The sequence below is a fragment of the Faecalibacterium prausnitzii genome, assembly GCF_003324185.1.
Lineage (GTDB): Bacteria > Bacillota > Clostridia > Oscillospirales > Ruminococcaceae > Faecalibacterium > Faecalibacterium prausnitzii.
This window is the reverse complement of the sequence record NZ_PXUP01000003.1, coordinates 56,996-114,666: the sequence shown is the minus strand read 5'-3', so window position 1 is coordinate 114,666 and position 57,671 is coordinate 56,996. Positions and strand designations below refer to the sequence as shown.

Below are 57,671 nucleotides of genomic sequence, written 5' to 3'. Positions count from 1 at the left end.
ACGGCCATAACCCCAACCACAGCTACTACGATATCCAGTGATGCCTGCGAGGCTGTAACCATTTAAAATGCTCTCCGCTTGCGCTCTGAGCATCCATAGCGGGATCCTATTCTTTATTTGTAAGTCGGGAGGCTCTGCGGAGCCTCCCGACTTACTTTTTTCACAGGGTGGGGCGCAGTGATTTACGGGCTTTTTTCCCATTTTTGTCTATATTTTGTTTTCTGTGCAACGTTCCAGTAAAAAGCTCTTGACCTTCCCCCAAGGGGATGCCGTATAATAGCAGCATAAGGAGGTAACATACCATGCAGATCTCCCCCATTCTCTGGCTGGCTGCAGCCGTGGGCTTTCTGGCACTGGAGGCCAGTACCTTTAATATGACCTCCATCTGGTTTGCCATCGGCTCTGCCGCCGCATTGCTGTGCTGCGTGTTCACCGGGTCGTTCCGGGTGCAGGCGGTGGTCTTTCTGGTGGTAAGCATCCTGTGTCTGGCAGCCTTCCGCCCGCTGGCGGCAAAGCTGCGGCTCAAGCATACCGCCACCAACGGCGACCGCAATCTGGGACGGGAGGCCATCGTGCTTTCCCCTGTCACTGCCGAGGTCCCCGGCCGGGTGCGGCTGGACGGCGTGGACTGGAACGCCCGCTGCGCCACCCCCGGCGACACCCTCACACCCGGTTCGCTTTGCCGCGTTACCGAGATCCACAGCACCCTGCTCATCGTAGAGCCTGTTCTGACCGAAAGCCGCAACCCCCACACAACCACCTGACAAAGGAGATGTATTATGGTCCTGTTTTTTGTCATCCTTGCGCTTGTTTTTGTTCTGGTGCTGGTCATTGTTTCCAACATCGTCATTGTGCCGCAGTCCAAGGTATATGTCATTGAGCGGCTGGGCAGCTACTCCGATACATGGACTGCCGGCCTGCACGTCAAGATCCCCTTTATTGAGCGCATTGCCAAAAAGGTAAGCCTGAAGGAGCAGGTTGCAGACTTTCCCCCTCAGCCTGTGATCACCCGCGATAACGTGACCATGCAGATCGACACGGTGGTGTTCTTTCAGGTCATGGACGCAAAGCTGTACACCTACGGCGTCAACCAGCCCATTGCCGCCATCGAGAGCCTTTCTGCCACCACCCTGCGCAACATCATCGGTGAGATGGAGCTGGATCATACCCTGACCAGCCGCGATGTCATCAACGGCAAGATCACCGCCATCCTTGACGAAGCCACTGACAAGTGGGGCATCAAGGTGAACCGCGTGGAGGTGAAGAACATCATCCCGCCGCGGGAAATTCAGGAAGCCATGGAAAAGCAGATGAAGGCTGAACGCGAGAAGCGCGCCGTCATCCTGAAGGCAGACGGTGAAAAGCAGGCTGCCATTACCGCCGCCGAGGGCGAAAAGGAAGCCGCTATCCTGCGCGCCGATGCTGTGAAGCAGCAGCGCATTCTGGAGGCCGAGGGCGAGGCACAGGCCATTCTGGCTGTGCAGAAGGCCAACGCCGATGCCATCCGTCTGCTGAACGAGGCCATGCCCAGCGACAAGGTGCTGGCCATCCGCAGCCTTGAAGCGCTGGCGAAAGTTGCCAACGGCAAGGCCACCAAGATCATCATCCCCTCTGAGCTGCAGAATCTGGGCGGCGTTGTGCCCAGCATCAAGGAGCTGATGACCGACCCGAAGGACGCCGAGTAAGCGCCCACTTATCCAGCAGTAAGCTAAAACAGCTCCCGATCACGTTAAGCGGCGTGACCGGGAGCTGTTCTTTTGCTATTTATGCTTTATCCGGGGGATCACTTCTCCCCTTTTTCCTCGTTCTCCTGTGCCTGCTGTTCGCGGCGCAGCTCTTTGATGCGCTTTTTCTCGCTCTGGACGTGGGGCCACGGCCATGAGAAACCCTCGTTCTGCTTGCACCAGCGGGTAAGGGGGTAGAAGGCAAAGGCCAAGCCAAAAATGTACAGCAGGGCGTACAGCAGGGCATCCAGCGTGATCAGGGCATCCAGTGCGCCGATCACTGCCACAACACAGCCTGCCTTTAAAAAGAACTGGCCGTTCTGGCGGCAGTATTCCTCAAAGTTTTCGGCCTTGACCGCCCTGCGCCCCTGATCGCCCCACACGCGGGGATTTTTCATCACCGAAAAACCGTAAAAGGCCATCATCAGGCCAAGGGTAAGCTGAAAGCCAAAAAACATGGGTCATACCTCGTTTTTATCAGGATACGAAAAGCGGATCAGTCCTCAAACAGGGGCTTCATAAAGGGCAAAAAGTCCAGCGTTGCAAAGTAATCGCGGGGGGTCTGGGCGCGGCGGATCAGCCGGTGAGAGCCGTCCTCGCACAGCAGCACCTCGGCGCAGTGCAGCTTGCCGTTGTAGTTGTAGCCCATAGCAGAGCCGTGGGCACCGGTATCGTGGATGTAAAGGATGTCCCCGATGTCGATCTTGGGCAGCATCCGGTCAACGGCAAACTTGTCGTTGTTCTCGCACAGGCCGCCCACCACGTCGTACTTGTGGTCGCAGGGCTCGTTCTCCTTGCCCAGCACGGTGATGTGGTGATAAGCGCCGTACATGGCGGGGCGCATCAGGTTTGCGGCGCAGGCGTCCAGACCGATGTACTCCTTATAAATGTGCTTTTCGTGGATGACGGTGGACACCAGTGCGCCGTAGGGGCCGGTGGTAAAGCGGCCCATCTCGCTGAAGATGGCCACATCGCCCATGCCGGCGGGCACAAGGATCTCCTCAAACTTTTTGCGCACACCCTCGCCAATGGCCATGATGTCGTTCTCGGTCTGCTCCGGGCGGTACGGGATGCCCACACCGCCGGACAGGTTAATGTAGCTGATGTGCGCACCGGTAGCCTGCTGCACCCGGACAGCCAGCTGGAACAGGATGCCTGCCAGCTCCGGGTAGTAGGCGTCCGAGATGGTGTTGGAGGCCAAGAAAGCATGGATGCCGAACTGCTTTGCGCCCTTCTGCATCAGCTTTTTGTAGCTGTCGATCATCTGCTGCTCGGTCATACCGTACTTGGCATCGCCGGGCTTGTCCATGACCTGAAAGCCCTCTTCGCTCTCGCCCAGCTGGAAGGTCCCGCCGGGGTTATAGCGGCAGAAGATCTCCTGCGGCACCCCGGCCACCCGCTCCAGAAACTCCACCATGGTGGCGTCATCCAGATTGATGTAAGCGCCCAGCTCGTAGGCCTTCTGCATATCCTCCACGGGGGTCTGGTTGGAGGAGAACATGATCTCGTGGCCGGTAAAGCCGCAGGCCTCGCTGAGCATCAACTCGGTCAGGGAGGAGCAGTCCACGCCGCAGCCCTCCTCCTTGAGGATCTGCAGGATGACAGGGTTCGGCAGTGCCTTGACCGCAAAATACTCCTTGAATCCCTTGTTCCAGCTGAAGGCCTTGTTGATGCGGCGGACATTCTCCCGGATGCCCTTTTCGTCGTAGACGTGGAACGGCGTGGGCACATCCTCGATGATCTCCTGTGCCATCGCCTCGGTCAGAAACGGTTTCTTTTCCATAATAACATCCCTCTCGTTTTGCGCAGCCCGGCATATTCCGGCCTGCGGTCTATCCCATGCGGCCCAGTGCCGCAGTTCAACCAGTTACAGTTTCAGGTTCTCCCGGGTGGGGGTAAAGGTGGGGATCATAGCCGCCAGCTGACGCACCACGCCCTCATCGTTGTGGGCAGCAGCGGCTTCCAGCGCCTGCAGCTGCTCGTAGAACTCGGCCAGATCAATGGTGCGGGGGCTTGCCACAAAGATCTTATTGTGCTGGGTGCGGCGCATCTTGTCCTGCTCCTCGTCCATCATCAGCTCTTCGTAAAGCTTTTCACCGGGACGCAGGCCCACGATCTTGATTTCCATATTCACGCCCGGCTCGTAGCCGTAAAAGCGGATGAGCTGCTTGGCCAGATCCATAATGCGCACCGGCTCGCCCATGTCCAGCACATAGATATTGCCGCTCTCTGCCAGTGCACCCGCCTGCAGCACCAGCTGGGCTGCTTCCGGGATGGTCATAAAGTAGCGCACGATGTTGGGGTCAGTCAGGGTGACCGGCCCGCCCTTTTTGATCTGGGCTTCAAACAACGGAATAACGCTGCCGTGGCTGCCCAGCACGTTGCCGAACCGCACTGCCACACACTTCATATCCGTGTTGCCCGCAAAGGTCTGGATGAGCATCTCGCAGATGCGCTTGGTGCAGCCCATGACGCTGGTGGGGTTCACGGCCTTATCGGTGGAAAGCTGCACAAAGCGCTCCACCCCGTGCTCGCTGGCGCTGACCAGCAGGTTTTTGGTGCCCAGCACGTTGTTTTTCACGGCCTCGGCAGGGCTTACCTCCATCAGCGGCACGTGCTTGTGTGCCGCCGCATGGAACACCACCGTGGGGTGGTAGGTATCAAAAACCTCGTCCAGACGTTTTTTATCCCGGATAGAGCCGATAAGCACCGTGACCGGGATATCGCGGCCGTACTTCTGCTGCAGTTCCATCTGCAGCTCGTAGGCGCAGTTTTCGTAGATATCAAAGATGAGCAGCTTGCCGGGCTTGAAGCGCATGACCTGACGGCACAGCTCGCTGCCGATGGAACCGCCGCCGCCCGTTACCAGCACCGTTTTGCCGGTGAGGTAGCCGGAGATCTTGTCGGTATCCAGCGTGACCTCCTCGCGGGAGAGGAAGTCGGCGGGGTTCAGCTCGCGGAACACCTCCTGCTGGGGTGCGCCGCTGCCCACCAGCTGCGGGTCACTGAGCAGCTGCACCGCGCAGTGGGTGCTGACGCACAGGTCGATAACGTGGCTCAGCTTGCTGCCCTTTAAGGTTGGGATGGCAATGATGATGCTGTGGATGCCGTAGCGCGTGCACAGCTCCGGGATATCCTCCAGCGTGCCCTTGACCGGCACGCCGTGGATGGTCTGGTTCAGCTTTGCGGGGTCATCGTCCACCGCCACCACGGCGTGGCCGTATTCCTTGTTGGATTTGCACACATTGATGGCCCATGCACCGGCTTCGCCCGCACCCACGATCAACACCGGGCGGTTGGGGTCCTTGGCGGGCACTTTGCGCATCCGCTCACCCAGCGGATGGTTCAAAAACAGCCGCCAAGCCAAGCGGCTACCGCCGATAAACAAAAAGATGAGCACCGAGGCCATGCAGTTGGCGGAATTAAACAGCACACCGTGGATAAAACGGCGGTTCACCACATACACCACGGCGGTGGGCACGGCGATCATCCCGGCAAGGCGGATCAGATCCCGCTCGCCGGCGTACTTCCACAGCACCGAGTACAGCCCGCCTGCCAGGAAGCAGACGATATACACCGCCACGATCCACGGCAGGTTTTCGTACAGCAGGGCACGGTTGTGCGGCCACCACCCGGCCTCCACGGCACCGTCTGCCCGCAGCAGCAGGGCAAAATAAAAGCTGAATGCCACAATGGCTGCATCCAGCAGCACCAGCAGCGCACGGCGCAGCAGCACCTGCGGGGTATTCTTGGTTCTATCTTTCACTTACGATCCTCTTTTTTCCTCTCAGCGCCAAGGGTTTGCCCTGCGCTGCTTTTTCGGCAGTGTTCTCCCCCGGCAATGCCGGAAGGATACAACTACACGTTTGTATTATACTCACAATCCCCGCCTGTGTCCAGAAAATTTACGTTTTTATCACTTTCCCCTGTTTTTCCCGGTCTTTGCCTGCCGCAGCACCGCCCGCAGCTCCTCCCAAAGCCCCAGCGGCAGCGCCGCCAGCAAAAACACGATGGCAGTCACCATGCCGCCCGCCGTCAGCACTGCCAGCTGTTCCCACAGCCCCTGTGCCGGAAAGCCCGTCAGCGCCCGGCGCACACCCCGCCCTGCCGCACCGGCGGCAACAGCAGCCAGCAGCGGCGCACCCAGCCAGCGGCGGAAAGCGTGCCCTGTACCGCTGGAAAGCAGTAGCCGCCCGGTGTTGGCTGCGCAGGTGTAAAAGCTGGAAAGTAAGATCACCGTCAGAAAGCCCCGCATCCCGTACCGGGGCAGCAGCACCGCCACCCCGCCAATGCGCAGCACCGCGTCCCACACGCTGTACCGGAAAGCGGCCTTCTGCTCCCCGATGCCCTTCATGGCGCCGTCCACCATGCTTTCCAGATACATCAGCGGCATGGCCGGGGCAAGGGTCTCCAGATAGAACCCGGCCTCCGGGCTATGGTAGAGCAGCTGCGCCAGCGGCCTGCCCCACACCCAGAACAGCGTGCCCGCCAGCATGGAGAAGTATCCCGTAAGCCGCAGCATCCGGTCCAGCAGGGCGTTCAGCCGGGCGGTCTGCCCCTCGATATGTGCCTGCGTGATCTCCGGCATCAGCAAAACCGCCAGACTGCCCAGCAGCCCAAAGGGGAAATTGAGCAGCGGCAGCGCCATGCCCTTTAAGGTGCCGTACTGCTCCAGCGCAGCGGTGCGCCCGCCGGAAGCCCCCAGATACACCGCAAGGCAGGCGGGCACCAGCATATTCTCGGCGGTGTGCAGCGCGCTGGAAAGCACCCTGCCGCCCTCCACCGGCCACAGGATGTCCCACAGCCGCCGGGACGCCTCCCTTGGCGGGCGCGGCGCTGTGCTGCCGAAGCAGCGTGCCGCCTCCCGCCGGTAAAACAATGCCATCAGGGCGGTGGATACGGCCTCGCTCAAGGCGGTGGCAGCCAGCACCAGTGCACAGCGGCTGCCGTCCGGCCAGCCCTGCGTGCGGGAAAGCGCCCACACCACCGCGGCAATGCGCACTGTCTGCTCTGCCAGCTGGCTGAGCACGTTGGGTTCCACCCGCCGCCGCGCCAGAAAAAAGCCGCGCAGCACTGCCGAGATCGCCATCCACGGCAGCCCCAGCGCCGAGGTGCGCAGCGCGGCAGCGGCGCGGACATCCCCCAGCCACCATTTTGCCGCAAGGCCTGCGGTGGCAATCTGGACAAGCATGGCAAACCCGCCCAGCGTAAGCCCTGCCAGCACCAGCCGCACCAGCATCCCGCGCGCAGCGGCTTTATCCCGGCTGAGCTCCTCGGTCAGCAGCCGGGCAGCGGCCACCGAGATGCCCGCCGTGGCCAGCGTGACGAACAGCCCGTACACTGCCAGCACCAGCTGATACAGCCCCATACCCACCCCGCCCAAGGCGTTGGCCAGCCAGATGCGCAGCCCCATGCCTGCCAGCCGCAGCACCACGTCCGAGCCGGTAAGCAGCGCCGCGTTCTTAAAATAACTCTGCCGCACCCTGCACCTCCCCCTGCCCCGGAATGGGCGTTCACGGTTCAGCCTATGCAGCGGCTTTGCAAAACATGAGCGGCGCTATGGGTTGTTTCTGCGCACTTTTTATGGTATAGTTAACAGTGGTCAGGCAGGGCGCAAGCCCCCGCCTGTATTTTGAGCAAGGAGGAAGCGCACCGCCCGGGTCCTGCCCCTGCCGTGCGCGACAAAGAGAATGAGCGAAGAATGTACCCATGACTGCTCTAATTGCAGTGCAGCCTGTTCTTCCCGCGATGCCGCTCCGCAGCACGATGCCCCCAACCCTAACAGCAGTGTGAAAAAGGTCATCGGCGTTGTTTCCGGCAAGGGCGGCGTGGGCAAGAGCATGACCAGCGCCCTGCTGGCCTGTGCCATGGCCCGCCGCGGCTACCACTGCGGCATTCTGGATGCCGATATCACTGGCCCGTCCATCCCCAAGCTGTTCGGCATTCATGGCCGTGCCATGGCGGACGACAAGGGCTGCTGGCCCATCCAGAGCCGCATGGGCATTGATGTAATGAGCATCAACCTGCTGGTGGAGAACGAGGAAGACCCCGTTGTGTGGCGCGGCCCGGTCATTGCCGGTGCGGTCAAGCAGTTCTGGACCGATGTGGTCTGGAAGGACGTGGATTTTCTGTTCGTGGATATGCCCCCGGGCACCGGTGATGTGCCCCTGACCGTGTTCCAGAGCCTGCCGGTGGATGGCATCGTTGTGGTGGCAAGCCCGCAGGAGCTGGTAAGCATGATCGTGGCAAAGGCCGTGAACATGGCTGAGATGATGAAGGTGCCCATGCTGGGCATCGTGGAGAACATGAGCTACATCGTTTGCCCGGACTGCGGCAAGCACATCAATGTGTTTGGCAACAGCCATGTGGACGAGGTGGCCGCAAAGCATCACCTGCCCGTGCTGGCCAAGTGCCCCATCGACCCCAAACTGGCAGAGCTTTCCGATGCCGGCATGATCGAGACCTATGGCGGCGAATTTTTGGAAGGTGCCGCAGACGCCTGCGAAAAGCTGCTGAAGAAGTAACTGCACCCCGCCCTGTGCCCGTTGTGACACAGGGCTTTTTGCTTAGATAAGCCCGCTGCCGTGCAAAAGACATTCTTTTCCGTGCGGCTTTGGAGCGGCAGCGCACTTTAAAAAACAAGGTTCGCGGCACATTCCGGCTTTTAATTTTCGTTTTGTGAAGCAGCTGTGACTTTTTATCTGTTTTTTTAAACAAATTCTGCTTTTTGCTATTGTAAAACCCACCGCAAAGCTTTATAATAATAAAGTAAGCATTGCCCGCCATTGCGGGCGTGCCGTGCAAGCATGGAGAACCGGAAGCGCCCGGCATCTGCAAGGATATACCCGCTGTGCGGCGGGCAGGGGCATTTCCGCTTTTTCAAATTTATAGAGTAATTGGGAAAAGGAGTATTCTATTATGCTGACGAATGAATACCTGAAGCGTGTTTACGAGGGTCTGGAAAAGCGCAACGCCAACGAGCCCGAGTTTTTGCAGGCTGTGCGCGAGGTGTTAGAGAGCATCCAGCCCGTTGTGGAAAAGCACCCCGAGTACGAGAAGGCCGGTCTGATCGAGCGCCTGGTGGAGCCGGAGCGCATCATCACCTTCCGTGTGCCTTGGGTGGACGATGCCGGTAAGGTGCAGGTGAACCGCGGCTACCGCGTGCAGTTCAACAGCGCCATCGGCCCCTACAAGGGCGGCCTGCGCTTCCATCCCTCTGTCAATCAGGGCATCCTGAAGTTCCTGGGCTTCGAGCAGACCTTCAAGAACAGCCTGACCACCCTGCCCATGGGCGGCGGCAAGGGCGGCTCTGACTTTGACCCCCACGGCAAGAGCGACATGGAAGTGATGCGCTTCTGCCAGAGCTTTATGACCGAGCTGTACCGCCACATCGGCCAGTTCGTGGACTGCCCCGCCGGTGATATCGGTGTCGGCGGCCGCGAGGTCGGCTATCTGTTCGGCCAGTACAAGCGCCTGACCAACAGCTTCCAGGGCGGTATGCTCACCGGCAAGGGCCTGACCTTTGGTGGTTCTCTGGCCCGTACCCAGGCTACCGGCTACGGCCTGTGCTACTTCACCGCTGAGGCCCTGAAGTGCATGCGCAACGACAGCCTCCAGGGCAAGACCGTAGTCATCTCCGGCTCCGGCAACGTGGCTATCTACGCCTGCGAAAAGGCGACCCAGATGGGCGCCAAGGTGGTTACCATGTCCGACTCCAACGGCTACGTCTACGACCCCAACGGCATCGATCTGGCTTACGTCAAGGATCTGAAGGAAGTGCGCCGTGGCCGCATCAAGGAGTACGCCGAGACCCACGCCGGTGCTACCTATGTGGCTGATTGCACCCAGGTTTGGACTGTCCCCTGCGATATCGCCCTGCCCTGCGCTACCCAGAACGAGATCAACAAGGAGTCTGCCGAGGCTCTGGTAAAGGGCGGCTGCACCGTGGTCTGCGAGGGCGCTAACATGCCCAGCACCCCGGAGGCCATCGAGGTCTACCTGTCCAACGGCATCCTGTACGGACCCGCAAAGGCTTCCAACGCAGGCGGCGTGGCTACCTCCGGTCTGGAGATGAGCCAGAACTCCGAGCGCCTGAGCTGGAGCTTTGAGGAAGTGGATGCCAAGCTGAAGGGCATCATGGAGGGCATCTTCCACGCTTCCTACGACGCTTCTGTGGCTGCCGGTTCTGAGGGCAACCTGATGGTCGGTGCAAACTGCGCCGGCTTCCTGAAGGTTGCTACCGCCATGATGGCACAGGGCATTACCTACTAAGTCATACTGCATCGTCCAAGAGCCGCGCCCGCAGGGGTGCGGCTCTTTTTTGGTATAACCCCGCCCCGCTCTGCCCACACTGGCAGTATCTTATGGCAGAAAGGGAGTTTCGTATGGACGAGCAGATGTTTTGTTTTCAGTGTGAGCAGGCGGCGGGCTGCACCGCCTGCACCGGCGCAGCGGGGGTGTGCGGCAAGTCGGCCGAGACAGCCGCCGCACAGGACCGGCTCACCGGGGCGCTCATCGCGTTTGCCGGGCAGCTCATCGCGGCGGGGCGCGGCCCGGCCCCGGAACAGGCCCGGCTGCTGATGCAGGGGCTGTTCACCACCATTACCAACGTGAACTTTGACCCCGCCGCCGTGGACGCGCTGACCCGCCGGGTGCACGACGCCAGCCCCGGCACCGGCCCGGACTACGACATGCAGGCCCTCTGGCGGGAACCGGATGCCGACCGGCGCAGCCTGAAATGCTTTGTGCTGTTCAGCCTGCGGGGCATGGCCGCCTACAACTACCACGCCCGGGTGCTGGGCCGCATCGACCCGGAGCTGGACCGGTTCTTCTGTACCGCCCTGCAGGCCGTGGGCGACCCCGGCCAGACCACCGACGCCCTGTGGCAGCTGGTGCAGGCCACAGGAGAAGCCAGCTACCGCTGCATGGAGCTGCTGGACGCGGCCAACACCGGCGCGTTTGGCGATCCGGAACCGGTGCAGGTGCCCCTGACCATTGAAAAGGGGCCGTTCATTGTGATTTCCGGCCACGACCTCTACGACGCACAGCAGCTGCTGGAACAGACTGCAGGCCGGGGCGTCAACGTCTACACCCACTCGGAGATGCTGCCCGCCCACGGCTACCCGGAGCTGAAGCGCCGCTACCCCCACCTCAAGGGCAACTTTGGCACCGCATGGCAGAACCAGCAGCGGGAGTTCGAGGACATCCCCGCGCCCATCCTGTTCACCACCAACTGCATCATGCCCCTGCGCGCCAGCTACGCCGACCGGGTGTTCACCACCTCGGTGGTGGCTTACCCCGGCGTGCCCCACATCGACGAAGGGCGCGACTTTTCCCCGGTGATTGAAAAGGCGCTGGAGCTGGGCGGCTACGCGCAGGACACCCTGCTACCCGGCCTGAACGGCGGCTCCACGGTGACCACCGGTTTTGCCCGCACCGCCGTGCTGCAGCACGCGGACGAGATCGTGCAGGCGGTGCGGGACGGTAAGCTGCGGCACTTCTTTCTGGTGGGCGGCTGCGACGGTACCCGGCCCAGCCGCCGCTACTACACCGAGTTTGCCCGCCTTACCCCGCCCGACACCATCCTGCTGACCCTGGCCTGCGGCAAGTTCCGCCTGAACGACCTGCCCCTTGGCACCGTGCCGGGCACCGGCCTGCCCCGCATCCTGGACGTGGGCCAGTGCAATGACGCCTACAGCGCCATCCGCATCGCATTGGCGCTGGCCGACGCCTTTGGCTGCGGCGTCAACGACCTGCCCCTCTCGCTGGTGCTGTGCTGGTTTGAGCAGAAGGCCGTGTGCATCCTCATCGCGCTGCTGGCGCTGGGCATCCGGAACATCCGGCTGGGGCCTACCCTGCCCCCGTTCCTCTCGCCGGGGGTGGTGCGCACCCTGCAGGAACGGTACGGCCTCAAGCCCATTGCCACCCCGGAAGCCGACCTGCAGGCCATTCTGGGCGGGTGAGGTTTCGTTTGGTTATTTTACAACAAACCCGCAAATCAAAGCATTCCTGAGTCCTGAGTGTTCCGCATCACTCAGGGCAAATTCCTCCAAACCGCCGTACCCGCGTGCACAACGCCGGGTGCGACGGTTTTGCTTGTATACCGCGCACAGCTGCGGGGGCTCGCGGCGTTTCGCACAAGAAGCGGCGCAATGTGTGTAGCATATTTGGTGCAGCTGTCACTTGAAGATTTTTCAGGAATCTGTATAATATCAGGTATCGGAACAAAGGCGTTCCGCAGGGGCATCCTATGCTCTTGCGGGGCGCTTTTTTCTTTTTGCAGGGGATAAAAAGCTGCGGAGGGTGCCGCGGCCCCCGGTAAACAAGTAAAAAGGATGGGAAAGACTATGGAAAACTTTACAGAGCAGAAAACCACCCTTGGTCTGTACGACCCACAGTTCGAGCACGATGCCTGCGGCATCGGCGCTGTGGTGGACATCAAGGGACGTAAAAGCCACCAGACGGTGGACGATGCACTGTCCATCGTGGAGCGGCTGGAGCACCGCGCCGGTAAGGACGCCGAGGGTAAGACCGGCGACGGCGTGGGCATCCTGCTGCAGATCAGCCACAAGTTCTTCTCCAAGGTTGCCGAGGAGCTGAACATTCGGCTGGGCAACGAGCGGGAGTACGGCGTGGGTATGTTCTTCTTCCCCCAGAACGAGCACCTGCGGGCACAGGCCATGAAGCTGTTCGAGGTGGTCACCCGCAAGGAGGGGCTGGAGTTTCTGGCATGGCGCGAAGTGCCCGTAGACCCCGATGCCGTGGGGCAGAAGGCCCGGGACTGCATGCCCGCCATCTGGCAGTGCTTCATCAAAAAGCCCGCCAAGGTAAGCAAGGGCATCGAGTTTGACCGCCGCCTGTACATCGTGCGCCGCGTGTTCGAGCAGGCCAGCAACGGCACCTATGTGCCCAGCCTGTCCAGCCGCACTATCGTGTATAAGGGTATGTTCCTCGTGCACGACCTGCGCCGCTTCTACGCTGATCTGCAGGACCCGGATTATGAATCCGCCATCGGCATGGTGCACAGCCGCTTTTCTACCAACACCAACCCCAGCTGGATGCGTGCACACCCCAACCGCTTTATCCTGCACAACGGCGAGATCAACACCATCAAGGGCAACACCGACGCCATGCTGGCGCGTGAGGAGAGCATCTCCAGCCCCATTCTGCAGGACGATATGAACAAGATCCTGCCCATCATCAACACCTCCGGTTCGGACTCCGCCATGCTGGATAACACTCTGGAGTTTATGGTGATGAACGGTATGGATCTGCCGCTGGCCGTGATGATCACCATTCCCGAGCCGTGGGAGAACAACAAGAACATCAGCCAGAAAAAGCGGGATTTCTACCAGTACTACGCCACCATGCTGGAGCCGTGGGACGGCCCCGCCGCCATCCTGTTCTCGGACGGCGATGTGATGGGCGCGGTGCTGGACCGCAACGGTCTGCGCCCCAGCCGCTACTACATCACCAAGGACGGCCGCATGATCCTGTCCTCTGAGGTGGGTGTACTGGAATGCGACCCGGAGAACATTCTGGTCAAGGAGCGCCTGCGTCCCGGCAAGATGCTGCTGGTGGATACCGTCAAGGGCGAGGTGGTGGACGACGAAAAGCTGAAGGAGCTTTACGCCAGCCGCGAGCCCTACGGCGAGTGGATCGACCGCAATCTGGTGCAGCTGAGCGGGCTGAAGATCCCCAACGTGAAGGTGGAAGGCTACACCGGCGAGCAGCTGACCCGGCTGCAGAAAGTGTTCGGCTACAAGTACGAGGACGTGAACACCATGATCCTTGCCATGGCGCGGGCGGGCGCAGAGCCCTCCGGTGCCATGGGCACCGACACCCCGCTGGCTGTGCTCAGCAGCCAGCATCCCCCGCTGTTCAACTACTTCAAGCAGCGGTTCGCACAGGTGACGAACCCGCCCATTGACGCCATCCGGGAAAAGGTGGTCACCTCCACCAGCGTTTACATCGGTGCCCACGGCAACCTGCTGGAGGATAAGCCGGAGAACTGCAAGGTGCTCAAGGTGCACAACCCCATCCTGACCAACACCGACCTGTTGAAGATCAAGTACATGAACGTGCCGGGCTTCAAGGTGGCTACGGTGTCCATCAACTACTACAAGAACACCAGTCTGGAAAAGGCCATCGACCGGGTATTTCTGGAAGTTGACCGCGCCTACAAGGAGGGTGCGAACATCATCATCCTGTCCGACCGTGACGTGGATGAATACCATGTGACCATCCCCAGCCTGCTGGCGGTGTCGGCAGTGTCCCAGTACCTCATCCGCACCAAAAAGAGCACCGCGCTGGCGCTGATCCTGGAAAGCGCCGAGCCCCGGGAGGTGCACCACTTTGCCACCCTGCTGGGCTACGGTGCCTGCGCCATCAACCCCTATCTGGCACACGAGACCATCGGGCAGCTGATCGACGAGGGTCTGCTGGACAAGGACTATTACGCCGCTGTGCAGGACTACGACAACGCCATCCTCAACGGCATCGTGAAGATCGCCTCCAAGATGGGCATTTCCACCATCCAGAGCTACCAGAGCAGCCAGATCTTTGAGGCTGTGGGCATCTCGAAGGAGGTCATTGATAAATACTTTACCGGCACGGTGAGCCGCGTGGGCGGCATCAGCATGGCAGACATTCAGGCCGATGTGGAGGCGCTGCATAACGCTGCCTTTGACCCGCTGGGACTGGATATCAACATGGAGCTGGCCGACAGCGGTGCCCACAAGTTCCGCAGCGGCAAGGAAGAGCACCTGTTCAACCCCCAGACCATCCACCTGTTCCAGAAGGCCTGCCGCACCGGCGATTACGACACCTTCAAGCAGTTCACCCAGACGGTGGACAACATGGGTGCCGAGGGCGTGCATCTGCGCAGTCTGCTGGACTTCAACTACGCCGCAGACGGCGGCATCCCGCTGGAAGAAGTAGAGCCGGTCTCCAGCATCGTCAAGCGGTTCAAGGGCGCTGCCATGAGCTACGGCGCACTGAGCAGTGAGGCGCACGAGACCGTTGCCATTGCCCTGAACCGTCTGGGCGGCCGCAGCAATACCGGTGAGGGCGGCGAGCCTGAGGAGCGCTACCACAGCGAGAGCAATTCCAAGATCAAGCAGGTGGCCTCTGCCCGCTTTGGCGTGACCAGCAAATATCTGGTCAGCGCCGAGGAGATCCAGATCAAGCTGGCACAGGGCGCAAAGCCCGGTGAGGGCGGCAACCTGCCCGGTGCCAAGGTGTATCCGTGGATCGCCAAGACCCGCCACAGCACCACCGGCGTGGGCCTGATCTCTCCCCCGCCCCACCACGATATCTACTCCATCGAGGATCTGGCAGAGCTGATCTACGATCTGAAAAACGCCAACCGCAGCGCTAACATCAACGTCAAGCTGGTCAGCGAGGCCGGTGTGGGCACCATTGCCGCCGGTGTTGCCAAGGGCGGCGCACAGGTCATTCTGGTGTCCGGCTATGACGGCGGCACCGGTGCTGCGCCCCGCACCTCCATCAAGCACGCAGGTCTGCCTTGGGAGCTGGGCATCGCCGAGACTCACCAGACCCTGATCCTGAACGGTCTGCGCACCCGCGTGCGCATTGAGAGCGACTCCAAGCTGCTGTCCGGCCGGGATGTGGCCATCAGCTGTATGCTGGGCGCAGAGGAGTTCGGCTTCGGCACTACCCTGCTGATGGCCGAGGGCTGCGTGATGATGCGCGTGTGCAATCTGGACACCTGCCCCATGGGCATCTGCACCCAGAACCCCGAGCTGCGCAAGAACTTCAAGGGCAAGCCGGAGTACATCATCAACTACCTCACCTTTGTGGCAGAGGAGCTGCGGGAGTACATGGCAAAGCTGGGCGTGCGCACCGTGGACGAGCTGGTGGGCCGCACCGATCTGCTGCGGGTCAAGCCCGCTGCCCCGGGCAGCCGCGCCGCAAAGCTGGATCTGGACTGCATCCTGCACAACCCCGCCATTGCAAACAGCAACGTCCACTTTATCAAGGAGGACAGCTACGACTTCCATCTGGAAAACACGCTGGACATGAAGGTGCTGATGAAGAAGTTCAAGCTGGGCAGCAAGGCTCCCCAGAGCGTCAGCCTGAATGTTTCCAACGTGGATCGCGCCTTTGGTGCCATCTTTGGCAGCGAGATCACCCGTAAATACGGCAACGACCTGCCGGACGATGTGTACACCGTGCACTGCAACGGTGCAGGCGGCCAGAGCTTTGGTGCCTTTATCCCCAATGGCCTGACGCTGGAGCTGGTGGGTGACTGCAACGACTACATGGGCAAGGGCCTTTCCGGCGGCAAGATCGTGGTGCGCCCGCCGCAGGGCATCGACTTCAAGCCCGAGGAGAACATCATCACCGGCAACGTGGCGCTGTACGGCGCTACCAGCGGCAAGGCGTTCATCTCCGGCGTGGCCGGTGAGCGCTTCTGTGTGCGCAACAGCGGCGCGACCGCCGTTGTGGAGGGCGTGGGCGACCACGGCTGCGAGTACATGACCGGCGGCACCGTGGTGGTGCTGGGACAGACCGGCAAGAACTTTGCAGCCGGTATGACCGGCGGCATTGCCTATGTGCTGGACGAAAACTGGGACTTCTACCAGCGGGTGAACAAGGAGACCGTCAGCCTGGAGCCGGTGGAGCACAAGTACGATGTTGCCACCCTGAAGGAGCTGATCCGCGCCCATGTGGAGGCCACCGGCTCTCCGCGCGGCAAGGAGATCTTGGACAATTTCAGCGCGTTCCTGCCCAAATTCAAAAAGGTGCTGCCTTACGATTACGACCGCATGCTGCGGGTCATCGCCTCGGTAGAGGAGCGTGGTCTGGACGGCGAGCAGGCACAGATCGAAGCATTTTATGCAGTGCAGAAGCATAAGTAAGGAGGGGCAGCAGCATGGGTAAGACAACAGGATTTATGGATTATGCGCGCAAGACCAGCACGGACGTTGCGCCGCTGGAGCGCCTTGAAAATTTTAACGAGTTCCACATCTGGCTCTCGCGGGAGCAGCAGCAGACGCAGGCCGCCCGCTGCATGGACTGCGGCGTGCCCTTCTGTCAGGCGGGCATGATGATCGGCGGCATGGCCTCCGGCTGTCCGCTGAACAACCTCATCCCGGAGTGGAACGATCTGGTGTACCACGGCAAGTGGGAGCTTGCGCTCCACCGCCTGATGGCCACCAACCGCTTCCCGGAGTTTACCAGCCGGGTGTGCCCCGCCCTGTGCGAGGCCGCCTGCACCTGCGGGGATGTGACTGGCAGCAGCGTCACCGTACGCGAAAACGAGCACGCCATCATTGAGACAGCCTACGCCAAGAACTGGCTGACAGCCACCCCGCCGCCGACTCGCACCGGCAAGAGCGTTGCCGTGGTGGGCAGCGGCCCTGCGGGGCTTTCGGTGGCAGAGTACCTGAACAAGCGCGGCCACGCCGTTACGGTGTTTGAGCGCGCCGATCGTGTAGGCGGTCTGCTGATGTACGGCATCCCCAACATGAAGCTGGACAAGGCGGTCATCGAGCGCCGGGTCAAGCTGATGCAGGCCGAGGGTGTTGTGTTCCGCACCGGCATGGATGTGGGCGGTGCCGTGCCCGCCGAGCAGCTGCTGGCAAATTTTGATGCCGTGGTGCTGTGCTGCGGCGCAAAAAAGCCCCGTGACCTGAACGTGCCCGGCCGGGACGCCAAGGGTGTACACTTTGCCGTGGACTACCTGACCAGCGTGACCAAGAGCCTGCTGGACTCGGGTTTTGCAGACGGCAAGGCCATCAATGCAGCCGGTAAAAACGTACTGGTCATCGGCGGCGGCGACACCGGCAACGACTGTCAGGGCACTGCCCTGCGGCAGGGCTGCACCGACCTGATGGCGCTGGAAATGATGCCGCAGCCCCCTGTCGAGCGCACCGCCGCAAACCCGTGGCCGGAGTGGCCCCGGGTGCTGAAGGTGGACTATGGTCAGACCGAGTGCATTGCCAAGTTCGGCAAGGACCCGCGCGTGTACCAGACCACCGTCAAGGAGTTTTTGAAGGACGAGGCCGGTAACCTGACCGGTGCCGTCATCAGCTGCCTGAAGCCGGAGCGCGACCCCGAGACCGGCCGCACCAGCATGGTGCCCACCGGCAAGGAATTTACCTACGACTGCCAGCTGGCGTTTATCGCCGCAGGCTTTACCGGCTGCGAAAACTACACAGCCGATGCCTTTGGGGTGGAGCTGACCGCCCGGGGCAATGTAGCCGACCACAGCTTTAAGACCAATGTGGACAAGGTGTTCGTCTGCGGCGATATGCGCCGCGGCCAGAGCCTTGTGGTGTGGGGTCTGCGCGAGGGCCGCGATTGCGCCGCCGAGGTGGACCGCTGCCTAATGGGCTACTCGAACCTTTAATTTGCCATTCTCTTTCCTATCCTAAACAAGCAGAAGCGGGAGCCCGTTCAAGGCTCCCGCTTCTGCTTTTGTTGTATGCTGTTTAATTGGTATCGTATTCCGGCTCTGTACTGCCCTCCGGGGGCGTTTCCGGGGTGGTAGGCTCGGTAGCGGCAGGCTCCTCCGGGGTGGCAGTGATCTGCACACTGGGGTCTGCGGCGATATACACAGTGATCACCGTGCCCACCGTGACCATGGCGCCCTCTTCCTCGCTGGCAGAGACCACACAGCCCGTAGCGTAGGAGCCATCATTCACCACCATAAAGCAGCTGGCCACAAGCCCCCGGCTGCTCAGGATCTCAATAGCCTTATCCTGCGATGCACCGACGATCTTGGGCATCTCCACCTTCTCCGGGCCCTGACTGACCACGATCTGGATCACCTCGCCGTTCTCCATCACCTCGCCGGCCTCCGGCTCCTGCCGGATGATCTGCCCGGAAGGCACGGTATCGCTGTACTCCAGCACCGCCCGGAACAGGTACATACTGGTGTACTCGCGGTTATTCTTGATCTGCTCGTAATCGATGCCCACAAAGTTGGGCACAAGGTGCTGGGGCTTCATTTCCTCGCTGCTGGCAGCTTCCGAGCTCGGCTCCGAAGAGGGAGTTTGTTCCTCCTTGCTGCTCACGATGCCCCACAGGGTGAGCAAGATCAGAACGGAAAGCAGGATCAGGATGCCCGCCAGCAACCCTTTCAAACTGAGCAGGTGTTCCCTGCCCTGCCCGCTCTGCTCTGTCCGCGCCGGATGCATCGGGGTCTCCGGCTTCATGGTGCGGGTCAGCTCGGCGGTATATTCCTTGGAAGAAAGCGCCTGATACAGCTGCGGCACGGTCTGGATGCGCTCCATGACCTTGAGCCGCAGCCCCAGCTGCAATACATCGGAAACATAGGCCGGTACGGCAGGCTCTACGGTGCGTGCCCGGGGGTTAGAGTCCGACACCACACGCTGGGCAGCGGGCATGGGCGCCTGCCCGCATACCATGCGGTAAAAGACGGCGGCAAGGCTGTATTCGTCGGTGTAGCGCCCCTCAAACTCGGCGGTGGTGTACTGCTCCGGCGCGGAGTAACCCTCGTACAGCTGCTCGTGCAGACCGCTGCCTGCGGTGCGCAGACCCACGGTGGCGTACCCGGCCAGACGACAGCGGCCATCCGACATCACCCGGATATTCTCCGGGCAGATGCCGCGGTGCACCAGCCCTGCCTTGTGCATGGCCGCCACGCCCTCAAACACCGGCCGCAGCATGGCGCAGGCATCCTCTGCCTGCACCGGAGCGGGACGATTTTCCAGCCATTGCTCCAGCGGGGTGCCGCCCAGGTTTTCCAGCACCGCATACACGGTGTTGTTGGCCTCCACCACGTCCAGCACGGCCTCCAGACCGCTGGCGGGGGTAATGCGTTGGATGGCGCGGTACAGGTCTGCAAAGTCCATGCGGGTGGTCTTGAACAGCACTTCGCTGCCCTGCTTGGGGCGCAGGATGCAGTCCGCCCCGCGCTCGGCAGACAGGGTGACCGGCAGGTACTCCTTGATGGTCACTCGGAAGCCACCCAGATTCTCCACGCCGCTGTACAGCACGCCTTCGCCGTCCAGACTGCGCATCTCGCCCACGGTGTAGCGCCCGGCCAGCACCGTGCCCACCGGCAGGCAGCCCGCCGGGTTGCATTCCTCTAAGATCTTCCCGCAATGGGGGCAGACGGTCGCCGCAGGCGGCAGTTCCCCCATGCAGAACGGACACAGGCGTTTTTGCTCCATAGTGTTCTCTCCCCTTCCAAGCTTCTATACACTTTATTGTATCATAGTGTTCCCCGCCGTGCAAGCTGTCCGCATTTTGGTGCACACGCAAAAAAGACCGGGGCCCGCAGCCCAAAGGGCTGACAGGCTCCGGTCTTAAAGATGCAAGGGGTTTCCCTTATGCTGCGCTTAGTGGATGAACACAGGACCCAGCGGGTTTGCAATGGGACTTACATAGCCGCCCAGCAGCTTGGGGATAGCAAGGCTGATGTCGGGGATGTAGGTCAGCAGCAGCAGTGCAATGAACATGCACAGGTAGAACGGCAGGGTCGCCTTGACTACCTTCTCCATGGGACGCTTTGCAACGGCAGAGCCGATGAACAGAACGGAGCCAACGGGAGGAGTCAGCAGACCGATGCCGCAGTTCAGAACCACGATGATACCGAACTGGATGGGATCGATGCCGATGGAGGTGGCGATGGGCAGCAGGATGGGGGTAGCGATCAGGATGATGGGAGCCATATCCATGATCATGCCCAGCACCAGCAGGATCAGGTCGATGAGCAGTGCAATGATGTAGGGGTTATCGGTGAGGTCGGTGATGGCGGTTGCTGCCAGATCAGGCACATGCAGCATGGTCAGGCAGTTGCCGAACACTGCAGAGGTAGCGATCAGGATCAGCACGATGGACAGGGTGTTGACGCACTCGTCCAGAGCGTGCCACACGCCCTTCCAGTCCAGACCCTTATAGACGAACACGGAAACGAGCAGAGAGTAGATAACGGCGATAGCAGCGGACTCGGTAGCGGTAAACACACCGCCGACAACGCCGAACACCACGATGATGACAGCGGCCAGTGCCCAGATGGAAGTGCCCAGCTGCTTGACAAAAGCCTTGATGCTGAAGGGATCACCCTTGGGGTAGTTGCGCTTGACCGAGATGATGTAGGAGCCGATCATCAGCACGATAGCCAGCAGAGCGCCGGGCAGGTAGCCGGCCAGGAACAGGCTGCCCACGGAGATACCACCGGCGGTGGTAGCGTAGATGACCATGTTATGGCTGGGGGGAACCAGCAGACCCTCGCAGGAGGAGGTGATGGTAACAGCGGTGGAGAAGTCTGCGCCGTAGCCCTGATCCACCATCATGGGGATCATGATAGAACCGATGGAAGCGGTATCGGCGGAAGCAGAACCGGAAATGCCGCCGAAGAAGTAGGAAGCCACGATGTTGACCATGGCCATACCGCCGCGCATCCAGCCCACGCAGGCGTCAGCCAGTGCGATCAGCTTTTCAGAGATGCCGCCGGAGCCCATGAGCACGCCCATGGTGATAAAGAACGGCACAGCCATCAGGCTGAAGGAGGAGATGCCCTTGACCATCAGGCGGCAGACGTCGGTCAGTGCCTGACCCTGCACCAGCATGCACAGCACGCTGGACAGACCAACGGCGTATGCAATGGGGAAGCGCAGGAAGATCATAACAAAAAAGCTGACAAGAAGGACAATGATTGCCAGTGTCTGAACTGTCATATTACATTTCCTCCTTTACAAAAAAGCTCTTGATATGGTTATACAGAGACTCGATCTCGAAGATGACCATGGCAACGCCGGCCAGCGGCACCGGGAAGTACATCCAGAAGCGGCTCAGCCAGGGCATGGAAACATAGAAGCCACGGCCGCCCAGCGTGGTGGCGTAGTTCCAGCCGACCGCCATCATCACCACACCAAGGATCATCACGGCCACGTCAGACAGGATGTCCAGCGCCTTGACCACTTTCTTGGGCAGGTACATATCAAAGGCAGTCATGCGGATGTGTGCGCCGCGGCGGATGGCCAGCGCAGCGCTCAGCACAGCCATGTAACTCATGCAGGTCAGAACGACCTCCTCAGACCAGGAGGGGTCCGGGATAAAGGGGACGTAACGGCCAATGACCGACATCGTGGTAATGAGGATATCTGCGATCAGCAGGATCTTGCAGATGAACAGAACCACCTTGTAGGTAAAGTCGTACGCCGGTCTGATCTTATCCAGAGTGGTAAAGATTTTCGGCATAGAAATTCCTCCATATAAAAACCCGGCGAAGCCTGCGGGCGTATTCCCGTGGGCCTCCGCCGGGCAATGTACTACCTAGATTGGATGGAAAGCCAGCTTATGCCTTCATGTCCAGCAGCTTCTGGTACAGCTCAGCCTGATCAGAGGTGTTGTCCTTGATGACCTTGGCACAAGCTTCCTGCCAAGGAGTCTTGTCGTCCACATCCACAACGTTGCAGCCGGAGGAGCGCAGCTCTTCCAGAACCTTGTTCTCAGCGGTCTCAGACAGATCAGCGTTGAACTTCTGGGTGTCGGCAGCAGCAGCCATAACAGCAGCCTGCTGGTTAGCGGTCAGCTTGCCCCATGCGTTGTCGGTGATAACAGCCTGCACAGCGCCCAGAGTGTGGCCGTCCAAGATCAGGTTGTTAGCAACCTCGGGGAAAGCGTTGGACTTGTAGTTTGCGATGGGCTGCTCAGCGCCATCCACAACGCCGGTCTGCAGTGCGCTGTACAGCTCGCCGAAAGCAACGACGGTGGGGTTAGCGCCCAGACCCTCGACCATGCCGTTCATAACAGGGTCGTTGGACACACGCAGCTTCATGCCCTTCAGATCATCGATGGTTGCAACGGGCTTGACGGTGAAGAAGTGACGGAAGCCCTCCTCGCCGTAGAACAGGCCGCGAACGGGCAGACCCAGCTCCTGGGGCTCGTTCAGGAACTCAGGAGCCAGATCGCTGTTGGCGAAGTTCCAGAAGTGAGCGCGGTTGTTGAAGGTGAAGGGGATGGACAGGAGCTTAGACTTGTTGCAGCCGTAGCTGGTCAGAGCGAAAGCAGAGATACGGCTGATATCGATGGAGGTAGAGCCGCCCAGAATAGCGTCCAGAACGTCGTTCTCAGAGCCCAGAACACCGGAAGCCTGCACATCGACGACCACAGAACCGCCGCTCAGCTCCTCGACCTTCTCCTTGAAGTGAGAACCGGTCTGGCCAACGATGGTATCCAGCGGGTTGACCTCGGCGTAGACCAGAGTCACCTTGGGATCGTTGGCAGCAGCAGCTGCATCACCGGCAGCAGCAGAAGCAGAAGCTGCGGTAGAGGTGGAAGCAGCGGTAGAAGTGGAGCCGCTCTTGGAACCACCGCAGGCGGTCAGAGCAACAGCAGCGGTAGCTGCACCGGCAACGGCCATAAAGCTACGACGAGAGATCATTTTCATAGGAATCGTCCTCCTTAAATAATTGTGAAATTCTCCGGGCGCACAGGTGCCGGAGCTTTCGTTCATTGACTGTACACACTTTAGCAAATTTTCCGAAATGAAACAAGGGCTTTCGAAAAATGTCCTGTTTTTCGAAAGAATGTCAAGATAGTTTTTGCCATATTGCACAGCCGTTTTCTATCTTGTTTGTGCAACACTACCGACACGTTGGATACAACTTACGGTTCAAGTAGCTCCGAAACTGCTCTGGCCCCGGCCGGTCTGCTGTGGGAGAAACCAGCCGGGGCCTATGAGCAGGCAGAAAACCGACAGGATCACACTACGGTGATCTTAACGGTCTTGCTTACGGGGATGACATCGTCGTCCAGGGTAAAGGTGACCTTATAGGTGCCCTTGGCCTTGGGGGTAAAGGTGAGGGTGTGAGAACCGGCGTCAAAGGATGCGCCCAGAGGCAGCAGACCGGCGGTGCCGTAGGTCAGGCCGCCGTCCAGAGCCTCGATGACGGCAGCAGGCTGGGGCTGAGTGGTGCGGACGCCGTTGGCCGGGTTCCGGCCCGAGACAGTCAGGGTCAGGGTCTGGCCCAACTGGAGGGTCTGGTCCCCGATGTGGCTGAAGTAGGGGCGGTGCACCGTCAGAGGCAGGGGATAGTCCTGGGTCTTAGTGGCGAACTGATAGCCATTTTCCGGGATGGGCAGGCGGATGTCGCCATAGAGGCTGTCCGCCGGGGTGCCGGGTGCCGGGGTATCCACGGTGACCTGTTCACGGCTCAGCAGGCCCAGCTTCAAGTTCTCGCAGGTGGTGGTGAAATAGGGCTCCTCAGGCACATACTCGTTGCCCACATGACGCTTGTAGTGGTTGGTCACGGTGACTACAGCCTTGACGCCCAGAGCGGTCTTGGCGGCCACGGTACGCAGGTCGGCGTTGGAAACGTCATCCAGCACGATAGCCGGACGCTTATCCTGGATCACATAGTTCAGGGCCACATTCTGCAGCACCAGACCCTCTACGTGACGAGCGTAGATGCCGTAGGCCGGCAGGATGCCCAGGATGGAGGGCTCCGGGTACTCGGCTACCATCTCCGGTACGTTGTAGGGGTCGTCTACCCAGGTGCCGTTCTTCCAGGCCACACGGGGCAGCAGGCCCTCGCACTTGCTGAAGAAGGTGTTCACCAGCCAAGGCAGTTTCTGCACGGTGGGGGCAGAGCCGCTCTGGGAGTAGACCCAGTAGGTGCCCAGCTGCCGCTGTTCCACAGCCTCCTGGAGAGACAGGCCGCCCCGGTACTGCACCGAGATGTTCCGCAGGATCACGTTCTTCACCTTGCTGTCCACCAGGCCCTCCAGCAGGATGGGGTACCGGGGATCTACGTTGGTGATGCGGATGTTGCTGATTTCCACATTGCTGACGCTGGCCAGGTCCTTGGCAGCGGTGGCGTTGGCGTAGTAGACAGCGTCTTTCCGACTGATCTCCCGGGTCATATCCGGCACATACTGGTGCTGGGCATCATCCCAGCGGTAGAGGTACAGCTTGCCGTCGATCTCTGCTAGGTTGGCGTTGTTGATCCGGGTGGGGTTGGCAGGGTCTACCACCTTAAAGGAGGAGACGCCATCGATGGAGACGGTCTTGCTCTTATTATAAGAGGGGCTGTAGCGGGCCACGGGGTACAGCTGATACTCGGCACGGTTGGGCAGCACCCAGCCGGAATTGTCCAGACGCACATCGTTGGCGGCGTTGATAGCCTGCTCAGTGGTGTGGCCGGTGACGGGGTACCGGGCACGATCGCCTACCCGAATAAAGATGGGAGAGGAGGAAACGGTGTCCATGGTGCAGTCGGTCATCACGATGTTGGTGAGGGAGCTGCCGTCCACGGCCTCCATGCAGAAGCCACGGGAACGCTCGAACCGGACCCGGGTGATGGTGACGGTGTGGTAGCCGCAGGTGGACTCGGTGCCAAACTTGACACGGGCGGTGGGACCGCAGGCGTCGGTGGCCACGATCTTATCGGTAGTGCAGGCTCCGGTAATCACAGAACCGGCATCGTAGCCGCTGACCACACAGTCCTCGATCAGGACGTTCTGGGTGGGCATGAACACGCCGGCACCGTAGGAAGCCTTCATGACGATGGCGTCGTCCGTAAGGGAGTTGAAGTGGCTGTTGCTGACGGTAACGTCCTGGCTGCAGTCGATATTGTAGGCATCCCGGTTGGTGTCCACGATCAGGTCGTTGACAGTCATGTTCCGGGTGCCCTCAGCGATGATGGCAAAGTGGCCGCCGTTCAGGATGCGGATGCCGTCCAGCACCACATTCTCGCAGCGCACCAGTGCAATGGCCTTGTTGCCGTACCAGGTGGAGCTGTAGCCCCGGTCGGTGCGGTTTTTGGGGTTGGAGGGGTCGTTGCCAGACAGCACATTGATGAGGGTGCCGGTGTCGTCCATGTAGCTGCCGTCGATGAGGCCCTCGCCGTAGATCATGATGTCGTGCTTGTCGGCGGCGTAGAACAGGCTGTTGGCAAAGTAGGTGTGGCCGTGGTCCTGGAGACCGGCGTAGAGGTTCACTTCCGGCTCATCGTAGTTTCCGCCCTCGCCCACCATGGTCTGGTTGCCATACCAGTCGTACAGGTCTGCCCGGGCAGCCCGGATGATGCCGTTGGCGTCGATGCGAAGGTTGACGCCGCTCTGGAGACGGATGGTGTAGCTCTTAAAGTCACCTGCCGGCACCACCACGGTGCCGCCGCCGGCCTCACTGGCAGCCTGGATGGCGGCGTTGATGGCTTTAGTGTTCTGGACGGGGTCTCCCTCCGACACAGCCCCAAAATCCGTGATGAGGTACAGGCGGCTCTCGTCCAGCAGGACGCTTTTGTCCACGGTGCTGCCGGTGGCCCGGGGGATGTTCAGGGTCTGGAAGCAGTTCTCCTCTGCCGTGTCCTCTGCGGCAAAGGCAGGCAGGCCCATGGCGGCCATGGCGGTGGTCACAGCACTGACCTTCAGAAAGCTGCGGCGCGAGATCTTTTTGGAAAACATAACCAAATTTCCTCCTTTTTTGCATTGCACGATCTGAATCTTGATAGGGTACATTTAGGCGTTTTTGCATGGCCTGATTGCTCGTGGCCTCATTCTAACGCAAAAGATTTTAGCCATCAAGAGGATTGATAAAATGTCCTGTTTTTTGCAAAAAAGTGAAAACGTATCTGTGCATATTCAACAAGTTCGCCTGGGGGATATTGTCGAGCTTGCCGAAAAATGTTCGCAAAAAAACTCGTCCCTAAACTGATATATCACATAGAGACGAGTTATTTCGTATATCTTGTTCTTCAGCTCTCCCGGATCCGCTGGATGAGTTTGGCGTGGCTGCGGAACCGGTCGTACATGGGCTGTACCGCTGCGCGGAAGCGGGCTTTTTCGGCCTCGTCCAGTTCGGTGACGCAGATGCCTCGCTTGCGCATATTCTGCTCTGCGTTCGCCTCCCGCCGTGCCCAGAGCTCCCGCTCTGTCTGTGCGCTCTCCCGGGCGCAGGCACGGATCACCTCCGGGAAGCTCTCGTCCAATGCGGCAAGCTTTTCCATCACCGCCGGGCTGGCCAGCTGCACCTCCGGCACCCGGGTGTGCTCGTCCTTCAGGAAAAAAGGCGCCACCTCGTAGTGTCCCATCACTTCGTAGCTGGGCCAGTTGTTCTCTGCCCCGTCGATCTCGGCGTTATGCAGGGCGGCATATACCTTGCTGTACACCACCTGCGCCGGCTTTGCACCCAGTGCGGTGATCATGTCGCTCATCATGTCCGACTCCTGCACCCGGATGGTCAGCCCCTGCAAATCATCCAGCCCGGTCACCTTTTCCCGGGTGTAGAAGCTGCGCACACCGGCATCGAACCACGAAAGCCCCACTAAGTCCATCCCGTCCAGTATGGCCAGAAACTCATCCCCGATGCTGCCGTCCAGCACCCGCCACATCTGCTGGGCATCGCTGTACAGGTAAGGCAGCTGCAACACGCTGAGCTCCGGCTCGTACTCTGCCAGCTGGCTCAGGGACACGCGGGAAAAATCCACCCCGCCGAACTGCATCTGCTGGATGACGCTCTGCTCTGCGCCCAGCTCTGCCCCGCTGTAAACCAGCACCTTCACCCGGCCGCCCGTGCGCTGCGCCACAAGCTCGGCAAAGGCCTTTGCCGCCTTGCTGGTGGGGTAGTCCTCCGGCTGGTTCTCCGCATAGCGCAGGATGAGCGGCTTCTCCTGCTGCGAAGAAGCAGACTGCGCCGTACAGCCTGTAACTGCCAGCGCCGGGGCTGCCGCAAGCAGACGCAGCAGCTGACGGCGGGTCACAGCCGCGCCTCCCGGGCTGCCTTTGCCGCTTCCTTCCGGTACTGGGTGGGGGTCATGCCGGTGCGCTTTTTAAAGGCGCGGGCAAAGTAACTGGCGTCCTCGTAGCCCACCATAGAGGCTACCTCCGCTGCGGAGCGGAAGGGGTCGGCCAGCAGTTCTTTAGCTGCGTTGATGCGCAGCTCGGTCAGACAGTCCAGAAAATTCATCTTCTGGTATTTTTTGAACTGCGCCGAAAGGTACGCCGGGCTGATGTGCAAAATTTCGCTCACGCTGTCCAGCGAGAGGTCTGCCATATAGTTATCTTCCATATACTTGCGCACATGGTCCATCACCAGTGCGTTGCGGTCGCTCTCCCCTTCCCCGGCGGGCTCGGTCTCCTGCTCCGGGGCGGTTTCCGGCTCCGGGGCTTCCGCAGCCAGCTCGGCCAAGCGGCGGCCGGCCTCGATCTGCCGGATAGCGCGGCGGATGGCGGCCTCGGTCTCGTCCGGGTCCACCGGCTTCAGCAGATAGTCGCAGGCACCCAGATGCACCGCCTCGTGGGCGTACTGGAACAGGCTGTACGCCGTGATGAAGATCACCTTGCACTCCGGCCGCTGCTCCAGCACCGCGCGGGCGGCATCCAGGCCGTTCATGCCCGGCATCTCAATGTCCATCAAAATCAGGTCTGCTTCCCAGAGCACAGCGGTGTCGGCGGCTTTGCGGCCATTTTCCGCCATCTCCACCGTCACCTCATGCTCGAACCGGCGCATGACGATATCCGCCAGCGCCTCCCGCTCCATTCTCTCATCATCCGCGATCAACAGACGAATCATTCCTCAAATTCCTCCTCATTCTCCACCAGCGGCAGATACAGGATCACCGCAGTTCCCCGCCCCGGCCGGGAGCGCACCACCACCCGGCAGCGGGCATCCAGCAGCCGCAGGCGGGCGGCCACGTTATAAATACCGATATGCTCCCAGCGGGGCGCGGGCTGCTCCAGTGCCGTGCGCAGCTGCTGCAGCTGCTCCGGCTCAATGCCCATGCCGTTGTCCAGTACCCGGATGCACAGCAGACCTTTTTCCCGCAGGGGGATCATGCGGATGCGCACCACGCCGCCCTCTTCCTTGGGGCAGATGCCGTGCTTGAAAGCGTTTTCCACGATGGGCTGCAAGATAAAGGACGGCACCATCGTCTCGGTCAGGTCCAGTGAATCCGAGAACGCCCACTCCATCTGCACCCGGTCGCCAAAGCGCACATGGTAGATGGAATAGTACTCATCCACAACGCGCACCTCCCGGGAGAGGGGCACCTGCTCATCGTTGCTCATCAGGCTGTAACGCAGCAGATGGGAAAGCGCCATGATGAGCGCCTGCGTGCGGTAGGCGGACTCTGTGCCCGCCATCTGCTGGATGACGTTCAGGGTGTTGAACAGAAAATGCGGGTCGATCTGGCTGCGCAGCTGCTGCAACCGGCTGCGCTCCATGCGGTTCTGCAGTTCCAGCGCCTCGGTCTTTTGGCGATGCAGCTCCCGCTCGATCTCGTTTTTCTCCTGCAGGGTGTTCACCTGCTGCGCCATAGAGTGCTTCATGCGGTTGAAGGACTCCGCCAGCTGGCCGATCTCCGGCTGCTTGGGCAGCGGGATGTCCGGGGTATCGAACTGGCTGCGGCTGATAGCGCGGGAGGCCACGATCATCTGAGACACCGGAGTCAGCAGCCGCATGACCATCAGACCGGAGGCACAGCCCAGCGCCACGCACAGTGCCACCACCACGATCTGCATCAGGGCGATCCGCTCGCCCAGCTCCGAGATCTCGGTGTAAGTAGTCTGGGCATCCAAGATCGAGGCTTTCAGCAGCTGCATGGTGTACTGGCTCAGATACCCGCCGCAGACCGAGACCTTGTTGTAGTACAGCTGGGAAGCCTTTGCTTCCTGCCCACTGGAAAGGTAGCCTTCCAGCTCTTCCAGCAGGGTGTTGTAGCTGCCGTAGGTGGTCTCCACCGCGCCGTACAGCACCCACTGCTCATCGCTGACGTTCTGCAAGCCGTCCATATTGGATCGGATGCGCCACAGCCATGCGTTGCTGGTGGAGCAGGCTGCCTGAAGCTTTTCCAGCATTTCCTCAGTCTCGCCGTTCTCCCAGCGGTACGCTTCCAGAATGCTGATGGAGCTTTCCACACCGCCCTGAAAGCGGCTGATGGCGTTAAAGTTGCCCATCTGGTCGTCCTGCACCTGCTGCACCGCCCGTGCCTGATAGCCGTTCAGGGCAAGCTGCAATGCAAAGGCCGCAAAAAATGCTGCCAGACACAGCACCATGCGCTGCTTGAGCGTAACGATGTGCTTCCAGTTGCGCTTTTCCATGCAAGGCTTCCCCCTTTTTCGTAAGGTGTATCTGAAAACAAAGAAAATGACGAATATTTCGCAAGCACAAGCGGGATTTAAGGCAAATAGCCGCAGGAATCCTTTGTGGATTTCAAGGCTGATTCACGCAAAAGCCAGCTGTGCTTGTAGAAATAGACTAAATTTTCGACTTTTCAGATACACCCCAGATAATATCTTATTTTACCACGCCTTGCGGGCGGTTTGCAAGCCGGATGCACCGCCGCCGATGCATCTTTTGCTTGCTTCTTGCCGGTAAATGTGGTACTATGCCCAAAAAGGAGGGTAACTTTATGACCCAGAATATTTGCGTTTCCGTTCAGATGGACGAAAAAAGCTTTCACGATTTTGCATCTTTTGACCTGCTGCGCCACAACAAGGGCTGGCAGCGTCCGGCGGTGTTCACCGCCATTCTGCTGGTGTGTGCCGGCATCTGCCTGAGCCAGATCGGCAAGCGGGAGGGTGCCGGGCTTTTGACCGCCGTGCTGGCCATCGTAGCCATCGGTCTGCCCGCCGTATACTTCGGTACCTTCTTTGCCAACCTCTCCAAGCAGATCAAAAAGCTGGGTCTGCCCCGTCCCTTCTACCGGCTGGAACTGGACGCCGCCGGGCTTTCGGTCTGGATGGCCGGTGAGCAGAACAAGACCGAGCCCACCAACCGCTACACTTGGAACACCGTGTACTGCGCCTACCGCACCAAAGAGGCGGTGTACATCTACGTCCAGAAGAATCAGGCCTATCTGCTGAACGAGAGCATGGATGCCGCATGGAGCCTGCTGAGCAGCGCCCTGCCCGCCGCCAGCCTGCACGACTGCCGGAAATAAGGGCAGCGGAAAATCTATTTTTCTTTCGAACTCCCGGAGCGTCTGTGGACGCTCCGGGATTCTATTTTTACATAACAATTTTCACAAAACAAAAACCCACGCTGCGGCAAAGCAAAAGCGCAGCGTGGGTCACGGAAATAGCGTTATAAAGTTTTAGCGGGCGAGGGTGTACTTGTGCAGGGTCTTGCGCACTGCGCCGTTACCAGCGTACAGCTCCTTGACCATGCCCTCGATCTTTTCGCCAAGACCGACGGCGTACAGATCCACGCCGAACACATCGGCACGGCTGTACAGAGCCTTCAGGCAGCTGAAGTCCTGCTCGCCTTCCTTGACCTCCAAGGGGTTGACGATGGCCTGCAGCTCAGCCAGCAGCGGATCGGGAGAGATCTCGAAGGGCTGGCCGTTGTCGTCGATGCCCTTCAGGTAGCGGGCATAGCCTGCCAGCACCAGCGGGATCAACACAAGGTTGGACTTGTCCAGACCGCGCTCCTCGTAAGCCTTGATGGTCTCGCCGAAGCGGATAGCCAGCTTCTGAGAGGTATCGGTAGCGATACGCTGGGGAGCATCGGGCATGAAGGGGTTGGGCAGACGGCGGTTGATGACAGCGCCGATGAACTCGTAGGGGTTCAGCACGCCGGGATCGACCACAACAGGCATAGCCTCGATATAGCCGATCTTCTGGATAAAGGAGCGCAGATCCTCGTCTGCCATCTCGGCAGAGATGAGGTTGTAACCCAGCATGCAACCATAGATGGACATGGCAGTGTGCAGGGGGTTCAGGCAGGTGCAGACCTTCATCTTCTCGATCTTGTCCACGGTCTCGCGGTCGCAGTACAGCACACCGCCCAGTTCCAGCGGAGGACGACCGTTGGTGTAGTGATCCTCGATGCACAGGTACTGGGTCTCCTCGGCGTTGACGAAGGGAGCGGTGAAGGTGTGCTTCTCGGTCACGATGGTGTAGTTGTCCTCAAAGCCGTCCTTTGCCAGCATTTCCTGCACCTTTGCGTCCGGGCGCGGGGTGATCTTATCGATCATGCTCCAGGGGAAGGTGATCTTGGTCTCGTCCTGCACATAGGCCAGGAACTCGGCGGGCACCAGACCCTGCTCCACCCACTTTGCAGCGTAGGCGTGGACGGCAGTCTTGACCTTATCGCCGTTGTGAGAGCAGTTATCCATGCTCTGCACGGTCAGGGGCAGCTTGCCGGCCTTGAAGCGCTCGTACAGCAGAGCGGTGACCTTGCCCATGGCCAGCACGGGGGTCAGGCCGCGCTCCAGATCAGCGGGAGCAACGCCGTAGCCCTTCTCGGTGATGGTAAAGGAGATCATCTGCAGGCTGGGGTTCTGGAAGATCTCCACCAGACGTGCCCAGTCGGCACCGAAGGAGTAGTCAGCCTTCAAGCTCTCGGTAACGGAAGCGATGACCTTCTTCTCGATCTCGCCGGTGGACTTCAGGCAAACCAGCAGGCTCAGGTTATCGTAGGGCTGGTAAGCCTTATCGATGATCTCGTAGTCGAAGCTTTCAGCCACGATGACGCCGCGGTCGTACTTGCCGCTGTTCAGTGCATCGTTCAGCACGGCAGCGGGGAAAGCGCGGAAGATGTTGCCGGCACCGAAGTGCACCCAAGTGGGCTCGGCGTGGGTCTTGGCCTTGACAGCCTCGATGTCGAATTTGGGCAGCTCGTAGCCCTTTTCTGCCCACTCGGCGGACAGATTGCCGTTTTTGATATCAGACAGCTTCATAATCATCAGCCCTTCTTTTCTTCATCCAGACGGTCCAGCAGATCCCAGATACCCAGCATATACTGGATGCCCAGAGCACGGTCATACTTGCCATAGCCGGGGCGGCAGACGCCGGGGCCTTCCTCCCACAGCTGACGGCCGTGGTCAGGACGGATGTAGCCCTCAAAGCCGCAGTCATGGTAAGCGCGCATCACCTCAATGATGCCGGTCTCGCCGCAGCAGTCGCGGTGCGCAGCCTCAGAGAAGTCGCCGTTGGGGAAGTGGTGGATATTGCGGACGTGGCCGAAGGCAATGCGGTCGCAGTGCTTGCGGATGATCTCGGCACAGTTATTGTTGGGGTTTGCGTTCAGGCTGCCGGTGCACAGGGTCAGGCAGTTGTACGGATCGTCCACCATCTTCAGGAAGCGGTCGATGCTGGGCTCGTCCACCAGCAGGCGGGGCAGGCCGAAGATATCCCAAGGAGGATCGTCCATGTGGATGGCCATCTTGATGTCGCACTCGTGGCAGGTGGGCATCAGAGCTTCCAGGAAGTACTTCAGGTTCTCCCACAGCTTCTCCTTGGTGACAGGGGCGTAGGCCTTGAACAGCTCGTCCAGCTTTGCCATGCGCTCCGGCTCCCAGCCGGGGAAGGTCATATTATACTTCTCGGTGAAGGACATGATATACTCAGCCATCGCCTTGTAATCGCCCTTGATCTTGTCCTTCTCGTAGAACAGTGCGGTGGAGCCATCGCCTACCGGGTGGAACAGGTCGGTACGGGTCCAGTCGAAGATGGGCATGAAGTTGTAGCAGATGACCTTGACGCCGAACTTGGACAGGTTGCGGATACACTGCTTGTAGTTCTCGATATACTGGTCGCGGGTGGGCAGACCGATCTTGATATCGTCGTGCACGTTGACGGACTCGACAACATCCATATCAAAGCCGTAGGCGTGGATCTGGTCTGCAACCTTCTGGATCTCGTCGATTTCCCAGATCTCGCCGGGCATCTTGTTGTGCAGTGCCCAGACGATGCTGGTCACGCCGGGGATCTGCTTGATGTCGCTCAGGGTGACGGGGTCGTTGCCCTCGCCATACCAGCGCCAACCCATTTTCATAGGCATAGAGAAGTTCCTCCTGTCGTTATTTATCTTATGGCACGCGCAGTACGCCTGCACGCTCTTCTTGCTTATATTCTAATATATCAGTTTTAAAATAGCAATACGCACAATGCCATTTTTTTGTGTTTATTCTTGTATACTTTACACAAAAATGGCAAAATGCCAGTTTTTTAACAAGGTTTTTGGGCAGTGTGCTGCTCTTCTTCCAAGCTTTTCCTGTTCTTGCGGTCAGCACAGCTTTTCGACCGGTTTGCGTAAAAATATGTCCTGTTTCCGTTAAAAGTCCGTTCTGTGGTACATTTGCCCTGTTATACTGCAATTACACCGAGGGACGGCAGCATCTCCCCATCAACCGGAAAAAGAGAGGCACACTATGGACGAAAGCAACTTTGTGGTAAAGACCATCTTCCACGCCCGCGGCAGCTCCGAGGTACTTACCGAAAACTATTTTGCCACCCGGAAGGAGGCAGAGGAATTCTGCGCCCTGACCGACTATGCCATGAAGCTGAACTACGGCGCAGAGCAGCAGCTGGTGACCACCGAGATCGTGGCGCTCTGACCCGCCCGGCACAAAAAGCAGCCGGTTGACAATTCCTGTAAAAACCTTTATATTCAAGACATGCAGCGCTCCGCAAAAACCGCCGGGCGCGCCATCTGGTTTTATATATAAAGGAGGATCCTCTATGGTTTCACCTACCAAGTGCATTGCCGGGCGTTCTGTTGCCGATTGGATCGCGGCATATCCCGTGGTCTCTGACCTCTGCGCCCTGAAGGAGACTGCATGGGTAAACCCGGACAAGCTGCCCTTTGCACAGGCTGCGGCTGCCTGCCCGCTGAGCTTGGCCGACATTGAGGACGCCGCCGCACGGCTGGAGCGGTTTGCGCCCTATCTTGCCGTTGTCTTTCCCGAGACCGCTGCGGCGGGCGGCATCATCGAGTCCCCTGTTCAGCCCATCCCCCGGATGCAAAAAGTGCTGGAGGAGCGCAGCGGTACCCCCGTCGCCGGGCAGGTATGGGTCAAGTTGGACAGTCATCTGCCCATTTCCGGCTCCATCAAGGCGCGGGGCGGCATTTACGAGGTTCTGAAAACCGCCGAGGACATTGCCCTGCACAGCGGGATGCTGCACCTTACCGACAACTACGCCGTTCTGGCAGAAGAGCGCTTCCGCAAGCTGTTCTCACAGTATTCCATCGCGGTGGGCTCCACCGGCAATCTGGGGCTTTCCATCGGCATCATGAGCGCGAAGCTGGGCTTTCAGGTCACTGTGCATATGTCCGCTGACGCGCGGCAATGGAAAAAAGACCTGCTCCGCAGCCGGGGCGTCAAGGTGGTGGAGTACGCCTCTGATTACAGCATCGCCGTGACCGAGGGTCGTAAGCTGGCGGCGGGTGACCCCCACTGCCACTTTGTGGATGACGAAAACTCCAAGACCCTCTTTCTGGGCTATGCTGTGGCTGCCCTGCGGCTGAAAAAGCAGCTGGACGCGCAGGGCGTCACCGTGGACGCGGAGCATCCCCTCTTCGCCTATCTGCCCTGCGGCGTGGGCGGTGGCCCCGGCGGCGTGGCCTTTGGCCTGAAGATGCTGTTCGGCGATGCCGCACACTGCTTCTTCGCCGAGCCCACCCACTCCCCCTGCATGATGCTGGGCATGGCTACCGGCGAAAACAGCAGCGTCTGTGTGCAAGACTTTGGCATCGATAACCGTACCGCCGCCGATGGTCTTGCCGTGGGGCGCGCCTCCGGCTTTGTGGGCGGGCTGATGCGTCCCTTTATGAGCGGCTGCTACACCCTGCAGGACGAGCGGATGTACACCCTTCTGGCACAGCTGGCTGATACAGAAGAGCTTTTCCTTGAGCCCAGTGCTCTGGCGGGAATGTACGGCCCGGTGCTCACCCAGCCCGGGCAGCTGCTTGGCGCTTACACCGAAACCGCCCTGCCCGCCGGTGCGCTGGCAAACGCCACCCATCTGGTCTGGGCCACCGGCGGAAATATGGTTCCCCGGGAAGAAATGCAGCGCTACTACGCAAAAGGCAAAGCGCTGGCACAGAGATAACAAGCAAAAGCCGCCTTTCGTGCCTTGCAGCACAAAAAGCGGCTTTTTATCGTCTTATTCTAGGAGCAAAGAGCCTTGCGGAAGCTTATTCCGGCAGGTCCTCTTCGTTCTCGAGAGAGTGCCAGACGTTCTGGACGTCATCGTTATCTTCCAGAGAATCCAGCAGCTTGCCCATCTGCTTCAGCTGATCGGGATCAGTCAGGCGGGTGGTGGTCATGGGCACCATGGCCAGATCATCGGACAGGATCTCGTAGCCCTTCTCTTCCAGAGCCTTGACCACAGCGGAGTAGTTCTCGGGATCGGTGGTGACCTCGGCTGCGTCCTCGCTGGCATCAAAGTCCTCGGCACCGGCATCCAGAGCGTCCATCATGGCCTCGTCGGCGTCCTTATCCTCCAGAGAAATGTCGATGACACCCTTCTGGTTGAACAGGAAGGCCACGCATCCCATAGCGCCCAGATTGCCGCCGTTCTTATCGAAGTAGTGGCGCAGGTCGGCAGCGGTACGGTTGCGGTTGTCGGTCAGGGTCTCCACCATGACTGCCACGCCGCCGGGGCCGTAGCCCTCGTAGGTGATGGCCTCGAACTCGGTCTTGTCGCCGCCCTCGGCCTTCTTAATGATACGCTGGATGTTATCGTTGGGCACGCTCATGCGCTTTGCCTTGGCGATCAGGTCTGCCAGCTTGCTGTTGGAAGCCGGGTTGGGGCCGCCGTCACGGACGGCAACGCTGATCTCGCGGCCGATCTTGGTAAAGACCTTGGCGCGGGCGCCGTCAGTCTTTTCCTTCTTGCGCTTAATGTTGTTCCATTTGCTATGTCCAGACATGGGAAAGAGCCTCCTAAATTTATCGGTATCTCCGCCTGCGGGCAGACGGGCTGTGGTCGCCCGCTTGTGGCAGCACACAAAATCTAACTCTGTTATTCTATCACAATCCACCGGCGCGTTCAAGCCTGAAAAGCCTGATTTTCGCCCGGATGCGTGTAAATCTGCGGTTTACAGCAGCCGCAGTGCCTTGGGGTAGTGGTTTTTCACCCGCCCGCCGGACACCTTGCCGCCGCCCAGCGGCCAGCCGTCCACGGTCACGCAGCACCAGCCGTCCGCTGCCGTGCGGGCTTCCACCTCGCGGCCGGAGAGATACTCGGTGCAGCGGCAGTCGGCAAGGGTCAGCTGCTCGCAGTTCGTGCACAGGCTGCCAAAGGCCGTGAACAGATGATGCTCCGGCACAAAGCGCCCCTTCTGCACACTGCCTACGAACACCCCCGCCCGCAGCACATGGAGCCCCGTCTGCGGAAAGGCCACCGGCAGCAGCACACCGCCGCCGTGCACCACAGCCGGGCGCTGCGCCAGTGCGGGAAAATACTGCCGGGCAAACTCCTGCCATGCGGCAAGGCTCTGCGCCGGGGTGGCTTCCCCTGCCCCGGTGTCCCGGGTGCGGCGGCTCGTGCCCTGCACAGCGTCCCGGCAGGCGCGGCTGTCTGCGCGGCGAGTGCTGCGGGCATCTGCCGCCTTGGCAGGCTTTGCCTTACCCTTGCCCTTTTTGCCCGCCTGTGCAGCAGCGGCAAGCCAGAGCTGCTCCTCCGGGGGGTATTCCCCCTCCGGCGGCAGGGTGCGGGGCGTGCCCGCCTTGACCAGCCGGGCCATAAAATGCCCCTCGCCGCCCTGACAGGGCCAGATGCGGCGCACCTTACTTACGTCCAGCGACAGGCCGCCGGTGCGGTTCTCTTCACCCGCGCTGCCAAAGGTGTAGTCCACGTTGCCCAGTACATCGGCCAGCGCAAACTCCGGGTGGCGCTGCAAAAAGGCCGCCACCTGCGCTTCGTCCTCCTCCGGCGCAAAGGTACAGGTGGAGTACACCAGCTGCCCGCCGGGAGCCAGTGCCGCTGCGGCGCAGTCCAGAATCTGCGCGCCCAGCTCTGCGCACTGCTTTACCAGTGCTTCGCAGTGCTGCTGCAGCGCTACTGGTTCCTTGCGGAACATTCCCTCACCGGAGCAGGGCGCATCCACCAGCACCCGGTCGAAAAACTCCGGCAGCGCCTCGGCAATGCGGGCGGGGGTCTCGTTGAGCACTACGGCGTTGGAAACGCCCATGCGCTCAAGGTTGCTTTTTAAAATCTCGGCACGCGCAGCCACATACTCGTTGCTCACCAGCACACCGCGTCCCTGCAGCGCCGCCGCCAGCTGGCTGCTTTTGCCGCCGGGCGCGGCGCACAGATCCAGCACCCGCATCCCCGGCTGCACCCCCAGCAGCGGCGCTGCCGAAGAAGCCGAGGGCTCCTGCGAATAGAACACACCCGCATGGTGGTACGGATGCCGCCCGGGCTTAAAATCCGGCTGATGCACCACAAAGGCTGCCTTGCAGAAGGGCGAAGGTTCCAGCGGGAAATCTGCCCTCTGCGCAAACTGCTCCGGTGTGGTGCGCAGCGCCGACACGGTGACCCCGCGCTCTGCCGTCTGCTGCGGGGCGGCATACAGCTGCTCGTACCGCTGGCCCAGCAGGGCACGCTCCCGCTGCTCAAAATATTCCGTAGGCATATTCTTTTCCTCCCATGGGATGTATAAAGCCGCCGGCTGCGGCCACACTATGGACTGTGAGGGCGGCCCCGCCCCCACAGCAACGACCGAAAGGAGCATTCACACCATGGAAAACCGCAGTGAGAACCGCAGTACCAATTGCAAGAACCAGACCTCCAACCGTACCAGCAGCAAGACCACCAACAGCGCCACCAACGAGCACAAGCACCCCAACCAGTACACCAAGGGTGCCGATGACGAGAGCGCCAAGAACTCCACCAACAGCCGTTCCACCAACGCGAAGAACAGCCGCTGATGGCGTAAGCGGCATCTGACGGACCGCAGATGCCAACAAGCAAAGCCCGCTGCCTTCCACCACTGGTTTCCAGTGCGGAAAGCAGCGGGCTTTCGCATTCTTATTTCTGGTCAGGGTCAAACTGCTGCCACAGCACCTCAAACAGCTGGTGCACGCGCTCCAGCTGTCCGTTCAGGTACAGCCAGCCCAGCAGGCATTCGAAGCCGGTAGAGGCACGGTACTCCTCCGGGGAGGCGTGCTTGGCGACGCTGGCCTTGCTGGCGTTGCGGCCGCGCTTGAACACAGCCAGCTCGTCCTCGGTGAACAGCGGCTCCAGCAGCTGCTCTTCCCGGAACTGCGCCTTGGCAGAGACATACTTGACCTTTTCGGCGTTCAGCTTTCCGGCTGAAAGGCGGTGGTGCTCCACCAGACGCTGGCGCACCAGCAGTTCCAGCACGCTGTCCCCTACAAAGGCCAGCGCCAGCGGGCTGAGCTCCCGCAGGTCGATCTTTTCTGATTCGTTCATGATGCTTTATCCTTAGAAGATATAGTCGAACTGATACTCGCCGATGAGAATGGTATCGTTCTCTTCCACGCCCTTCTGCACCAGCGCGTCCAGAATGCCGCTCTCGCCCAGCTGACGCTGGAAGAACTGCAGGCTCTCGTAGTCGTCCACGTTGCTGCCGGCCAGAATATACTCCAGCCACGGGGCATCCACGCTCCACACATGGGCTTCCATGCGCTGGATGGTGAAGTCGCGGCCGTTCTTCTTGGGCTCCGGCTTTTTGTACTCGGGGGTGAACACCGGCACCTGCGGGATATCCTTGAGACGGTTGTACACGAGGCCCGGCAGCTGCTTGACGCCCTGCATGGTGGCGGCAGAGATTGCCACAAAGGTCAGCCCCTTGCCCTCCACATACTGGCGGAAGGTCTCGATCTGCTCCTCGGTGGCAAGGTCGCACTTGTTGCCCACAACGATCTGCGGACGCTCGGCCAGCACGGGGCTGAACTTTGCCAGCTCCTCGTTGATCTTCTCAAAGTCCTCGATGGGGTCGCGGCACTCGCTGCCGGAAACATCCACAACGTGCAGCAGCAGGCGGCAGCGCTCCACATGGCGCAGGAAATCATGACCCAGACCGACGCCCTCGCTGGCACCCTCGATCAGGCCGGGAATGTCGGCGCAGACAAAGCTTGCGCCCTCACCCACCGACACAACGCCCAGCGTGGGCACAAGGGTGGTAAAGTGGTAGTTTGCGATTTTGGGCTTTGCCGCGCTGATGGTGGAGATGAGGGTGGACTTACCCACGTTGGGGAAACCGATCAGACCCACGTCCGCAATCAGCTTCAGTTCCAAGGTCACCTGCAGATCCTCGCCGGGCATACCGGGCTTTGCAAACTTGGGGATCTGGCGGGTGGGGGTGGCAAAGTGTGCATTGCCGTAGCCGCCGCGGCCACCCTTAGCAATGGTGACCGGGGTGTGGTCGGACAGGTCTGCGATAACAAGACCGCTCTCTGCGTCCTTGATCACGGTGCCCAGCGGCACCTTGATGACCAGATTTTCGGCATTTTTGCCGTGGCACAGGCTTGCGCCGCCCTTGCCGCCCTCCGGGGCCACATACTTGCGCTTATAGCGGAAGTCCATCAGGGTGGACAGATGGTCGTCCGCCACAAAGATGATATCGCCGCCCCGGCCGCCGTCACCGCCGTCCGGGCCGCCTGCGGCCACGAATTTTTCGCGGTGGAAGCTCACCGCGCCATCGCCGCCCTTGCCCGCATGGAGCCATATCGTGGCGATGTCGATAAAGTTAGTCTGTGCTGCCATACAGCCCCTCCTTAGCTTTATAGGCTTTTGCGTTTCAGCGCCCTCATCCGAGACAGCGCCACCCGAACACATAGCCTTATTTCATCAAAAAGAGCCGGGCCACAAGGGTCCGGCTCTACGATTGCAGTTATTCAGAAAGAAGTTACTGCTTAACGCTGCACTTCTTGCCGCTCTTGCCCACGCGCTCGAAACGGACAGTGCCGTCCACCAGAGCAAACAGGGTATCATCGCTGCCCTTGCCAACGTTCTCACCCGGCATGATGTGGGTGCCACGCTGACGAACCAGGATGTTGCCGGCCAGAACGAACTGACCGTCTGCACGCTTGGTGCCCAGACGCTGTGCTGCGGAATCGCGGCCGTTCTTGGTGCTGCCTACGCCCTTTTTATGTGCCATTGTAATTTACCTCCTTAGCCGTTGATCGCAGTGATCTCAACCTTGGTGTAGGGCTGACGATGGCCCATACGGCGAGCACTGTGCTTCTTTGCGCGATAGGTGATGATGTTCAGCTTCTTGCCCTTGCCATTCTTGATGACCTTGGCAGAAACGGTAGCACCCTCAACAACAGGAGCGCCAACCTTCACAGAACCCTCCTCGCCAATAGCGAGAACCTGATCAAACTTCACTTCGGAGTCGGCCTCAACGTCCAGCTTTTCGATGTAGACGATGTCGCCCTGCTCCACGCGGTACTGCTTACCGCCGGTAACAATGATTGCGTACATTTTGTTCATTCCTTTTCGTTGTACTCGCTGGTCGTAAAGGCAGACCCTTACAGCGGGCCATTTCAGGCGCCCACACCATGCGGCTAGAATATTATAGCAAAAACCAAACCGGATTGCAAGAGGAAATTTCCCCTTTTGCGCAGATTTTTACGCTTTTTTCTGCCCGGCCTGCTCTATGGCGGCTTTCACCTGCGCATTATAGGCCTCCGTCTTTTCCAAAAACAGCTTGCGCGGGCTGGAAGCCAGCAGCTGGGTGTCCTTACCTGCAAAGGAGATGGGGCCGTCCAGCTTCTTTTTAGCCGCCTTGTTCTCGGCGTTCAGCGCCAGCGGCACCAGCAGAGGCTTGCCCTTGCACTTGCGGGTAAAGTACACCTCTGCCGCAATGCCCGCCACCACGGCGATGCCTGCCACCAGCTGGGAAGCCCGCAGCCCGATGGAGGGCACCAGCATCAGGCTGTCGGTGCGCAGACCCTCGATCCAGAAACGGCCTGCGCCGTACCAGATCAGATACCGCAGGGTGATGTCGCCATTGAACTTGCGCTTTTTGATGTAGCGGAACAGCAGGAAGAAGCCCACAAAGCACCAGATGCTCTCATACAAAAAGGTGGGGTGCACCGGCAGGTTGGGGTCGATGACCACACCATTGGGCACCGTGACCGTGCTGCTCATCAGGTAAGCACGGGTCGTCTCGCTGTACATTCCCCAAGGCAGGGTGGTGTTGCAGCCAAAGGCTTCCTGATTGAAAAAGTTGCCCCAGCGGCCGCAGCCCTGCCCGAGGAGAAAGCCCATAGCGGTCAGGTCAAACATGGGCAGCACCGGCACGCCCCGCCACTTGCAGGCCAGACCACCGAACAAAAAGCCGCCAATGATGCCGCCGTAGATGGCAAGGCCGCCATCGCGGATGGCGATCATCTCCCAGATGCTTTCATATTTAAAAGGTGCCATAGCCACATAGTAGGCGCGGGCACTGATGATACCCAGCACCACGCCGATGAGGATGACGTCCACCATGCCGTCCGGGTCTACGCCGAACTCGATGCTGTGCCGGAAGGCAAAGACCAGTGCCAGACACAGACCCACCGCAATGCACACGCCGTACCAGTAAATGCTGACCCCGCCGATGGTAAAGGCCACGCGGTTCAGATGAAAACTCAGTCCCAGACCCGGGAACTGTACCAGATTTGTAAGATGGTTCATCCTTCTTCCTCCTCGTCCTCTTCTGCCGCCTGCGCCGTGCCGTCCGGCTGGATGTACATGGTAGCCATGCGGTCGGTGCACAGGATGTGCTGCAAGGCAGCGTCCGCATCCTCTGCGGTCAGCCCAGCCAGCATGGAGATCTGCTGCGCCACCGTCTGGCCGCTGAGGGCAAAGTCTGCCATCTGGCTGGCGGAGTCCTCCACGTTTTCCAGATTTTCGATCAGCTGGCCGTACTTTTCGTTCTTGCACAGGGTAAACACTTCCCTGTCCACACCGGCGGCGCGCACCCGGGCGATCTCGTCCAGCAGCAGCTGGCGCACGGTGTCCGGCACATCGCTCTCGCCGGTGAACAGGATGCAGCAGCAGCCGTCCACCCGCAGCACCTCGCCGCCAAAGCCGGGGTTCACAAGACCTTCGTCATACAGGCGGCGGTACAGCGGCGACATTCCGCCCACGATGCAGCTGAGCACAAGGTCGTACAGCGCCTCGGTGCGCAGATCATCCGCAGGCAGCGGCTCTTCCTTAAAGCCCACGCCGAAGCAGGGCTTAGAAACCGGCATGGTCAGCGTTTTTTCCGTGGCGGCAAGGGTCATGGGCTCCGAAGCCCACAGCCGCTGCACCTTCTGTGCCGGGCGGGGCTCCATCAGGCCGTGCCGCTTGCAGGCAGCCAAAATCTGCTCCATGGTGGTGTTGCCGGCAGCAGCCAGCACCATATTGCCCGGGGCATAAAAGGCCTTGCAGCTATTGTACAGCATGGCGGGCGTGATCTCGGCAATGCTTTCCACCGTGCCCGCAATGTCGCTGCGGATGGGGTGGCTGTGGTACAGGCACTCGAACAGGCCGGTGATGAGCCGCCAGTCCGGGCTGTCATCGTACATTTTGATCTCCTGCCCGATGATGCCCTGCTCCTTGGCGATGGTCTGCTCGGTAAAGTAGGGGTGGCCTACCATGCCCAGCAGCACGTCCAAGCTTTCGTCCAGCTGCTGGGTGGCGGTGAACAGGTAGCAGGTGCGGTCAAAGCTGGTAAAGGCGTTGGCGTTGGCACCGGTCTTTGCGTACTTGGCAAAAGCGTCGCCGTCCTCGTCCTCGAACATCTTGTGTTCCAGAAAATGCGCCACACCCGCCGGCAGATGCACCGTTTGCCCGTTCAGGCAGAAATCCCGGTCGATAGAGCCGAACTTGGTGGCATAGATCACATGGGTGCTGGAATAGCCCGGCATGGGGCGCACCAGCACCGTCAGGCCGGAGGGCAGGGTCTGCCACTGGTCGGCCACGGTCTTTTCCAGCAGGGTCTGGTTATTCTGCGGCATGGGCAGCATCCTCCTTTGTAAGCAGATAGCTGACCGAGAGGGTCAGGCGGCGCAGGATATCCCGCACCTCGTCCTTGGTCACGGTGCGCAGGGCATTCCGCGCCTGCTCCGGGCTCTGGATAGGCGCAGCGCTGTTGGCACCGGCGCGCAGCACCTCGATGTAGTACCAGCTCTCGATGCCGCCAAGACTGTCCTCTACCCCGTTCATGCCGCTGAGCAAACCCCGGCGGCAGTCCTCAAATTCCTCATCGGTAATGGGGCCGGTGCACAGGTCTGCAAGCTCTTTCAGAATCGCCTGCTCTGCGCGGGCGGCATCGGCGTGCTCCACGCCGCTGTTCACCGCCATGCTGCCGGTAAAGCTCTGGAACGAGGAGGAGCAGTAGTAGCACAGATGGTCCCGTTCCCGCACATTGAGGAACAGGCGGCTGGTCACGCTGCCGCCGTACAGTGCCATGGCAAGGCGCACGGCTGCCAGCTGCTGCGGCTGCATGGGCTGCCCCAGCGTGAACAGCATACACAACTTTGCCTGCACCATATCGTAGTTTTCGGTCTTGTGCACCGGTGCAATGGCGGGCATGGCCATGTTTTCCACCAGCGGCAGCGGGGCGCGGTCGATGCAGGCAAGTTCTGCCAGCAAAGCGTCCCGGATGGCGGCGGTCTGGGCGGCATCGCAGCCCAGCACCAGCAGCTCGATATTGGCGGTGCGCAGCATCTGCCGGTAGGCGGCGGTCAGCATGGCCGGGGTAAGGCCGTCCACCTCTTCCAGATAGCCCTCCTGCCGCACGCCCGCCGGGCTGTCGCCAAAAAATTCCCGGTTGGCCTGATGCAGACAGTAGATACGTTTATCGTTGATCTCGTCCTCAAGGCCCTTTTTCAGCATCTGCTTTTCAATGCTGACGGCCTGCGGGTCAAAGCAGCCGTCCACAAAATACGGATGGAAGGCCGCACCCAGCGCAATTTTCGTGTACTCGGCGGTCAGCGCCTCACCCTCCAGCGCAAAAGCATCCTTGATGCCGGTCACACTGACGCAGAGGTTATGGTTGCAGCCCATGGGGCGGGCGTCCACGGTCAGGTCTGCGCCGTAGAGCTTTGCCAGCTTTTTGGTGAGGCGGGTCATATCCGGGCAGTCCGCATAGCCGCGCTCCATCACCAGCGGCAAAAGCGCATGGGCAGTGGCCGTTTTACGCTGGGCCGGGAAAGCAAAATGGATGCTGATGCGGCAGCGGTTGAATTTAGAAGCCGGGTCGCAGGAAAGATGCACGCCCGGTGCAATGAGAGTACGTTCCAATGATAGTTCCCTTCTCTCTGTGCCGCAGCACAGAGCATTTGATTCAGTCTGCCCTCTGCAGGGCGATGAACTCTTCCAGGCTCAGGCCGCTGGCGCGGATGGCAAGGGCGTTTTCCACCCCCACATAGCGCCAGTGCCACGGCTCGAACACGATGCCGGTGGCGGCCTGCCGGTCCTGCGGGTAGCGCAGGATAAAGCCGTATTCCGCCGCGTAGGCCGTAAGCCACTCGTAGGCGCGGGTCTCGGCAAAACCGGTGTCCTGCTGCGGATTGTCCGCGCTGAGGATATCTGCCGCGTAGCCGGTGCCGTGCTCGTTGGCGTTGGCGGCGGGCTGGATGGTAGCCGCCAGACGGGCAGCTTCCTCTTCGGACTTGCGCTTATCGCGGTAGGTCTGCACCCGGGCCTCGTAGGCGGCCTGACGGGTGTCGGCGCCCTGATAACCGGCCACAAGGGTCAGGCTGACGCCGTCCGCCTGCGCGGCGGCAGCCATGCTGCGATACTGCATGGCTGCTTCGGCTTCCAGCTGCTGGCCGGTGGCCTCGTCGGCGGTGTCCAGCAGCGGGGCGGGCTCGGCGGTATAGGGCAGGTTGGCGTTCACCAGTACCAGCCGGGCATCTGCGGCGTTAAATACATAGTCTGTGCCGTCGTACACGCTGGCTGCAAATACCTTTGGCCCGGCCAGCAGGCCGTGCACCTTGGGCAGCAGCCACAGGATGCCGCCGGTCAGCAGCGCCACCACTGCCGCGCAGCCGGCCAGAAACAGTACCCAGTTGCGGGCCAGCCGCAGCATTTTGCGGCGCTTCCATTGTTGATAGGTCAGGCGCTTCTCAGCAGGCGCTCTGGAGGTACGGGTGGATTCACTCATGCGGCGGGGCTCCTTTTCGGCATTGTTGCAGCGCCGGTGCGCCGCACAGATTCAAACTATATTATACACCCCTTTGCAATTTGTGTAAACGCCGCCGTGTGTAAAAAAATTATGACCCGCCCACCCCCGGCAGGGAGCAGACAGGCCATAACTGAAAATTTTACGCAGATCAGTCAAACAGCATATCGTGGATGGCACCGACAGCCTTGTCGGCGTCTGCACGGTCGATGATGCAGGAGATCTTGATCTCGCTGGTGGAGATCATTTTGATGTTGATATTGTTGTTGGACATTGCCTCGAACATCTTGGAGGCAACGCCGCTGTGGCTCTGCATACCGGCACCCACAATGGAGACCTTAGCGCAGGTGGTGTCCACGCTGACATCGCTGAAGTGTGCACTTTCCTTCAGCACACGCATGGCCAGCTCGGCTTCGCCTTCGGAACAGGTAAAGCTGATGTCCTTCTTGCCGTCGCGGCCGGTGGACTGCAGAATGATGTCCACGTTGATGTTCTTCTGTGCCAGCAGGCCGAAGATCCTAAAGCTCATGCCCGGCTCATCGGGAACGTTGAGAATCGTGATAACGGCAACATCGGTGTCCTTGGCGACACCCTTGATCAGCATACCTTCCATGTCCTTTGTAACCTCCTTAACCACCGTACCCGGGATGGGGTTCAGGCTGGAGAGCACCTCCAGCTCCACATTGTACTTTTTAGCCAGCTCCACGCTGCGGTTGTTCAGCACCTGTGCGCCCAGAGATGCCAGTTCCAGCATCTCGTCAAAGGTGATCTCCTCCAGCTTACGGGTGTTGCTCACCTTGCGCGGGTCGGCGGTATAAACGCCCTCCACATCCGTGTAGATCTGGCAGCGGTCAGCGTGCAGGGCAGCGGCAATCGCCACAGCACTGGTGTCGGAGCCGCCGCGTCCCAGAGTGGTGATGTCATCCAGCTTGTTCAAGCCCTGGAAGCCTGCCACCACCACCACGCGGTTGCGCTCCAGCTCGGAGGAGATCCGCTCGGTCTCCAGCCGGGTGATGCGCGCCTTGGTGTAGGCACGGTCGGTACGGAAGCCCGCCTGCCAGCCGGTCAGGCTGATGGCATGGCAGCCCAGCTCGTTCAGCGCCATGGCCAGCAGTGCGATGCTGATCTGCTCGCCGGAGGCCAGCAGCATATCCATCTCACGCGCCGAGGGGTTATGGGTGATCTCCCCTGCCTTGGCGATCAGGTCATCGGTGGTGTCGCCCTGTGCGGAGACTACCACCACTACGTCATTGCCCGCGTTGTGGGTGTTGGCCACGATCCGCGCAACGTTGAAGATACGGTCACGGTCCTTTACGGAAGAACCGCCGAATTTCTGTACGATCAACGCCATATCTTGTCACTCTCCTCTTTAACGCCCCGCGCTTGCGGGGGGCTTGCCGGGCGGAAGCGTCCTTGCACTTCCCTTACCCATTTATCATTCCACGGTTGCGCCGGTGTTATCGGCATCCAGCTGCAACAGTGTAAATGCTTCACATCCGTCCAGACCTTCCAGCAGCTCCAGACCTTTTTCCAGCTTGGAATAGAACTTCTCGGCCTCGGCCTTTTCTGCCACAGCCATGACGGTGCTGCCTGCACCGGACACATACACGGCCTTTGCGCCGCACAGCCGCGCCATATCGAACACCTCGCGGGAGCCGGGCATCAGGGGCATGCGATACTGCTGGTGCAGCTTATCCTCGGTGGCAATGGCCAGCAGGTCGTGCCGCCCCTCGCAGAAAGCTGCGGGCACCAGCGCCGCACGGGACAGGTTATACACCGCGTCCTTATGGGATACCTCTTTAGGCAGGGCAGCGCGGGCTGCCTCGGTCAGCAGCTTGTAGTCCGGCACGATGGCAGCAAAGCAGAGGCTTTCATCCACATTCCGCTTGACCGAATACACCTTGCCGTCCTCGAACACGCTGCTGGTCAGGCCGCCCAGCAGTGCCGGAGCCACGTTATCGGGGTGTCCCTCAATGGCAGTTGCCAGCGTGAGCAGCTCCTGCGTGTTGAGCACATCGCCCAGCATCCGGTTTGCGCCCAGCAGACCCGCGATGATGCAGGCCGAAGAAGAGCCCAGACCCCGTGCCATGGGGATGGGGTTCGTCTGGGTGATCTTAAGGGGCGGGATCTGCTTGCCAACCTTTTCGAACAGACCCTTGGCGGAGCGGTACACGAGATTCGACTCGCCCCGGGGGATGCGGGTGCCGTCCGATGCCGATATCTCCAGCACCTCGCTGTCCTCAAAGGTAACCGTGTTGTACAACGTAACTGCCAGACCCAGCGCATCGAAGCCGGAGCCCACGTTGGCGCTGGTGGCAGGGACCGAAACCTTGATCTTCATTGCCGCAGTTCCTTTCCGTTACACTTCCTCGGGCAGACGCTTGAGCACCAGCTTCACGCTGCCGCCCACGGCCTCCACCTTGCGCGCGGCCTCTGCCAGCGCACGTTCATCGGTGCGCTTCACAAAGTAGGCGCAGCCCTCGTACCGCTCATCCACCACTTTGCCGTAGCCGTAGATGGCCTCCACCACAGCGGGTGCAATGCCCGCCACACGCACATAATATGCAGCAGGAGCCGGGTCGGTGAGCATGCCGTCCACCGGGTCCGCAGGCTGCCAGAACAGGCTGTCGTGCACCTGTGCGCCGTTTTTCAGCGCATCCACCACGTCTGCCACCACAGCGCTGGCGGTAGGCAGCTTGCCTGCGCCCTTGCCGTAGAACACCACATCGCCCAGCATATCGCCCTTGACCAGCACCGCGTTGAACACATCGTCCACGCTGGCCAGCTGGTTTGCCTTGGGCACCAGACACGGCTCTACACCGGCGGCCACGCTGCCGTCCTTGCCAAGCTTCATCCATGCGATCAGCTTGATAACGCAGCCCAGCTTTTCGGCGCTGGCCACATCGGCGGCGGTAATGGCGCGGATGCCCCGGGTGGGGATGTTCTGGGGGTAGATCTGGTGGCCGCACACCATGGAGGACAGGATGGCGATCTTGCGGCAGGCGTCGCGGCCGTCCACGTCATCGCTGGGGTCCTTGGTCTCTGCGTAACCCAGCTCCTGCGCAATTTGCAGCGCATCCTCAAAGCCCAGTCCCTCCCGCACCATCTTGGTGAGCATGAAGTTGGTGGTACCGTTCACGATGCCCTCCACCTCGGTGATGACGTTGGCCGCCAGGCACTGGTGCATGGGGGTGATGATGGGCGTACCGCCGCCCACAGAGGCCTCGAACAGGAAGGCACAGTCGTGCTCCTTGGCCAGTGCCAGCAGCTCTGCACCGTAGGTGGCCACCATCTCCTTGTTGGAGGTGCACACGCTACGGCCGCTCTCCAGACACGCCTTGACGTAGGGGTAAGCAAAGCGGGTACCGCCGATGGTCTCCACCACCACCCGGATCTCCGGGTCCTGCAGGATCACGTCGATATTCTTGACCACCAAAGGCTCCACCGGGTTGCCGGTAAAATCCTTCGGATCCAGAATATATTTTACCTCCACCGGTTCGCCAGCCCGGCGGGAGACGCTTGCAGCATTGTGGCACAGCACCTCGTATACGCCGCTGCCCACCGTGCCAAAGCCCAGAATTGCAATTTTAGCCATACTCTCTTTCCCTCGTTTCCTGTTTTGTTACAGGTTATACCCACAGCGCACACTCACCACCATGCGCTGGCGCGAAAGCTTCTCGGTCAACTCCTCCGGGGACATCTGCATGGTATCGGTGCGGATGGTGACCGCCACCAGCGCAGCCCCATTCTCCGGGGTGGACTGGTTGATGGTCACAATACTGGCACCTGCGGCGCTGATGCCGGCCAGAAGGCTTTGCAGTGCACCGGTCTCGTCCCGCAGGGTGGCCATGACCGTGATGACCTCACGGCCGTTCTCTGAATCAAAGATACAATCCTTATACTTATAAAATGCACTGCGCGAAAGCTCTACGGCGCGGGTCGCAGCCGAAATGCTGCGGGCTTCGCCGCTGGCCAGCAGCTCCTTGGCGCGTACCACCTTGAGAAAAACCTCCGGCAGCACCTGCGCATCCACCAGATAAAAACGGCGTTCCAACTTGTTCACCTCTCAAACACAAGTGTTCTTGTAGAAAATATAATAGCATCCGAACCCCTGCAATGCAAGTGCCCGGATGCTATTTTGTCACTTTGTCCAGTTTTGTCTTGTGAAGTGCGCCCTGTCCTTGCCGGATTTTTCAGCAAAGGGGTGAAAAAGTACGATTTTTGTCCTTATTCCGTGTCCAGTGCGCTGGTATCGGTGGGGATGACCGGCTGGGTAGGCACAGCATCGTCTGTGTTCTCGGCAGGGGCAGCAGCCTGCGGTGCGGCATGGGAATAGGTGCAGGTATCGGGCAGGTCATCGGCACGGTAGTAGCCCACGGCAGTGCTCGGGCAGCCTGCACCGGCCAGCAATCCGCTCTGGGTGCAGTAACGGCGCTCCACCACGCCTGCGGAGGTGGGGAATGCCTTATAGGGCAGGTCTGCCTGTGCCTGCTCCATCAGTGCCTTCCACGCCATAACACAGGTGCGGGTCTTGGCTTGCTGCTTGGACAGAGTCTTGGTCATATCGTAAGGTGCATCATATCCCCACCACACAGCGGTGACATAGTAGGGCGTGCCGCCCACGAACCACAGATCCTTTTCGTCGCTGGCAGTACCGGTCTTACCAAAGGCCTCCATGCCGTTGGAGTTGGGGTAGCGGCCGCTGGCAGTACCTACGCTGGAGAACAGAACGTTCTTCAGCAGACGGTTCATGACATAAGCGGTATCGGGGGTCAGTGCCTGATAGCTGGTGGCGTTGTTTTCCAGATAGATGTTGCCTTCCCGGTCCAGCACACGGGTGTACAGGTGCGGGGTGGTGTACTCGCCGTCATAGAAGATCTGGAAGGCTGCGGCCAGCGCCATGGGCGTAACACCCTTGGTCTGGCTGCCCATGACCATCTGCGCCAGACCCACATCGTTGGTGGGGTCCAGCGTATTCAGCTGCAGGGTGTTGTAGACGAAGTTGAAGATATTGCTTGCGCCCACAAGGTCGCCCACGCGGACTGCGATGGTATTCAGCGAGCGGGCAAGGCCGTTCCACAGCGGGAGATCGCTGCCGTCGCCATAGTTGCCGCCGTAGTTGCGCGGCCAGCTGCGCCATGCGTTGGGGTAAGCGCGGAGCTGCTTGTCGGAGAGCCCCATCAGGCCATTCTTGCGGCAGTAGTCCTCGTCCCGGATGATCATATCCTGCTTCTGGTACAGGGGGGAGTTGTTGAGCATGGTGGACCAGTTGACCAGACCGTACTCAATGCCCAGCGCATAGGCACCGATGGGCTTGATGGTAGAACCGGTCTGCCGCTCCACATTATAGGCGCGGTTCAGGGAAAGGCTCTTGGTCTTTTCGCCCAGGCCGCCCGCAATGGCCAGCACATTGCCGTCATAGTCCAGCGTGACCATAGCAGCCTGCGTGCGCACGTTGCGGTAATAGTAGACGGTGCCATCTTCGCCGGTGCGGGTCTTGGGGGTACCGTCTTCGTTGAACACCTGCACATCATCGTCCGAAATAGAGGTGACCTCTTCCTCATGCCAGCCCGCCGGGAAGTAGGCATCGTCGGTGTTCAGCATCAGGTTTTCCATCTGGGACTGCAGCTTGGTGTTGACAGTGGCTTCGATGGTAAAGCCGCCGGTGTAGAGCAGCTTCTGTGCCTCGGACTCGCTGATGCCCTCCTTGGTCATGATGTCCTGCACGACCTCGTTGAACAGTGCATCGGTGAAGTAGGAGGTGACGGTGCTGGGCTTTTTGCCGCTGTCTTCTTCGGCCAGCACAAGGGGCTGTGCAGCGCCGTTGCGGTAGTCCTCCTCGCTGATCACACCCTGCTGCCACATATTGTACATGATGAAGTTGCGGCGGTGGATCAGATTTTCGGGGTTCGTATAGGGGTTATAGTTGGTGGGGTTTTTGGTAATAGATGCAATGGTGGCGCACTCCCACAGGCTCAGCTGGCTGACGTCCTTGTTGAAGTATTCGTTGGCCGCCGTCTGCACACCCTGAATGGTGCCGGTAAAGCTGATGGTGTTCAGGTACGCCTCCAGAATGGTCTCCTTGGAGTAGCTGCGGCTCAGGCAGAGGGCGCGGTAGATCTCGCGCACCTTGCGCAATGCGCCATCGATACCGCTGGCGCTGTTGTCATCGGTCAGGTTCTTGATGAGCTGCTGTTCCAGTGTGGATGCGCCCTGCTTGGAGCTGTAAATGGGCAGCAGATACTCATTGATCATTGCGCCGATGGTGCGCTTGAAGTTGACGCCAGGCTCTGAGTAGAAGTCCTTATCCTCGGTGCAGATGAAGGCATACTGCAAATTGGAGGGGATCTGCTCAAGGTCTGCCCAAACGCGGTGGCTGTTGGAAGAGCGCAGGGTGGCATACTCCACCTGTGCGCCGGTATCCGGGTCGGTAGCTACCACCATACTGGACTGGCTCAGCTGAATGTTGTCCAAGTCCAGCAGGTCACCGTCGTTGGCAGTAGCCTGCACCACATAGAACACCATGCCCACGGCCACCACGCTGCCCAGCATGATGCCAAGGCAGAGCACCGTAGCGACGGTGCGGCCAATGAACCGCAGGATGGGATGCTTGCTCTTTTCCTTTGGCGGCTTGGGGCTTTTGGGTGCCTTGGGCGCGCGGGTACGGTTTTCCGCTGCGGGGCGTGCTTCGCGGCGGCTCTGGGAAACATTGACCTTACGTCCCACCGGGCGGGCAGGCTGCTCCTCGCCGCCCCGGTGGATCTTTCTCATCTCATTGTTGGAGATAGGGATCGCCTCCTGACATTTCAAGACTGTTGCCGGGCATAGCTGCACCGGGCTTTATCCACAACGTTTGTGACACGAAATTTCAAACTGCAATACCATATTATAGCACGCAAGCCCCAGCCGGGCAAGAACCAATCTTTGCGCGCTGAGCAGATATAAATAGTATAACACACTCTCTTGTGGAAAGTACAGTATCTGCGTGTGAAAATTGTCTGCCATCCGCCAAAACGGGGCATACTTACCGGGGAAGGGAGTGTTTTTTATGCGCAAGCTGTCTGTCTGCCTGTTCTACGGGCTTTGCGTATTCACCATTGTATTCAGTCTGTTCTGGATGGCGCTGCCAAAGCTGCCGCTGTCCCAAAGCCCCGCCGGGTCTGAGACCGACCCCGCCTCTCCCCTGAGCCTTGCCGCGCAGGCAGTGCCCCAGACGAACACTGCCCGCTACTGCCTGCAAGACAGCGGCGGGCGGGTGGCGGTGTACACCTGCCGCGCCGACGGTACCCCGGGCACCCTGATCCGCGTGACCGGCATCTACACCAATCTTCTGCCCGAAAACGACGCCTTACGCATCAAGCGCGGGCTTGTGGTCAACAGCCCCCGGGAGCTGGACCTGCTGCTGGAGGATTTGGGGGAGTAAATGCAACGAGCCGCTGCACGATGTGCAGCGGCTCGTTGCATTTATATGATTCAGGCTTCCATTTCTTCCAGCGGCACAAGGTATTCCTTGCGGCACTGCTCGTACTCCAGCATATAGTCCTTGCTGGGGCTGTGGTGCATGATGTTTTTCAGGGTGTGAGAGTCGTAATCATCGCCGGCCTCCATGCCCACCATGCGCACCGCAATGTTGGAGCAGTGGTCGGAGATACGCTCGGCGTTGTTCAGCACATCCAGGAACACCACGCCGGTGTCGATGGAGCAGATCCCGTCCTTCAGACGGAGGATGTGCTGGTCGCGCAGACGCTCCACCATCACATCAATGATCTCCTCCAGCGGCTCCACCTGTGCAGCCTTCTGGACATCATCGTTTTCAAAGGCCTCGTCCGTCAGAACCAGAATGCGCTCCAATGCGGCATCCAGCAATTGCAGTTCCTTTTTGGCGCTCTCGCTGAAGCTGGCTTCCTTGTCGTACAGCTCCTCGGCCTTTTCCATGATGTTCACGGCATAGTCGCCGATACGCTCGAACTCGGTGACAAAATTCAGCAGCTCGGTCACCGCGTGGCTTTCGTCGTCGCCCAGCTCCTGATCGGTCAGTTTGATCAGGTAGTTGGTGATCTCCACCTCCATGCGGTCGATCAGGTTCTCGCGTACCTTAATGGCGCTCACGGTCTCCTCGTCCATTTTCAAAAGCAGCGGCGCGGCCAGACCCACGTTGCGGGCGGCGCGGCGAGACATCTTGATCACCGCATTCTTCGCCTGCTGCAAGGCCACTGCCGGGCTCTTGTACAGACGCTCGTCCAGCACCGGCATGCTCAGCTCCTGTGCTTCCTCCACGCTGCTGGGCACCGTGAGCATCGCCAAGCGGCTCAGCACTCCGCTGCAAGGCAGGAACAGCAGCATGGCGCATACGCTGGACAAGGTATGGATGTTTGCAATGGAGCTCTTGTTCATCACATCGCCCCACATGGGGATGCCGATGGTGAATTGCACCGCATAGATCAGCGCCAGCAGGATCACACTGCCGATGACGTTGAAGTACAGGTGGATGAGCGCTGCCCGCTTACCATCCTTGGAGGAGCCGCCGATGGTGAGCAGCGGGGTGAACGCCGTACCGATATGTGCACCCAGAATGATGGGAATGGCAGAGCTGAAGGTGACAAGCCCTGTGCTGGACAGTGCCTGCAGAATACCCACCGAAGCGGAGGAGGACTGGATGATCACGGTGACCACCACGCCCACCAGAACGCCCAGAATGGGGTTGGTCATGGTGACAAACAGATTCTGAAAGACGGCGCTCTCCCGCAGGGGAGCAACGCCGGTATCCATCAGGCTCATGCCGGTAAACAAAATGCCGAAGCCCAGCATGATCTGGCCGATATTCTTCTTTTTGGCATTGCGCAGGAACACATAAAAAATGCAGCCAATAAACGCCACCACGGGGGCAAAGGTCTTGGGCTGGATCAAGGTCAGCCACAGGCTGTCGCCTGAGATATCCGCCATGCGGATCAACTGACCTGTTACCGTAGTACCAATATTTGCACCCATGATCACGCCTACCGACTGCGTCAGTGTCATGATACCGGAGTTGACCAGACCGACACAAATAACCACCGTACCAGCCGACGACTGGATGACGCCGGTGATCAGTGTGCCGAAGATCACGCCTTTGATGGTAGAGGAGGTAAGCTTTTGCAATACGCCCTGCATCTTGCCGCCTGCCAGCTTTTCCAGACCGGCGCCCATGATGGACATGCCGTACAGGAACAGCGCAACGCCGCCCAGCAGAGAGGTAATGTGTGTGATATCCATAACGATACTCCTAATATGAAACTTCCCTTTTAATCCTTTACAGCACACAGCCGTCGGAACCTTGCACGCGCAACGCCTGCCCTGTTCCGGAAGCCGCTTACTTTTATTATACCATCAAAGGGGGCGTCTCAACAAGGTTTATTTTACAGGAAAGTTACTTTTTTTACACATTCCGCAACATATTTCCGGGCGGCAAGCAAAAAGATTTCCGTTATTTTACATACATTTTACATTCAGCTTTCCCAGATGCGATATGCCGCCGCTTACCCGGCCAGCTCTTCCATGGCCTCCCGCACTGTGTCGGCCGAAAACAGGAACACACCACTGCCGGTGTATACCTCCACATGACTGCCCACATAACGCAACTCAAAATCCTTCATGGTGTTTCCCTCCTGTGTTTCTGTTTTGTTCCGGGGCTTTCCCAGTGAACACAGTATCGCATAATTCAGATACCATAAAAAGGACTTTCAAACGTTTTTGCGGATTTTTGCGTAAAAAACAGCGTATGCTCCCCAGTCTGCTCACGCTGTACACGGCCATTTTCCTCGGAGATCAGGTCTTTGGCAGTCCCCGCAGCGCCGCATTTCCGCAGGAAACAGGCGCTGGAGCTGCCGTTTTCCGTCACGACCCACTACTGTGAAAATGGGATAGCGGAGCGTCCGCAGACGCTCCGCTATCCTGAAATTAAAAATAAATTTTCCGCTGATAATGGCTATAGCAAAGCGGAAGCCCTTCCAAATCATCCTGCTGTGCAAAGCATTATTCTGCCGCGTCCGTCACACGGACGGGGTAGCCTGTCCGCACACAGCGCACCGCGTAGCGGGAACCGCCGCCGGAGGTGCAGGTGAACAGGGTCAGATCCCAGTTGTCCGTCTCGGTATCGGTGGTCATCTCCTCGATCTGGGTGGGGCGCAAAGTCTCCACGCTCTCCACCTCATAGCTCCAGCGCAGACCGTCCGCATCCGTAAAATAGACCGAACTGCCGATGGCCAGCCACTTGATGGGGCTGAAGTGCATTGCGTAGTTGTGGCCGCAGATCACAAGATCATCGCCATAGGTGGTGCCGCTGTACCGCCCGGGGGCGATCTTCAGCCCGGCGTAGCTCCACTGCGCCATCACCGGCAGCTCCCGTTCTACCGCCGGGATGGAAAGCACCCCGATGTAGTCCCGCCCTTCCACCTCCACAGTGGTCATCTCCTGCGTCGGGTCCAGCACCGGCTGCGGGGCTGCAGTCTCGTTTTCCTGCTGGTGCTCCGTAATGGTCTTTTGCATGGTCTGCTCCAGCTCGCCCAATACTTCCTGCGAAGCCTTTTCTGCCCGGGCGGCATCCCACCGGTTGTAGCCCAGCAACCCGGCGGCGCATAAGATCAGCACCGCGCCCAGCACCATGCACAGCCTGCCGATTTTCCGTTTCATTGCATTCCATCCTTTATATATAATAGTATTGTCTGCTTCAGTATACCATTCCCCGCTCCGGTTTACAACCGTTCTTGCGGGCGTTTTTTATCGGGCAGCAGCGCGCAGACCAGCCGCACCATCTGCCCGGTCAGGGGCAGCCACACCAGCGCGCACAGTACGTTAAATAAGGTGTGTGCGTTGGCGATCTGCCGGGCGATCACGGCGCACTCCACCCCTGCGGGCGAGCACAGCCGCACCAGCGCCGCAAAGGGCTGCAAGAGTGCGCAGCACACCGCCGCTCCGCTCAGGTTAAAAATGGCGTGGGCTGCCGCCACCCGCTTGGCGTCTCTTCCCTGCCCGATGGCGGCAAGCACCGCCGTGATGGTGGTGCCGATGTTATCCCCCAGCAAAATGGGAATGGCCGCCGTCAGCCCCAGCAGGCTGTGCACGCCGTCTGCCCCGGGCTGCGCCGTCATGCTTTGCAGCAGCGCCACTGTGGCAGAGCTGCTTTGCACCGTTAAGGTCATGCAGACGCCCGCCAGCAGCCCGTGCATGGGACTTTGCTGCACCCGGGCAAGCTCCAGCCGGAGCAGAGGGCTTTGCAGCAGCGGTTCCATGGCGCTGCGCATCACCGTAACGCCCTCAAACAGCAGTCCGAAGCCGAACACTGCCTCGCCCACGCAGCGGCCCCGCCAGCCTTTACAGGCCAGACAGAGCAGCACCCCGCCAAACAGCAGCAGATACCGCCAGCTTTCCACCCGGAACGCCAGCAGCTGCGCCGTGACCGTTGTGCCGATGTTCGCTCCGAACACCACCGGCACCGCCTGCCGCAGCTGCAACAGCCCCGCCGCCAGAAAGGCAATCACCATGACCGTGACCGCCGAGCTGCTTTGCAGCACCGCCGTGACCGCCGCCCCGCTCAGCAGCCCTGCCGCCGGGTTTGCGGTGCACCGCGCCAGCAAACTGCGCAGCCGCCTGCCCGCTCCCTGCTGTACTGCCCTGCACAGGCTGTCCGTTCCATATAAAAACAGCGCCAATCCGCCGAATACCTGTAACAACACTTGGAATCCCTGCTCCATCCGCACCCTCCGTTTCTGCCTGTCCTTTATTTTTATGCAGCGAGAGCCGGTTTGCGCATTGACAAAACCTACAAGTTTTTTGTGAATTTTTGTTTAATATTTTCCCATTCCCTTGCAATCCGGCTGCAAAAGGAATATGCTTATCAGGCGTTAATACTTAACATCTGTTAAGTATTTGAAAAATGCAAACGAGGAGGGACTGTCGTGTCCGAGCCAAGCACCCCCAGCTTTCAGGGGATGTGCCACTATATCGGGCAGCTGAGCAAGGCATCCAAGGCCGGGATGCGGGCGGCGCTGGCTGATTGCCCCAAATGCCACTTTAATATGCTGGAAGGCCTGCTGCATTCCATCAACTGCCACGGAAAGGACGGCGCTATCTATGTCTCCGACCTTGCCCGAGAGATCCGTCAGCCGCTGCCG

General features: G+C 60.0%; 47 protein-coding genes (2 of these 47 running past the window's edge). 14 read left to right on the top strand and 33 right to left on the bottom strand.

Annotation, left to right across the window (positions count from 1 at the left end; all coding sequences use genetic code 11):
- From C7J97_RS03095 to C7J97_RS03085, 3 genes are all read left to right on the top strand, one after another.
- A protein-coding gene (locus C7J97_RS03095) for a glycoside hydrolase family 13 protein (protein ID WP_005923479.1) crosses the window boundary here: on the top strand, positions 1 to 41 show its 3' end. It extends 1,816 nt beyond the left edge of the window; the window shows 41 of its 1,857 coding nt (coding positions 1,817–1,857); its start codon lies off the left edge, out of view; its stop codon occupies positions 39 to 41.
- A gap of 261 nt (positions 42 to 302) precedes the next feature.
- Positions 303 to 764 carry an NfeD family protein gene (locus C7J97_RS03090; protein ID WP_005923474.1) on the top strand — a complete coding sequence of 154 codons (462 nt, stop codon included), beginning with the start codon at positions 303 to 305 and terminating at the stop codon, positions 762 to 764.
- 15 nt (positions 765 to 779) lie between these two features.
- Positions 780 to 1,685, top strand: a complete 906-nt coding sequence (locus C7J97_RS03085) for an SPFH domain-containing protein (protein ID WP_005923470.1) — start codon at positions 780 to 782, stop codon at positions 1,683 to 1,685.
- A 98-nt stretch (positions 1,686 to 1,783) separates the two neighbouring features.
- On the opposite strand, the gene C7J97_RS03080 is transcribed toward C7J97_RS03085, so the two are convergent.
- The 4 genes from C7J97_RS03080 to C7J97_RS03065 form a co-directional block, all read right to left on the bottom strand.
- Positions 1,784 to 2,182 (bottom strand): hypothetical protein, encoded by a 399-nt coding sequence (locus tag C7J97_RS03080; RefSeq protein ID WP_005923466.1) that lies wholly within the window; start codon positions 2,180 to 2,182, stop codon positions 1,784 to 1,786.
- Between the two features lie 38 nt (positions 2,183 to 2,220).
- Positions 2,221 to 3,507, bottom strand: a complete 1,287-nt coding sequence (locus C7J97_RS03075; protein WP_112121179.1) for a diaminopimelate decarboxylase — start codon at positions 3,505 to 3,507, stop codon at positions 2,221 to 2,223.
- Positions 3,508 to 3,591: 84 nt separating this feature from the next.
- The gene (locus tag C7J97_RS03070; protein ID WP_113992006.1) at positions 3,592 to 5,490 is read right to left on the bottom strand and encodes a polysaccharide biosynthesis protein; all 1,899 of its coding nucleotides are present in this window, start codon (positions 5,488 to 5,490) and stop codon (positions 3,592 to 3,594) included.
- A gap of 150 nt (positions 5,491 to 5,640) precedes the next feature.
- Positions 5,641 to 7,206, bottom strand: coding sequence for an oligosaccharide flippase family protein (locus tag C7J97_RS03065; RefSeq protein ID WP_113992005.1), 1,566 nt, complete (start codon positions 7,204 to 7,206; stop codon positions 5,641 to 5,643).
- A gap of 208 nt (positions 7,207 to 7,414) precedes the next feature.
- On the opposite strand from C7J97_RS03065, the gene C7J97_RS03060 reads away from it, so the two are divergent.
- The 5 genes from C7J97_RS03060 (at position 7,415) to C7J97_RS03040 (ending at position 18,099) form a co-directional block, all read left to right on the top strand.
- Positions 7,415 to 8,248 (top strand): Mrp/NBP35 family ATP-binding protein, encoded by an 834-nt coding sequence (locus tag C7J97_RS03060; protein ID WP_015537868.1) that lies wholly within the window; start codon positions 7,415 to 7,417, stop codon positions 8,246 to 8,248.
- A gap of 394 nt (positions 8,249 to 8,642) precedes the next feature.
- Entirely contained in the window at positions 8,643 to 9,995 is a 1,353-nt protein-coding gene (gene gdhA / locus C7J97_RS03055) for an NADP-specific glutamate dehydrogenase (RefSeq protein ID WP_005923441.1), read from the top strand.
- A gap of 113 nt (positions 9,996 to 10,108) precedes the next feature.
- A complete protein-coding gene (gene hcp / locus C7J97_RS03050) occupies positions 10,109 to 11,686 on the top strand; it encodes a hydroxylamine reductase (RefSeq protein WP_044960262.1) in 1,578 nt (525 codons plus the stop codon).
- A gap of 384 nt (positions 11,687 to 12,070) precedes the next feature.
- Complete coding sequence (gene gltB / locus C7J97_RS03045) at positions 12,071 to 16,606, top strand: glutamate synthase large subunit (protein WP_181823387.1); 4,536 nt, start codon at positions 12,071 to 12,073, stop codon at positions 16,604 to 16,606.
- A gap of 14 nt (positions 16,607 to 16,620) precedes the next feature.
- Positions 16,621 to 18,099: a glutamate synthase subunit beta gene (locus tag C7J97_RS03040; RefSeq protein ID WP_113992003.1), complete on the top strand. Its 1,479-nt coding sequence runs from the start codon at positions 16,621 to 16,623 to the stop codon at positions 18,097 to 18,099.
- Between the two features lie 82 nt (positions 18,100 to 18,181).
- Here C7J97_RS03040 and C7J97_RS03035 read toward each other — a convergent pair whose 3' ends face one another.
- The 8 genes from C7J97_RS03035 to C7J97_RS03000 form a co-directional block, all read right to left on the bottom strand.
- A complete protein-coding gene (locus C7J97_RS03035) occupies positions 18,182 to 19,888 on the bottom strand; it encodes a PASTA domain-containing protein (protein WP_113992002.1) in 1,707 nt (568 codons plus the stop codon).
- A 168-nt stretch (positions 19,889 to 20,056) separates the two neighbouring features.
- Positions 20,057 to 21,397 carry a TRAP transporter large permease gene (locus C7J97_RS03030; RefSeq protein WP_005923424.1) on the bottom strand — a complete coding sequence of 447 codons (1,341 nt, stop codon included), beginning with the start codon at positions 21,395 to 21,397 and terminating at the stop codon, positions 20,057 to 20,059.
- A 1-nt stretch (position 21,398) separates the two neighbouring features.
- Positions 21,399 to 21,920, bottom strand: a complete 522-nt coding sequence (locus C7J97_RS03025; protein ID WP_097783598.1) for a TRAP transporter small permease — start codon at positions 21,918 to 21,920, stop codon at positions 21,399 to 21,401.
- A gap of 97 nt (positions 21,921 to 22,017) precedes the next feature.
- On the bottom strand, positions 22,018 to 23,112 hold the full coding sequence (locus tag C7J97_RS03020; protein ID WP_005923418.1) for a TRAP transporter substrate-binding protein: 1,095 nt from the start codon (positions 23,110 to 23,112) through the stop codon (positions 22,018 to 22,020).
- Between the two features lie 314 nt (positions 23,113 to 23,426).
- Entirely contained in the window at positions 23,427 to 26,129 is a 2,703-nt protein-coding gene (locus tag C7J97_RS03015; protein ID WP_170126619.1) for a right-handed parallel beta-helix repeat-containing protein, read from the bottom strand.
- A 290-nt stretch (positions 26,130 to 26,419) separates the two neighbouring features.
- On the bottom strand, positions 26,420 to 27,424 hold the full coding sequence (locus C7J97_RS03010) for a TRAP transporter substrate-binding protein (protein ID WP_113992000.1): 1,005 nt from the start codon (positions 27,422 to 27,424) through the stop codon (positions 26,420 to 26,422).
- Positions 27,421 to 28,236 (bottom strand): response regulator transcription factor, encoded by an 816-nt coding sequence (locus tag C7J97_RS03005; RefSeq protein WP_097785922.1) that lies wholly within the window; start codon positions 28,234 to 28,236, stop codon positions 27,421 to 27,423. The genes C7J97_RS03010 and C7J97_RS03005 overlap by 4 nt, the downstream gene beginning before the upstream one ends.
- Positions 28,233 to 29,762 carry a sensor histidine kinase gene (locus C7J97_RS03000; protein WP_113991999.1) on the bottom strand — a complete coding sequence of 510 codons (1,530 nt, stop codon included), beginning with the start codon at positions 29,760 to 29,762 and terminating at the stop codon, positions 28,233 to 28,235. The genes C7J97_RS03005 and C7J97_RS03000 overlap by 4 nt, the downstream gene beginning before the upstream one ends.
- A 311-nt stretch (positions 29,763 to 30,073) precedes the next feature.
- On the opposite strand from C7J97_RS03000, the gene C7J97_RS02995 reads away from it, so the two are divergent.
- Positions 30,074 to 30,604, top strand: a complete 531-nt coding sequence (locus C7J97_RS02995; protein WP_113991998.1) for a YcxB family protein — start codon at positions 30,074 to 30,076, stop codon at positions 30,602 to 30,604.
- Positions 30,605 to 30,757: 153 nt separating this feature from the next.
- Here the strand turns inward: C7J97_RS02995 and C7J97_RS02990 are convergent, their stop codons facing one another.
- From C7J97_RS02990 to C7J97_RS15160, 3 genes are read right to left on the bottom strand one after another with little or no spacing between them, the layout of a single operon-like run.
- Complete coding sequence (locus tag C7J97_RS02990; RefSeq protein WP_044960312.1) at positions 30,758 to 32,344, bottom strand: mannitol dehydrogenase family protein; 1,587 nt, start codon at positions 32,342 to 32,344, stop codon at positions 30,758 to 30,760.
- A 5-nt stretch (positions 32,345 to 32,349) separates the two neighbouring features.
- Complete coding sequence (uxuA, locus tag C7J97_RS02985; RefSeq protein WP_015537860.1) at positions 32,350 to 33,447, bottom strand: mannonate dehydratase; 1,098 nt, start codon at positions 33,445 to 33,447, stop codon at positions 32,350 to 32,352.
- Positions 33,448 to 33,475: 28 nt separating this feature from the next.
- Positions 33,476 to 33,763, bottom strand: coding sequence for a hypothetical protein (locus tag C7J97_RS15160; RefSeq protein WP_207657555.1), 288 nt, complete (start codon positions 33,761 to 33,763; stop codon positions 33,476 to 33,478).
- Between the two features lie 54 nt (positions 33,764 to 33,817).
- Between C7J97_RS15160 and C7J97_RS02980 the strand changes: the two genes are divergently transcribed.
- A complete protein-coding gene (locus C7J97_RS02980; RefSeq protein WP_113991997.1) occupies positions 33,818 to 34,003 on the top strand; it encodes a hypothetical protein in 186 nt (61 codons plus the stop codon).
- A 124-nt stretch (positions 34,004 to 34,127) separates the two neighbouring features.
- Positions 34,128 to 35,498 (top strand): D-serine ammonia-lyase, encoded by a 1,371-nt coding sequence (locus tag C7J97_RS02975; protein ID WP_113991996.1) that lies wholly within the window; start codon positions 34,128 to 34,130, stop codon positions 35,496 to 35,498.
- A gap of 85 nt (positions 35,499 to 35,583) precedes the next feature.
- On the opposite strand, the gene C7J97_RS02970 is transcribed toward C7J97_RS02975, so the two are convergent.
- Positions 35,584 to 36,321, bottom strand: a complete 738-nt coding sequence (locus tag C7J97_RS02970) for a YebC/PmpR family DNA-binding transcriptional regulator (protein ID WP_005923378.1) — start codon at positions 36,319 to 36,321, stop codon at positions 35,584 to 35,586.
- Positions 36,322 to 36,489: 168 nt separating this feature from the next.
- On the bottom strand, positions 36,490 to 38,028 hold the full coding sequence (locus tag C7J97_RS02965; protein ID WP_113991995.1) for an RsmB/NOP family class I SAM-dependent RNA methyltransferase: 1,539 nt from the start codon (positions 38,026 to 38,028) through the stop codon (positions 36,490 to 36,492).
- A gap of 106 nt (positions 38,029 to 38,134) precedes the next feature.
- On the opposite strand from C7J97_RS02965, the gene C7J97_RS02960 reads away from it, so the two are divergent.
- Positions 38,135 to 38,323, top strand: coding sequence for a hypothetical protein (locus C7J97_RS02960; RefSeq protein ID WP_097779635.1), 189 nt, complete (start codon positions 38,135 to 38,137; stop codon positions 38,321 to 38,323).
- Positions 38,324 to 38,423: 100 nt separating this feature from the next.
- Here C7J97_RS02960 and C7J97_RS02955 read toward each other — a convergent pair whose 3' ends face one another.
- From C7J97_RS02955 to C7J97_RS02895, 13 genes are all read right to left on the bottom strand, one after another.
- Entirely contained in the window at positions 38,424 to 38,828 is a 405-nt protein-coding gene (locus C7J97_RS02955) for a Mini-ribonuclease 3 (RefSeq protein WP_113991994.1), read from the bottom strand.
- 12 nt (positions 38,829 to 38,840) lie between these two features.
- Positions 38,841 to 40,124 carry a GTPase ObgE gene (gene obgE, locus C7J97_RS02950; protein ID WP_113991993.1) on the bottom strand — a complete coding sequence of 428 codons (1,284 nt, stop codon included), beginning with the start codon at positions 40,122 to 40,124 and terminating at the stop codon, positions 38,841 to 38,843.
- A gap of 142 nt (positions 40,125 to 40,266) precedes the next feature.
- The gene (gene rpmA, locus C7J97_RS02945) at positions 40,267 to 40,518 is read right to left on the bottom strand and encodes a 50S ribosomal protein L27 (RefSeq protein WP_005923362.1); all 252 of its coding nucleotides are present in this window, start codon (positions 40,516 to 40,518) and stop codon (positions 40,267 to 40,269) included.
- Between the two features lie 14 nt (positions 40,519 to 40,532).
- Positions 40,533 to 40,844 (bottom strand): 50S ribosomal protein L21, encoded by a 312-nt coding sequence (rplU, locus tag C7J97_RS02940; RefSeq protein WP_015537858.1) that lies wholly within the window; start codon positions 40,842 to 40,844, stop codon positions 40,533 to 40,535.
- A gap of 147 nt (positions 40,845 to 40,991) precedes the next feature.
- Entirely contained in the window at positions 40,992 to 42,041 is a 1,050-nt protein-coding gene (gene lgt / locus C7J97_RS02935; RefSeq protein ID WP_113991992.1) for a prolipoprotein diacylglyceryl transferase, read from the bottom strand.
- Positions 42,038 to 43,351 carry an EF-P 5-aminopentanol modification-associated protein YfmH gene (yfmH, locus tag C7J97_RS02930; RefSeq protein ID WP_113991991.1) on the bottom strand — a complete coding sequence of 438 codons (1,314 nt, stop codon included), beginning with the start codon at positions 43,349 to 43,351 and terminating at the stop codon, positions 42,038 to 42,040. Before yfmH ends, lgt begins: the two co-directional genes overlap by 4 nt.
- Positions 43,338 to 44,639 carry a M16 family metallopeptidase gene (locus C7J97_RS02925; RefSeq protein ID WP_170126618.1) on the bottom strand — a complete coding sequence of 434 codons (1,302 nt, stop codon included), beginning with the start codon at positions 44,637 to 44,639 and terminating at the stop codon, positions 43,338 to 43,340. Before C7J97_RS02925 ends, yfmH begins: the two co-directional genes overlap by 14 nt.
- Positions 44,640 to 44,682: 43 nt before the next feature.
- A complete protein-coding gene (locus tag C7J97_RS02920) occupies positions 44,683 to 45,504 on the bottom strand; it encodes a M15 family metallopeptidase (RefSeq protein WP_113991990.1) in 822 nt (273 codons plus the stop codon).
- A gap of 169 nt (positions 45,505 to 45,673) precedes the next feature.
- Positions 45,674 to 46,873, bottom strand: coding sequence for an aspartate kinase (locus C7J97_RS02915; RefSeq protein ID WP_112121194.1), 1,200 nt, complete (start codon positions 46,871 to 46,873; stop codon positions 45,674 to 45,676).
- An 84-nt stretch (positions 46,874 to 46,957) separates the two neighbouring features.
- Positions 46,958 to 47,863, bottom strand: a complete 906-nt coding sequence (thrB, locus tag C7J97_RS02910; RefSeq protein WP_005923334.1) for a homoserine kinase — start codon at positions 47,861 to 47,863, stop codon at positions 46,958 to 46,960.
- Between the two features lie 18 nt (positions 47,864 to 47,881).
- Positions 47,882 to 49,117, bottom strand: coding sequence for a homoserine dehydrogenase (locus C7J97_RS02905; protein ID WP_113991989.1), 1,236 nt, complete (start codon positions 49,115 to 49,117; stop codon positions 47,882 to 47,884).
- Positions 49,118 to 49,144: 27 nt separating this feature from the next.
- Complete coding sequence (locus C7J97_RS02900) at positions 49,145 to 49,585, bottom strand: ACT domain-containing protein (protein WP_097783589.1); 441 nt, start codon at positions 49,583 to 49,585, stop codon at positions 49,145 to 49,147.
- Between the two features lie 164 nt (positions 49,586 to 49,749).
- Complete coding sequence (locus tag C7J97_RS02895; RefSeq protein WP_113991988.1) at positions 49,750 to 52,293, bottom strand: transglycosylase domain-containing protein; 2,544 nt, start codon at positions 52,291 to 52,293, stop codon at positions 49,750 to 49,752.
- Between the two features lie 277 nt (positions 52,294 to 52,570).
- Between C7J97_RS02895 and C7J97_RS02890 the strand changes: the two genes are divergently transcribed.
- Complete coding sequence (locus C7J97_RS02890; RefSeq protein WP_097785911.1) at positions 52,571 to 52,945, top strand: hypothetical protein; 375 nt, start codon at positions 52,571 to 52,573, stop codon at positions 52,943 to 52,945.
- 50 nt (positions 52,946 to 52,995) lie between these two features.
- Here the strand turns inward: C7J97_RS02890 and C7J97_RS02885 are convergent, their stop codons facing one another.
- The 3 genes from C7J97_RS02885 to C7J97_RS02870 all read right to left on the bottom strand — a co-directional run bounded on the left by C7J97_RS02885 (position 52,996) and on the right by C7J97_RS02870 (position 57,251).
- Positions 52,996 to 54,774, bottom strand: a complete 1,779-nt coding sequence (locus C7J97_RS02885; protein WP_015537852.1) for a Na/Pi cotransporter family protein — start codon at positions 54,772 to 54,774, stop codon at positions 52,996 to 52,998.
- A 759-nt stretch (positions 54,775 to 55,533) separates the two neighbouring features.
- Positions 55,534 to 56,190: a sortase gene (locus tag C7J97_RS02875; protein WP_097785909.1), complete on the bottom strand. Its 657-nt coding sequence runs from the start codon at positions 56,188 to 56,190 to the stop codon at positions 55,534 to 55,536.
- A gap of 62 nt (positions 56,191 to 56,252) precedes the next feature.
- On the bottom strand, positions 56,253 to 57,251 hold the full coding sequence (locus tag C7J97_RS02870; protein WP_113991986.1) for a Na/Pi cotransporter family protein: 999 nt from the start codon (positions 57,249 to 57,251) through the stop codon (positions 56,253 to 56,255).
- 204 nt (positions 57,252 to 57,455) lie between these two features.
- Between C7J97_RS02870 and C7J97_RS02865 the strand changes: the two genes are divergently transcribed.
- On the top strand, positions 57,456 to 57,671 hold the start of the coding sequence (locus tag C7J97_RS02865; RefSeq protein WP_242983426.1) for a MarR family winged helix-turn-helix transcriptional regulator. Its footprint extends 294 nt past the window's final position; 216 of the gene's 510 nt are visible here — the first part of the coding sequence; the start codon lies at positions 57,456 to 57,458; the stop codon falls past the right edge of the window.

Coding starts and splice junctions, on each gene's coding strand:
- C7J97_RS03090 (WP_005923474.1), top strand. CDS start 303: ATGCAGATCTCCCCCATTCTCTGGCTGGCTGCAGCCGTGGGCTTTCTG.
- C7J97_RS03085 (WP_005923470.1), top strand. CDS start 780: ATGGTCCTGTTTTTTGTCATCCTTGCGCTTGTTTTTGTTCTGGTGCTG.
- C7J97_RS03080 (WP_005923466.1), bottom strand. CDS start 2,182: ATGTTTTTTGGCTTTCAGCTTACCCTTGGCCTGATGATGGCCTTTTAC.
- C7J97_RS03075 (WP_112121179.1), bottom strand. CDS start 3,507: ATGGAAAAGAAACCGTTTCTGACCGAGGCGATGGCACAGGAGATCATC.
- C7J97_RS03060 (WP_015537868.1), top strand. CDS start 7,415: ATGAGCGAAGAATGTACCCATGACTGCTCTAATTGCAGTGCAGCCTGT.
- gdhA (WP_005923441.1), top strand. CDS start 8,643: ATGCTGACGAATGAATACCTGAAGCGTGTTTACGAGGGTCTGGAAAAG.
- hcp (WP_044960262.1), top strand. CDS start 10,109: ATGGACGAGCAGATGTTTTGTTTTCAGTGTGAGCAGGCGGCGGGCTGC.
- gltB (WP_181823387.1), top strand. CDS start 12,071: ATGGAAAACTTTACAGAGCAGAAAACCACCCTTGGTCTGTACGACCCA.
- C7J97_RS03040 (WP_113992003.1), top strand. CDS start 16,621: ATGGGTAAGACAACAGGATTTATGGATTATGCGCGCAAGACCAGCACG.
- C7J97_RS03035 (WP_113992002.1), bottom strand. CDS start 19,888: ATGGAGCAAAAACGCCTGTGTCCGTTCTGCATGGGGGAACTGCCGCCT.
- C7J97_RS03030 (WP_005923424.1), bottom strand. CDS start 21,397: ATGACAGTTCAGACACTGGCAATCATTGTCCTTCTTGTCAGCTTTTTT.
- C7J97_RS03025 (WP_097783598.1), bottom strand. CDS start 21,920: ATGCCGAAAATCTTTACCACTCTGGATAAGATCAGACCGGCGTACGAC.
- C7J97_RS03020 (WP_005923418.1), bottom strand. CDS start 23,112: ATGAAAATGATCTCTCGTCGTAGCTTTATGGCCGTTGCCGGTGCAGCT.
- C7J97_RS03015 (WP_170126619.1), bottom strand. CDS start 26,129: ATGTTTTCCAAAAAGATCTCGCGCCGCAGCTTTCTGAAGGTCAGTGCT.
- C7J97_RS03005 (WP_097785922.1), bottom strand. CDS start 28,236: ATGATTCGTCTGTTGATCGCGGATGATGAGAGAATGGAGCGGGAGGCG.
- C7J97_RS03000 (WP_113991999.1), bottom strand. CDS start 29,762: ATGGAAAAGCGCAACTGGAAGCACATCGTTACGCTCAAGCAGCGCATG.
- C7J97_RS02995 (WP_113991998.1), top strand. CDS start 30,074: ATGACCCAGAATATTTGCGTTTCCGTTCAGATGGACGAAAAAAGCTTT.
- C7J97_RS02990 (WP_044960312.1), bottom strand. CDS start 32,344: ATGAAGCTGTCTGATATCAAAAACGGCAATCTGTCCGCCGAGTGGGCA.
- uxuA (WP_015537860.1), bottom strand. CDS start 33,447: ATGCCTATGAAAATGGGTTGGCGCTGGTATGGCGAGGGCAACGACCCC.
- C7J97_RS02980 (WP_113991997.1), top strand. CDS start 33,818: ATGGACGAAAGCAACTTTGTGGTAAAGACCATCTTCCACGCCCGCGGC.
- C7J97_RS02975 (WP_113991996.1), top strand. CDS start 34,128: ATGGTTTCACCTACCAAGTGCATTGCCGGGCGTTCTGTTGCCGATTGG.
- C7J97_RS02970 (WP_005923378.1), bottom strand. CDS start 36,321: ATGTCTGGACATAGCAAATGGAACAACATTAAGCGCAAGAAGGAAAAG.
- C7J97_RS02965 (WP_113991995.1), bottom strand. CDS start 38,028: ATGCCTACGGAATATTTTGAGCAGCGGGAGCGTGCCCTGCTGGGCCAG.
- C7J97_RS02960 (WP_097779635.1), top strand. CDS start 38,135: ATGGAAAACCGCAGTGAGAACCGCAGTACCAATTGCAAGAACCAGACC.
- C7J97_RS02955 (WP_113991994.1), bottom strand. CDS start 38,828: ATGAACGAATCAGAAAAGATCGACCTGCGGGAGCTCAGCCCGCTGGCG.
- obgE (WP_113991993.1), bottom strand. CDS start 40,124: ATGGCAGCACAGACTAACTTTATCGACATCGCCACGATATGGCTCCAT.
- rpmA (WP_005923362.1), bottom strand. CDS start 40,518: ATGGCACATAAAAAGGGCGTAGGCAGCACCAAGAACGGCCGCGATTCC.
- rplU (WP_015537858.1), bottom strand. CDS start 40,844: ATGTACGCAATCATTGTTACCGGCGGTAAGCAGTACCGCGTGGAGCAG.
- lgt (WP_113991992.1), bottom strand. CDS start 42,041: ATGAACCATCTTACAAATCTGGTACAGTTCCCGGGTCTGGGACTGAGT.
- yfmH (WP_113991991.1), bottom strand. CDS start 43,351: ATGCCGCAGAATAACCAGACCCTGCTGGAAAAGACCGTGGCCGACCAG.
- C7J97_RS02920 (WP_113991990.1), bottom strand. CDS start 45,504: ATGAGTGAATCCACCCGTACCTCCAGAGCGCCTGCTGAGAAGCGCCTG.
- C7J97_RS02915 (WP_112121194.1), bottom strand. CDS start 46,873: ATGGCGTTGATCGTACAGAAATTCGGCGGTTCTTCCGTAAAGGACCGT.
- thrB (WP_005923334.1), bottom strand. CDS start 47,863: ATGAAGATCAAGGTTTCGGTCCCTGCCACCAGCGCCAACGTGGGCTCC.
- C7J97_RS02905 (WP_113991989.1), bottom strand. CDS start 49,117: ATGGCTAAAATTGCAATTCTGGGCTTTGGCACGGTGGGCAGCGGCGTA.
- C7J97_RS02895 (WP_113991988.1), bottom strand. CDS start 52,293: ATGAGAAAGATCCACCGGGGCGGCGAGGAGCAGCCTGCCCGCCCGGTG.
- C7J97_RS02890 (WP_097785911.1), top strand. CDS start 52,571: ATGCGCAAGCTGTCTGTCTGCCTGTTCTACGGGCTTTGCGTATTCACC.
- C7J97_RS02885 (WP_015537852.1), bottom strand. CDS start 54,774: ATGGATATCACACACATTACCTCTCTGCTGGGCGGCGTTGCGCTGTTC.
- C7J97_RS02875 (WP_097785909.1), bottom strand. CDS start 56,190: ATGAAACGGAAAATCGGCAGGCTGTGCATGGTGCTGGGCGCGGTGCTG.
- C7J97_RS02870 (WP_113991986.1), bottom strand. CDS start 57,251: ATGGAGCAGGGATTCCAAGTGTTGTTACAGGTATTCGGCGGATTGGCG.